The following is a 57671-nucleotide window of genomic DNA, read 5'->3' as shown; positions in this document are numbered from 1 at the left end:
CTAGGAAGTAAAAAGTACTTCAAAGATGTTTACACCACCCCTATAGACGCCTTCCACGACCGCAAGAGAAAAGAAATGCTGAAAGAAAAAGTAAAGCCTTTTATTCTGCGCCGAACAAAGCAGGATGTATTACGTGATCTTCCAGCGAAGAATGAACTGGTTCTTTACTGTGAAATGAAAAGTGCTCAACGGCGAATTTATGATCTTTATGAAAAGGAGTTCCGCGAATTTATCTCGGCCAAAGATGGAGATGAAATCAGAAAAAGCCCTATGCATGTATTGAAAGGTTTAACCAGATTGCGCCAGATATGTAACTCGAGCAAACTGCTCCAAAATGAAGAGCTGACATCCACGGAGGACTCTGCCAAAATTGAAATGCTTATGGAGCAGATTGTGCATAAAAAAGAGCAGCATAAAATGATCGTATTTTCACAATTCGTAACGATGCTCAACCTGATTAAAGAGGCTTTGGATAAACGGGGTATCCGTTCATTGATGCTCACAGGGAAATCCAAAAATCGAGGTCAGCTGGTTAGCGATTTCCAGTACAATAAGGATATACCTGTTTTTCTGGTGAGCCTGAAAGCAGGGGGCACTGGACTCAATCTTGTCGCTGCCGATGTGGTGTATCTGGTGGATCCTTGGTGGAATCCTGCAGTCGAACAACAGGCCATTGACAGGATTTATCGCATGGGGCAGCAAAAAACGGTAACTGCAGTTCGGTTAATCAGCCCGAATACCGTTGAAGATAAAATTCAGACCTTACAGCAGCATAAAAAGGAAATAAGCAAAAGTATTCTGGATGAAGGCGGCAGCTTGGATACCTTTTATCTGGATAAAAGCTATTTAATGGAGTTGCTGCGATAACTTTGGCTTTCATGTGTTATCTTAAACGCTTTTGTTAATTTATCCGCTTTCTTTATCGTATATCACACAGCAACGAACTAGCTATTAACGCGCCGTAGCCATCATTCTACGATCTGTTTTCTGTACTTCGAATCGATTATATATTTTACTCCTCTGGCATCTACAAATACAGGTTTGCCGAGGTATTGCTCGTCTGTACGTCGATCGATAGCGACGCGATACCTAGTGGTTGAGCTGGAGGAACTATAGGTGATATTTTCAACTGATTTTGCGGGGCTACTGATTACTTCCGAACCTTCATATACTTGGTCACTCACCCTACCTTTAAAACGCCTTTTGTCGGTTGCACTTATTGTTTTATCGTGATTTTCAGTATCATCCTCGTGAATTACATTAAGATTCCCCCTGTCGACTTGTGGGTTTAAAGGAAAGAATGGATCTAACCAGCGATATACTCCATGAAATTCAGGTACTGAGTTATAAAAAGCATGCATCTGTTGCGCTATTACACTATGGATTCCGCCTACTACAATCAGCACCAACAGTAAGCAACGTCTAAAGATTATTAATTCAACTCCTAACATATCTCTTTTTTCTTTCGTTGAATTACGTCCAAATAAAATGCCATCCCCCCCTTAGCGCCTCATGTTTAACACATTTTTAACTAAAGGAAATTTCACTTTCTAGTTCCCATGTAATTAAAAAGGCCTTACAGATTCTGTTGTCGGAGTTAACTGATATATATTTCAGTTATATACTTGAATACGATACGATCGGAGATTGCGTACTTATCAAAGAGAATACGGAGATCATCATATAACGTTTTATTTTTGTCTTGTTCTTTTGGGAAATAGGAGGATGAACGCACTCTTCCCAAAAAAGATCGGAGGTCTAAGATCTGTTGATTTGGCAAAGTTATCTTTTTCATTGCCCGGGTTCCAAAAAAGTGTTTAAGATCGTCATCACCAATATTTTTGTGGCTGACCGGCTGATAACTGGGGATATGACTGCGTAAAAAATGTTCATACTCTTGCTGAAAGGCATCCGTGGGATCGCGCTGGTTCCAGACGATTACCATATGTCCATTTTCAGTAAGAATACGGTCAAACTCTTTTCGACAGGCCTGCCGGTCGAACCAATGGAACGATTGTCCGGCAAAAATAAGATCAACACATCCGGACTCAATGGTCGTGTCTTCGGCGGTGGCATTCACTGCAATTAGATTCCTATAGGTTTTAAAATGATGCAACAAAGATTCACGCATTTCACGATTGGGTTCTACGGCAAAAACGTCATTTCCATTTTCGAGAAAGAGTTGGGTAGAGAGCCCGGTGCCGCTGCCAATATCGGCAACCAACCATTTCTTATGTAACCCGATCTGTTCTTTTAGCACCTGAATAATCTCCTTGGGGTAATTAGGTCTAAATTTTTCATAATCGACAACCCTGTCTGTGAATCTATCAATACTGTTTTTGTCCATACTAAGCATACTATAACTAGTCGATGATACCCTCATCTTTAAAACTGTAATATCCGTTATCGGTAAAGATTAAATGATCGGCAACTCTAATATCCATAATTTTAGAGGCTTCGACAATTTTTTGCGTCAGGATTTTGTCAGCATTGCTCGGATACAAAGTACCTGAAGGATGGTTGTGAATAAGTATAATGGCGTGTGCTTTGAGGCTGATTGCCGTTCGTAAGATTATTCGGACATCAACTGGCGTAAAATCATTACCGCCACGGCCAATGAGCTGCTTGTCCAATATTTTATATGCGGTATTCAAATACATTGTCCAAAATTCCTCATGCGGGAGGTCTTGTAATATTGGTTTCATAAGGGTATATACATAGCGACTACTGGTCACCTGTTTACGCTCTTCGGCGGGCAGTTCGTTTTTGCGACGAGCGAGCTCCAAGGCGGCAAGAATGGAAATGGCTTTTGCTTCTCCTATGCCTCTATACCTGCTCAGTTCTGCGACATCCATTGTGGAAAGTGTCTGCAGGCTGTTATTGGCATCAGCTAATATACGCCGACACAATTCTACGGCACTTTCATTTTTGGATCCAGAGCCAATCAAGATCGCTAATAATTCGGCATCTGTAAGTGCCCTACGACCTTGCTTCAAAAGTTTCTCCCTCGGGCGATCGGCCTCAGCCCAATCCCGAATGACTAGTTTGTACGAGTTTGGCATTTGCAGTTAAGTTATAAAAGGCTAGCGTACATAAATATACAAAAAAAGCTACTTAATATCCTGAGAAATAAACAATCTATCAATTAAAAAAAATTGGCAATAGGGATTTACTTCACATTTCACTCTGAAACGTTATCTTTGTACTTCATAAAAATTTTTTGAATATGAGTAAAGCGATCATTAAAACAGAAAAAGGCGACATGACTGTGGAGTTCTACACAGCTGATGCTCCAAATACAGTAGCCAATTTTATTAAACTTGCTAAATCAGGATATTATGATGGATTAGCATTTCACCGCGTGATTCCTGATTTCGTGATCCAGGGTGGTTGTCCAAATTCACGAGAAGGTGCCGCAGGCACACCGGGAACAGGTGGTCCTGGTTATAAAATTGACTGTGAACTGACTGGCGAAAACCAATATCACGATAGAGGTGTATTATCTATGGCTCACGCTGGCCGTAATACAGGAGGTTCTCAATTTTTCATCTGCCATAGCCGCAATAACACTGCTCACCTGGATCGTAACCATACCTGTTTTGGAAAGGTAACTGAGAATGTGGATATTGTTGACGATATCAGACAGGGTGACCGTATCTTATCAATTGAAGTTATCGAAGATTAATTCTTGGAGATTTAAATATAGTTAAAATGAATTTAAGAGCATTAGTATCCGTAACTGGTAAACCAGGATTGTTCAAATTGGTTGGACAAAATAAAGGAGGTTTTATTTTAGAAACCCTTGATCAGGCAAAAATTAAAACTGTAGTCAGTTTATCTTCGACAAAAATGGCTACTTTGGAAGACATCACAATTTATGGTGAAGAAGAAGAAATTCGGTTATTGAATATTTTTGAAACGATCAAAGAGAAAGGAATTGCTTTACCGGATACAAAATCAGATGGCGAAACGTTGAGAAATTTCTTCCGTGAAGTAGCTCCCGGCCATGATGAATCACGTGTCTATTCATCGGATATTAAAAAGGTGATTACTTGGTATAATATTATCAAAGAATTTCCTTTATTTGAAGAAGAAGCTCCTGCTCCTTTAATGTAGATTTTACCTAAATCAAATAAAAAAACGGAGTTGANNTCAACTCCGTTTTTTTATTTGACGTACTAATGAAACACGACATCTAGCACCCTTTGTTCGACGCTATTTTGATCACTGGGGCCATCAGCCCTGGTACGCATTTTTGTCACTTCAAATTCTTTGGGTCCAAATTGCTTTTCAACGACAGCTGTTGTTGTAAAACGCAGTAATGAATTCTCGTCATCCTTAAGATAGGCATCAATTTCGAGAATCCCTTCGTTTTCATCAAACACATAAGGATGCAGCCTATTAATTCCTTTTGGAATCCGTGGACTTTTCCAAATGACAAATTTAGGAAGTGCTTTATCCTTCGGATCAATTTTATTGTAAATGGCCTGTTGGCAGGTAATGCCGGCAATTACTTTTGTTTTCCCCGTTTTGTCGATCATATAGTCTTTGGGATTTATTCGTATCTGCACTTTGGCAAACCCATGGGAAATTCCCTCTGGAAAGTTAAGGGAAATATTAATATCCTCATTTTCTCGATTTGCTAAAAAGCCTTCTCCTGTACCTTTACTGTAATTCACATAATTTTGCAACTGATAGGTTAAACCTTCAGCAATGGATTTTGCTTGTTGTTGATCAAATCTAATTTCCATCTTGCGTAAGGGAACAAGCATAAGTTCCATGCGTTGGAGGGGATTTCCTATATCAAAGCTATCTGCCTCCTTTTTTTGGGATTCGGGCAGTGCGGATATCGTTTTCCACAGAACGGCAGGTGAGCTCTCTTTATTCAGATTCATCAACCTGAGGAGTTCAGCAAAAGGCATATTCGGAAAGGTAACTTTTTGTTCGATTACCGCAGCATTGATACGTTTTGAAGAACGGATGTCAGTTGTTGTATTGGATTCTTCGTGTAATTTAACTTCTTTGGGGGTAGAAGATTGACAATTACAAAAAAGTAGTGATAGGCCAAATAAAGGGAGAGATAGGGCGTACTTTATTAGATATTTTATCATATCTATTTTTGTTTAAATGTATTTTGTACAAATTTACCTTATTTGCTGCATATATCACAAAAAAGCTCCAGATATTATTTCTGGAGCTTTTTTTCTTCGATTTGCCACTCGGGCTCATCAGGTTATTTAATGTCCTTTTGGTTCGGCGTCGATACGTTTAATATCTGCACCTAATTTCCGTAAGCGCTCTTCGATATCTTGATAGCCGCGTTCAATTTGTTCGATGTTGTGGATCACAGACTTTCCTTTTGCCGATAAGGCTGCAATGAGTAGGGATACTCCGGCACGGATATCAGGGGAAGTCATTTCAATACCTCTCAGGTAATGTGATTTGTTCAATCCAATAACCGTGGCGCGATGTGGGTCACACAAAATAATCTGAGCCCCCATATCAATCAATTTGTCCACGAAGAACAAACGGCTCTCGAACATTTTTTGGTGGATCAATACATTTCCTTTTGCCTGCGTTGCTACCACGAGCACTATACTCAATAAATCTGGCGTAAAACCTGGCCAGGGTGCATCCGAAATCGTCAGAATAGATCCATCTATAAATGTATCAATCTCATAGGAGTCTTGTGCAGGAATAAAAATATCGTCACCACGTAATTCAAACTTGATACCCAAGCGCGAAAATACAGATGGGATAACACCAAGTTCTTCAAAACAGACGTCCTTAATTGTAATTTCCGAACCTGTCATTGCTGCCAATCCGATGAAGGAACCTATTTCAATCATATCGGGCAACATACGGTGTGAAGTACCGCCAAGACGTTCTACACCTTCTATGGTCAACAAATTAGATCCAATACCGGATATTTTTGCTCCCATGCGGTTTAGCATCTTACATAATTGCTGTAAATAAGGCTCACAAGCTGCATTGTATATCGTTGTTGTGCCTTTGGCCAATACAGCAGCCATTACAATGTTGGCAGTACCGGTCACTGAAGCCTCGTCCAATAGGATATAGCTGCCTTTTAGCGCTGTTGCATCAACATTAAAAAAATGATTGGTAGGATCGTAAATGAATTTAGCCCCCAATTTTTCAAAGCCCAAAAAATGTGTATCCAATCGTCTACGGCCAATTTTATCGCCACCCGGTTTTGGGATAGCTGCCTTGCCGAATCGAGCTAACAAAGGGCCAACAATCATGATAGAACCCCGCAACCCCCCCCCTTTTTCTTTAAATTCGGGCGATTGAAAATAGTCTATATTTATATCTTTAGCTTCAAAAACATAGGTATCCTTATCAATGCGATTGATTTTAACACCTAACGCTCCTAACAGATCAATCAACTTATTGACATCTTTAATATCTGGAATATTACTGATGGTCATGGGTTCTTCTGTCAGTAAAACTGCAGAAAGAATCTGTAAGGCCTCATTTTTTGCTCCTTGAGGAATAATCTCTCCCTTTAACGGTTTTCCACCGATTATTTCAAATGCGTTCATTTATTCTATAAGTGATATCTTCTTAATACATACTCTCCACTTGTATTTCCCTTGGGTATTTGGTTTATTGTTCCAAAACAGCGCGTTTTTTAAAAAAAGCAGGCAATTGTAAAGAAATCTATTAATCACTTCGCAATTGCCTGCTTCCTTGAACAATCTTTAAGAACTAGCCTCGTTTGTTATTATAGTTACCCTGTGGCTTTCTGTTTCTGTTATTATTATTACTTCCGTAACTATTGTTATTGTTACTTCCGTAGCTATTACTGTTGCTTCCGTAGTTGTTGCGCTTGGTATTATTGTTATTGTTGTTGTTGTTTGCCATACGAGGCTTACCACCACCTTTCGACTGATGGCCGGAATTATTGTTATTATTGTTGTTGTTGTTATTTCCGCCCGAGTTACTATTGGCCGGACCTTTAACACGATTTCCTGGAGGCGGTGTTTTAAAGTCAAGTTTCGTCAAAACAGTACCTTCTGGTAAGGTCAATTGGTAACCCGACAGCTCTTTGAGATCCTGAATGATCAATTCATCCGAAACAGAATCTTTATTCCAGGTCAGGTAAGCCATTTTCATAAAATTGGCAATACCGATAACCATCTGCTCCCTTTTGGCTTCGTCATTGGCCAACAGTGCCTTTTCAATCATTTTCTCTACGGTAAAACCGTAATGTTTGAATCGGATGGAATGCTGCGGATAGCCGAGGTGCTCCACTTCGTGTTTCACGCTTTTGGCAGTAGCAATTGGATAAGGCGAGTCGATATCCAATTTAAAATCAGAAATAATCTGTAGGTGGTCCCACAGCTTATGTTTAAAATCAGACACATCTCTCAGATGTGGGTTTAATACCCCCATCATATCGATTACAATTTGTGCGTGTTTATTTCTTTCTTCCTTTGTGGGTAAAGTACAGATGTAATCTACCATATTTTGCACATTGCGACCATATTCTGCAAGGATCAATTTTGGTCTAGTGCTGTTGTAGTCAAAGTTCATATAGCTAATATAAGTACCTAAGTAAACGATCAAGATGTCGTTTTGGTATTTTATTATTGAATTATTCTAAGTTTTGCAAATTTAAGCAACAATTGTTTCTGTCCCAACTCTTTAAAGAAAATAGTTGCTTTTATATCTCCTTTGTTTCCTTCGAGATTGACAACTTTCCCAAATCCGAAGCGTTCATGTTCAACTTCCATGCCGACTTGAAGGTTTGATGTATCTGAAGGAGCAAAACCCGCAGTAGGTTTGTGGGCTTTTGGCAGTATTGACGTCGTCTTCACCATCGGCTTAGGCTTAGGTTTAGAAAATGTGTCATCACTGTCCTTTTGTTGCCATGCAATTCGTTCGCCTTGAAAACTTCCGGCTGAGGCAGAAGTTTGTCGTGGTTTAAAATCCAATGCGAGACATGCCGGATTCAATTCATCCAAGAAGCGACTGGGTTCGCAATTATTGAGCGTTCCCCAACGATATCGCGAAGTAGCATACGAAAGTAGTAATTTTTTTTCAGCTCTCGTAACAGCGACATAAAAAAGTCTTCGTTCTTCCTCCAATTCCGACCTGGAATTCAAAGATAACTGCGACGGAAATAAGTTTTCCTCCAAACCAACAATAAAGACAATCGGAAACTCCAGCCCTTTAGAAGAGTGGATGGTCATTAAAGACACGGTATCAGCATTTGGATCTTTATCGTTATCGTCGTTGGTCAACAAAGCGATATCCTGCATATAAACGTCCAGTCCGCGCTCTTCAATATCCTCTCGCTCCGAAAATTCCTTAATACCATTGAGGAGTTCCTGGATATTTTCGTAGCGCGCCAATCCTTCTACGGACTTATCTTCATACAATTCCTTTAGAATACCACAGTGCTGAGCAATGTGCATGGCCGTATCAAAAGCGCTATTGTTCTTAGCCAAAGCCTGAAAACTCTGTATCATCTGTGCAAAACCACCAACAGAGGTTGCACTACGTCCATCAAGAAACTGAGCCGCATTGGCAACAACATCCCAGATTCGGTATTGATTCTGATCTGCTGCGATCATAATCTTCTCGATTGTCGTATCTCCGATCCCGCGACGCGGATAATTGATAACGCGCTTTAATGCTTCCTCGTCGTTTGGATTAAAGGTGAGCCTGAAATAGGCGATTAAGTCTTTGATTTCTTTCCGTTGATAGAAAGAAGTACCACCATATATTTTATAGGGTATGTTAATTTTGCGCAAAGCCTCCTCCATTGCTCTGGATTGGGCATTGGTACGGTAAAGAATAGCAAAATCTTTATAATTAAGACCCTTTATCGATTTCTCTTCAATGATCAGATCGGCTACGATTTTACCTTCCTCATTGTCAGAGAACGCACGTGAAACCTTGATTTTCTCGCCTTCTTCGTTATCAGAAAAGACATTTTTCTCCAATTGATTCTGATTGTTGGCGATCACCGAATTGGCCGCATTTACGATCATTTTAGTGGATCGATAATTCTGTTCCAGTTTAAAGATCTTTACATCTGGATAATCCTTTTGGAAATTCAGGATGTTCTGAATATTTGCGCCACGGAACGCGTAGATGGACTGCGCATCATCCCCTACGACACAGATATTTTCATTTACTGCTGCCAGACGCTTGACAATAAGGTATTGTGAAAAGTTCGTATCCTGATACTCGTCGACCATCAGATAACGAAACTGGTGCTGATATTTATGCAGTACCTCTGGATGCTTATTGAGCAAGACATTTGTCTTAAACAGCAAATCGTCAAAATCCATGGCCCCTGCACGGTAGCAGCGTTGGGCATAGGTCATATAAATTTGTCCCAATTGCCCACGACCATTTGAAATATCTTCGGCCAAGATGGCTTCATTCTTATTATATTCCTGCGGTGATATCAGGTTGTTTTTTGCCTGCGAAATACGCCCGTATACATGATTGACATTATACAGCTTATCATCGAGATTCATTTCTTTTAGGATGGCACGCAACAAGCTTTTGGTATCGTCGGTATCGTAGATTGTAAAGTTTCTGGGATACCCGATCAATTCAGCTTCTACCCGGAGTATTTTTGCAAATACGGAGTGAAATGTTCCCATCCAAATATTTTTCGCTTCGCTCCCAACGACAGAAACGATACGCGCGCGCATCTCTTTGGCTGCCTTGTTGGTAAATGTCAACACCAAGATATTGAATGGATCAACACCTTTTCGAATCAAGTGTGCTACACGATAGGTAATCACCCGTGTTTTTCCTGAACCAGCTCCTGCAACAATCATCACAGGACCTTCTGTCTGCTCTACGGCTCCTCGTTGTGAAGGGTTTAAACCCGCTAAATAATCCAAATTAACTCCTTAAATTTTAAAACCTGAGAATAGGGTATAAAAGTACAAATTTCCTGTCGATCCCTCGGGCTATCCTGCTAATATTTTTACACAAAAAAAACCGATAATAAAGATTATCGGTTTTTATATCAAATAAGCAGTATTTAGCCTCTGCTATTATAATTTGGTGCTTCCTTCGTAATGGAAATATTATGTGGGTGAGACTCTCTCAAGCCTGCTCCTGTAATACGGACAAACTGAGCTTCCTGCAACTTCTCGATTGTGGCAGCACCACAGTAACCCATGGAAGCGCGCAGTCCACCGACATATTGATAAACGACTTCAGCCAGTGTACCTTTATAAGGAACACGACCAACAATACCTTCAGGAACCAGTTTTTTAATATCATCTTCCACGTCTTGGAAATAACGGTCTTTAGACCCTTTTTCCATCGCTTCAATTGAACCCATACCACGGTAAGACTTAAACTTACGTCCTTCGTAGATAATGGTTTCACCTGGGGCTTCTTCCACTCCTGCGAATAATGAGCCGGCCATAATCGTACTTGCCCCAGCGGCAATTGCTTTTGCAATATCGCCTGTCTGTTTGATACCACCATCTGCAATCAATGGTACGCCAGTTCCTTTCAGTGCTTTCGCTACTTCATATATCGCATAAAGCTGAGGAACACCGACACCTGCAATAATACGTGTTGTACAGATCGATCCGGGTCCGATACCAACTTTTACCGCGTCTGCACCTGCTTCAGCCAAAGCGGTTGCAGCCGCACCTGTAGCAATATTTCCAACGATGACCTGAAGTTCAGGAAATTGGGCTTTTACTAATTTCAGTTTATCGATCACCCCTTTTGAATGCCCATGTGCCGTGTCAATGGTGACTACATCTACTCCCGCCTTCACCAACGCTTCAACGCGGTCCATTGTATCTGGCGTAACGCCTACTGCAGCGCCCACCAATAAACGTCCATGGCTATCTTTAGCGGCATTTGGATAATGCTTATATTTTTGAATATCTTTAAATGTGATCAAACCTTTCAAAATTCCTTCCCTATTGACTACTGGAAGTTTTTCGATCTTTTCGTTTTGAAGAATCTCCTCAGCTTTCACCAAATCTGTTCCTTCGGGTGCCACGACAAGATTTTCTTTCGTCATCAATTCATTGATTGGTCGAAGCATATCTTTTTGAAAACGAAGGTCACGATTGGTTACAATACCGACTAACTGCCCATTTTCATTCACAACGGGAATGCCACCGATCTTGTGCTCCTTCATGATATTAAAGGCGTCTCCCACTGTTGCTGTTGCCAATAAAGTAACAGGATCCTGAATCATCCCGCTCTCGGAGCGCTTAACTTTGCGTACTTCAGCAGCCTGTTCTGCAATAGTCATGTTTTTGTGCAACATACCAATACCGCCAGCTTGTGCAATCGCTATGGCTAAATCAGCACCAGTTACCGTATCCATTGCTGCAGAAACCAATGGGATATTTAATTTGATTTTTTTTGTTAGCGAAGTACTCGTATCAACGTCACGGGGTAAAATTTCAGAATAAGCTGGAATTAATAAGACGTCATCGTAAGTGAGACCTTCTGCTACGAATTTTTGTGGATCTAATTGCATGGCAAATATGTATTGGGTTTTCTATTTGCCAGGCAAATTTAAGAAAAATAAGTAATATTAAAAAATAAAATATAGAAATTACAATCAAAAGACAAATTAGAACCATTATGAATTAAACATTCCATTTCCTTTATTTCAGACGCGATTATTTTTTGGCAAGCTATTTGCTTTCGGTAACACGAAAAGTTATTTTAATTAATGAAAATATAAAGATAAGATAATTATGAAAAAGACACTACTTTCATTAGCTGCTGTCGCAGCATTAGCATTTGGCACACAAGAAGTAAAAGCTCAATCTCCTCAACGCGCTGCAATCGGTGTGGTTTTCGACGGATCGATCGGTGACCTTTGGGGGGTTCAATACAAACAGTCAATGGGTGGCGCAAACAATGGTCAAGCGCAGGTAATGTTTGATGACCATGTGGTAGCAGTTGGTGCTGATTGGCAACATGCAAGACCTTTCCGTGGCGCTCCAGGTTTAGGTTGGTACGCAGGTGTTGGTGCACAATTAACGTTTGTAGACGCTGGCGACAACATTACTTATGTGGGATTGAGACCGCAATTGGGTCTTGAATTTAAAATTCCATCGGCTCCTATCGGTCTTCACGCTGACTGGAAACCAAATTGGACTTTAAACCATGGTTCTGATTTTGACGCTTCAACATTTTCATTTGGTATCAAATATACGTTGAGATAATAGAAGCAGCTCAAATAGCTTAAAAAAAAGGTTCTTCTCATCATGAGGAGGACCTTTTTTTATGAAATAAAATGCATAAGTATTTCTTTTTTTATTCAATTCTCCTATTTTTATGCCGTTGACCTAATTGGCATAAATAAAACTTTTCATTCTACAAAAATTTTATACCTTTGCCATTCTTGGTAAAATGTGATTAAACAAGAACTAATTATCAATTACATAAACAGTATTTAACATTATAATTAATACAATTAATAACAGACGATGCAAGGTAAAGGGCTGATTAAACTTTTAGTGATAGTGGTGTCATTAGCGTGTCTATACTCCCTATCATTTACTTGGGTGACCCGCAATGTGGAGCGCGATGCTGAGAATTTTGCCAAGGGAGACTTGGCGAAAGAGAAGAGCTATCTAGACTCAATGGCAGGTGAAGTAGTGTACAATTTAGGGTTTGCAAAATACACCTATCGGGAAGCCAAAGCAAATGAACTCGCTTTGGGATTGGATTTGAAAGGTGGTATGAACGTAACCATGGAAATCTCGTTGGACGAATTGATCCGCAATTTGGCAAACAATCCAAAAGATGAGAAATTCAACAAAGCGTTGGAACAGGCCGTAGCAAAAAGCAAAACGAGTGCTAAAACAGTCGTTGCGCTCTTTATGGAAGAATACAAATCCATCGGTGCTACAACTCCACTTTCAACATTCTTTTCAACAAAAGATAATGCTGTACTAATTAAACCTGGTGATTCAGACTCAAAAGTTGAATCATTCCTTCAAAAAGAAGCGGACAACGCCATCCAAAATTCCTACAAAGTACTTCGTACACGTATTGATAAGTTTGGTGTTGCATCTCCAAACATTCAAATTCAACAAGGCACAAACCGTATTTTAATCGAGTTACCTGGTGTCAAAGACGAAAGCCGTGTGCGTAACCTGCTTCAAGGATCCGCTAAACTGGAGTTTTATGAGACCTATACCAATCAAGAAGTTTATCCATTACTGGAAAATATCGACAAAACTTTAGCATCTACGTTAAAAGCACCTGCTACAACGGCTACTGCCGCAGCAGACACAAGCAAAAAATCAGATGATTTGTTATCCAACCTAACCGGTGGTAAAAAAGATGCGATAAAAGACAGTGCTGCTGTAAATCTTGGTCAGAAAAATCCACTGTTTGAAGTGTTGCGCCCAGCAGTTTATATGGGTGAAAACCAACAGATGGCGCTTATGCCAGGTTCAATGGTGGGTATTGCTTCATTAAAAGATACAGCAAAAGTAAATGCATACTTGCAACGTCCGGAGGTAAAATCAATTCTCCCGGGAAACTTAAAACTTTTATGGGCTGTTAAACCTGAACAAAAGACACCTGAGCAACTATCTTTATACGCAATCAAAGGATCTGGACAGGACAATGGTGCTGTATTGACAGGCGATGTGATCACCGATGCTACAGCGAACTTTGATGAAAAAAATCAACCAGTGGTTGGTATGCAAATGAACAGCGAAGGTGCACGTGAATGGAAGAAAATTACCGCAAAAGCGGCTCAGAACAGAGACGCCATCGCGATCGTTCTAGATAATGTGGTGTATTCTGCTCCTTCTGTAAATGGCGAAATTCCGAATGGTAGTTCTTCAATTTCAGGTTCTTTTACGGTAGAAGACACGAAAGATTTGGCAAACGTATTGAAAGCCGGTCGTCTTCCAACAACTGCTAAAATCGTTGAAGAAGCCATCGTGGGTCCTACTTTGGGTCAGGCTGCCATTGATGCGGGTGTTAACTCTGCTGTTATCGGTATTATCGTGGTGATGATCTTTATGATTGCTTACTATAATACAGCGGGTATCGTAGCAAACATCGCGGTGTTATTAAACGTATTTATCATTATGGGGGTATTGGCATCCTTAAATGCTGTACTCACCTTGCCTGGTATCGCGGGTATCGTATTGACGATGGGTACCGCAGTGGATGCGAACGTCTTGATCTATGAACGTATCCGTGAAGAACTGGGCTTAGGTAAATCGATCCGTCAGGCGGTTGCAGATGGTTACAAACATGCTTTACCTTCCATCCTGGATTCACAGATCACAACCTTCTTAATTGGTATCATTCTATTCTTATTCGGTAGTGGTCCGATCTTAGGTTTCGCTACAACGTTAATGGTGGGTATTATTACTTCGTTGTTTACGGCAATCTTAGTGACACGCGTGATCTTTGAATGGATGTTGGCGAAAGACTTCAAAATTAAAGTCTCTTTCCCTTGGTCTGCAAAAACCTTGCAAAATGCAAACTTCAAATTTGTTCAGAAACGTAAAATCTTTTATGCGATCTCTATCGTTGCCGTGTTAATTTCTGCTGCATCCATTTTCACAAAAGGATTTAGTTTAGGAGTAGATTTCCAAGGTGGTCGTACGTATACTGTCCGTTATGATAAACCTGTGGACTTGGAAGCTGTACGTACAAACTTGGATGATATCTTCCAGAAAACAACAGAAGTAAAAGTCTTCGGTGCATCCAACCAACTGCGTATAACAACAACTTACCATATCGAAGAAACTTCGGACACTGCTGACAAAGAAGTATTGGATAAATTAAACCAAGGTCTATCAAAAGTAGACGCTTCCAATAAACATGAAATCCTTTCGTCTCAAAAAGTTGGGCCAAGTATTGCTACTGATATCAAGTCTAGAGCGACCAGTTCGGCAATTTTCTCTATCATCATTGTTGCTGCTTACATTTTGATTCGTTTCCACAAATGGGAATATTCAGTTGGAGCAGCTATTGCAACAATCCACGATGCGATTATTTTATTGGGCTTATTCTCTCTCTTGGATGGCATCGTACCATTCTCGCTTGATATTGACCAACACTTTGTGGCAGCGATATTAACGGTCATTGCTTACTCGGTGAATGATACAGTGGTTGTATTTGACCGTTTACGTGAATTCGTATCAAAACCAAATGCACATAATGAAGATCTTGGCGATGTCGTCAACCATGCGATCAACTCGACGTTAAGTAGAACGATCATTACCTCATTAACGATTGTATTTGTTCTTGCAGTCCTGTTTATTTTCGGTGGTGAAGTTATCCGTGGATTCTCATTCGCAATCTTAATCGGTGTAATCGTAGGTACATACTCATCGATTATTTTAGCGGCACCTTCGGTATATGACTTGCGTAAAGGAAAACATTTGGCTGAAGGTAATACGGCTAAAAAAGCTGAGGTCGTAAGACCATAATAAAGCTCTTTGCAGCAAAAAAACGCATTGAGTATTGGAGTGCCCCCAAAAAGTTAGCTACTTTCTGGGGGCATTTTTTATTGCATTCAAATTACTTGTCACACTAAATATTTTAAATATATTTGTTGTGCTAAATATTTGTATGCTAAACGAAAAATTCGACCGCTATTCTTTTATTCTCGACCAAACGGCCAAGAAAGTAAAGCAATTTGCCCAATCCTCTTTTGCGGAGAAAGGATTTGATATCACTGTGGATCAGTGGACCATTTTAAAGGCTTTGTATGAAACAGATCAGCTTTCGCAAAAAGAATTGGCGAAACGCTGCGGAAAAGACCAACCCACATTGACACGGATCGTTGATATCCTTCTTAAAAAAAATCTGGCTGAACGGGTCATTGACGAAACAGACCGTCGGAGCCTTTATTTGCACTTGACGGAAGAAGGAAAATTAAAAGTAGCATCGCTTTCACCAATTGTTGCGGAGATTCGTATGAAGGCCTGGAAAAATTTGACAGCGGAAGATTTTGACGCTTTTACAAGGATTTTGAACACAATATATAACAACTTAAATATAGAATAGCTATGATAAATACGGATATCTGTATCATTGGAGCAGGACCTGTTGGCCTATTCGCTGTTTTCGAAGCTGGGCTTTTAAAAATGCGCTGCCATTTGATTGATGTGTTACCTCAGGTAGGCGGACAGCTTTCGGAGATTTACCCGCACAAACCTATCTATGATATACCTGGTTATCCAAGTATAACCGCACAGGAGCTGATCGATAAGCAGCTTGAACAAATTAAACCTTTCGACCCTACTTTCACCTTAGGTGAGCGTGTAGAACAAATATCCAGACAGGATGATGGCTCTTTTATCGTGACAACTAATGAACATACAACTGTTCACACACAGGTTATTGTTATCGCCGGAGGCTTGGGCTGTTTTGAGCCGCGCAAACCGGAGATTCCGAATCTTCATCTCTTTGAAGGAAAAGGGGTAGACTATATGGTAAAAGATCCCGCCAAGTACCGGGATAAAAACATTGTTATTGCGGGTGGAGGCGACTCAGCTCTAGACTGGACCTTTCACCTCGCGGATATTGCGCAGCAGGTAACTTTAATACATCGGAGCGATTCCTTCCGAGGTGCCCCCGATTCGGCAGAGAAAGTATTCAAATTGGCCCAACAGGGGAAAATCAATTTATTGCTTTCCCACAGTCTGACCAATATTCACGGCAATGGCAGTTTATCACATGTTGAAACAGCAAGTAAAAACAAAGAAGTTATCGCTATAGAGGCAGACTATTTTATCCCTTTATTTGGCCTGACACCTAAACTTGGTCCAATTGCTGATTGGGGATTGCAAATTGATAAAAATGCCATTGAGGTCAATACTTTTGATTACTCCACCAACGTAGAGCGTGTTTACGCAATCGGAGACATCAATACGTATCCCGGCAAGCTGAAACTCATTCTTTGTGGATACCATGAGGCAGCCCTGATGTGTCAAAGCGCTTTTAAATTTGTCTATCCAGACCAGAAACTTACATTCAAATACACAACAGTAAACGGAATAAATACATTTTAGTTATGGAAGATAATTTAATTAAAATTGGTGTTGTTGACCGCGACGGGAGCGAAAATATACTGGAGATACCCACAGACATCAACCTTTCACTGATGGAAATTTTAAGAGCATCAGAATATGAAATATTGGCAACCTGCGGTGGGATGGCTTTATGTGCTACCTGCCATGTTGAGGTTATTGAAGGTCTAGAATCGCTTGATCCAGCGAGCGATCAGGAGCTCGATATGTTAGACACGCTCCCCGATGCTGATGATCAAAGTCGGCTCGCCTGTCAGCTTTATCTACAGAATTGCAACAACGGTATGAAAATCAAGATAAAAGGTGCATTGCAGTCGTGATCTCATGGTGTATTTTATACACCATGAGATCACGACCAACATCTTTTTTTTTAGACAGTAACAGGTCGACATAAAAGACTAAAAATCAAACACCTACAAAACATATGATTGAAAGATTTAGCCTTTTCACAATAAATTTCACAACATATCGGCGCAATAAATAAATATTTTTTAGTTTTTTGAAGCAAAATTTAAGATATTTGCAGCTTAATTCGATTGTACCGAATTTTTACAACAAACTATTAAAAATATGCCAAGCAATAGTTCAAATAGAAAATTCCCAAGAGTAATCATTATTGGTGCTGGATTTGGAGGAATTGAAGTTGCTAAAAAGCTTAAAAATAAGGAAGTTGAAGTTCTGTTGCTGGACAGAAATAACTTTCATACTTTTCAACCTTTGATGTATCAGGTAGCCACGGGTACTCTTTCGGCGGATTCTATTTCTTTCCCTGTCCGCAAAATGTTCAAAGGCCAAGACAACTTCCGCTTTAGACTTGCTGACGTAAAGAGTGTAGATAATGAGGCCAAAATTGTAAGAACAGACGTTGGTGATTTTGACTATGATTATTTGATTGTTGCTACAGGTGCCACAACGAACTTCTTCGGCAATCAACAAATCACGAAATATGCTTTGCCAATGAAAAACATACAAGAAGCATTAAACATTCGTAGCTATGTTTTACAGAACCTGGAAGAGGCGGTACGGATAGAAAACCCGGCTGATCGTAAAGCCAATCTGAACTTTGTTATTGTTGGAGGTGGTCCGACAGGTGTAGAACTTTCGGGTGCAATCGCAGAAATCAAAAACAACGTTCTTGAAAAAGACTATCCAGAATTAAAAAAATCTGAGATGTCGGTTTACTTAGTCGAAGGACTTCCAAAAGTATTGGCCAATCTGTCTGAAAAATCTTCCAAAGATTCGGAAAGATACCTGAAAGATCTAGGTGTAGAAGTGTTATTGAATGTTCAGGTAACAGGATATGATGGTAATTCGATTACTTTCGCCGACGGCAGAAGCATTGAAACAAAAACTGTGATCTGGGGTGCCGGCGTAGCTGGTCAGTATCCTGATGGCTTCAAGAAAGAAATTATCCAGCGTGGTAACCGTATACAGACTGACGATCAATGTCGCGTTATCGATATGCCAGGTGTTTATGCCATTGGTGATGTTTCGGCGTTTATTACAGATGATCTTCCTCGTGGCTTACCTGGTGTTGCACCGGTAGCTCAACAACAGGGGGCATATGTCGCTAAACACATCCTCCAAACGATTTCCAACCAACCAACTGAGAAATTCAATTATTTTGACAAAGGCTCAATGGCTACTATAGGCCGTAATAAAGCGGTAGTTGATATGGGAAAAATTCATTTTAATGGATTCTTTGGCTGGATGACGTGGATGTTTGTCCACTTGATGTCCATTTATGGATTCAGAAATAAACTAATCACTTTTGTAAACTGGTCAATTAAATTTTTCACAAAAAACAGTGGTGTACGTTTAATATTCCACAAGTATGATGAACCAGTTCCGGAAAAAAATCAGGCAGAAACAGTGCACTAGTCTTTTGATAGTATTTTCAACCTGAAATTAATCATTACCCCGACAGCGCCATGATAGCAAGATCATGGCGCTGTCTTTTTTATCCCCCTCTTATCTGCTTATCACTGGAGATAAGGTTGTACTCGCTGAATATCTAATCCACATCACAACATTAGCGTTCCACTGACTTGTCAACTCCAACCTCTATTTATTGGATTCTTTGTTTCGACTGTCATTGATTTCAAAAACAAATGTTTCATCCTTGTCTACAGGGTCATCCAATTTAAAATAACTTCGCCTAGCACGTAACATTTACAGATTATATTCGTTAAATTTAAAGACAGTTTTTTCCAGATAGAATTTACTTTCATAATATCTTTTTTTGATGTATAACCTCAAAAAGATTAATTTTTTTTGGTAGGTTTGCATATTATTCTAAAATAGCTTAAGGATTAGCAGATGGGCTTATTTAATTGGTTTACGCAAGAAGTTGCGATTGACTTGGGTACTGCAAATACCCTAATAATTCATAATGACAAAGTAGTAGTTGATGAACCTTCTATTGTTGCATTTGACCGCACCACAAATAAAGTGATCGCCATTGGCCGCCAAGCCATGCAAATGGAGGGTAAGACACACGACAATATAAAGACAGTACGTCCTTTACGTGATGGAGTAATTGCTGATTTTACGGCTGCTGAGCATTTGATCAGAGGAATGGTAAAATTAGTAAACAATGGCAAGAGCTGGTTTTTCCCTTCGCTTCGTATGGTTGTTTGTATTCCTTCTGGTATTACAGAGGTGGAAAAAAGAGCGGTACGCGACTCCGCTGAAATTGCTGGTGCTAAGGAAGTCTATTTGATTCACGAGCCCATGGCCGCTGCTGTAGGTATAGGGATTGATGTGGAAGAACCGATGGGTAATATGATTATTGATATCGGTGGTGGTACTACCGAAATAGCAGTCATTGCTTTGTCGGGTATCGTATGTGACCAGTCTATTCGCGTTGCGGGTGATAACTTTGACTCCGATATCGTTCAATACATCAGACGACAACACAACATCATGATTGGTGAACGTACGGCTGAAAAAATAAAAATTGAAGTGGGTGCTGCTCTTCCGGAATTGCAGGAACCACCCGCAGATTTTGCTGTTCAAGGGCGTGATTTGATGACTGGTGTTCCTAAACAAATCACTGTTTCTTATACCGAAATAGCCCATTGTCTGGATAAATCCATCTCAAAAATTGAAGAGGCGATCTTAAAAGCTTTAGAAATTACTCCCCCAGAATTATCAGCAGATATTTATCAAACAGGTATTTACCTGACTGGCGGTGGTGCGTTATTACGCGGTCTGGACCGTCGTATACAAGCTAAGACTAAACTTCCAGTGCACATTGCTGAAGACCCATTACGCGCTGTCGTAAGAGGAACTGGTATTGCACTTAAAAATATCGGACGATTTAAATTTTTGATGCAATCCTAACCGTTCGATAATTAATAACAATATTTTATTAAAGAGCGATATAATATGCAAAACTATTATATCGCTTGCTTATTAAATACCCACATTAAAAAATGAGAAACCTTTGGTTATTCCTAAGACGATATAATGCATTCTTTTGGTTTATCCTCTTTTTTGGATTCTCTTTATTTTTGGTCATCACCAATAATTCTTTCCAACGTAATTCGGTCTTAAATTCTTCGAATAGTATCATCGGAGGCCTTTATGCAAAAGTCAATTCCTGGAAAAGCTATCTTCACCTCGATGAAACTAACGATGCGCTCGCAAGAGAAAATGCGCAATTGAGAAAGGACTTACAGGCCTATCGGTCAACTGACAGCATCAACATTGGTCCTGTACCAGCTATTGATAGCAGCGAATTTGGGCGTTATGAATTTATTATTGCGAATGTCATCAACAACAGCATTCACCAAAAAGCAAATACAATTACACTTGATAAAGGGAGTAAGGATGGTATCGAGCGCGGAATGGGTGTGATCGCCCCCAATGGTGTAGTAGGTATTGTCTTAAATGTCTCACCCCATTTCTCGACGGTTCAATCATTGTTGCATCCTGACACGAGAATATCGGTTACGCTCGGTCATACTGAAGTATTTGGTTCGTTGGTGTGGGGCAATAGCATGGACTATCGCGCGGCAATGGTCAAGGAAATCCCAAATCACATTAAAGTCAACAAGGGGGACAAAGTATATACCTCAGGATATTCGGGCCATTTTCCAAAAGGGATTTTTGTTGGAACTGTCATTCAGACGGGTATCTCCTCCGGAGATGCTTTTTTAGATCTTAGAATACTGTTAAGTACCAACTTCTCCAACTTACAGCATGTGTATGTTGTAAAAGACCTGTTAAATAACGAATTAAAAACACTAGAAGAATCGACAAAGGACAATGGCTAGGATTTTAATATTTAATATTATTCGATTTATCGTGTTGATAGGCATGCAAGTTTTCCTATTTCAAAACATCGGTTACTACAATCTGGTCGCGGCATTTCCTTACATTTTGTTTGTTTTTTTGCTTCCAACGGGAACGCCTAATTTTCTGGTTTATTTGATCGCATTTCTAACTGGACTCACCGTAGATTCTTTTTATGATACTTTAGGTGTCAATACTGCGGCCTGTGTTGCATTAGCTGCTTTCCGCATTTTCTTCATGAAAATTACACTCGAAGTGGAAGAACGCGAATCTTTTTTCACCCCAATGTTGGGATTCATGAATATCCGTTGGTTCTTTTCTTATATCTTCTTCGGAACATTGATTCATCATACATTTTTGTATTTATTGGAATCTTTTTCCTTCCAACACATCCAATACACCTTATTGAGTATCGTTTTAAGTTGTATATTTACAGTAATTATCATGCTATTATTTAGCATATTATTCTACAAAAAGAAAGATCGGTTATAGTAGATCGATGGATAGAAATTCATTTCTATGAACAGTTTTTTTGCGCGCAAGTACGTCGTTTCCGGAATCTTTATCGCCATCACACTGACTCTGATGGCCCGCTTATTTTATTTGCAGATCATAGACGATTCCTACATACATTCTGCCAACAGTAATGTGATGCGCAAGGTCATTGTTTACCCTGCCAGGGGGGTTATACTGGATCGAAAAGGAAAGGTGCTGGTTCAGAACGAACCGGTATATGACCTTATGGTCACCCCACGTGAAGTAAAAGAAATTGATACGGCACTGTTTTGCAAATTGATAGATATCGATAAAGAAGGCTTTATCAAACGGATGGAAAAGGCTAGAATACACTCGCCTTATCGTGCATCTATCTTTGAAAAACAGCTTTCTGTACGGACATGGGCCCAATATCAGGAGTATCAATATCAATTTCGTGGTTTCTATGTGCAGAAGAGAACAATCAGAAGTTATCCCGATAGCATAGCGGCTCAATTTTTGGGTTATGTCAGTGAGGTAAATGACAAGGACATTGAACGCTCCAATGGATTTTATCGAAGTGGTGACTATATTGGCCGCAGCGGTGTAGAGCGTTCCTATGAAGACCTCATTCGTGGGAAACGCGGTGTTAATAACCTGATGGTCGACGCGCTGAATCGCCCCAAAGGTGTATTTATGGAGGGGAAATACGACACACTCGCCGTTGCAGGGGAAGGACTGGTTTCCTCTTTAGATAAAGACCTTCAAATCCTAGGGGAAAACCTGATGAAAAATAAATTGGGGTCCATTGTTGCTATCGAACCTTCAACGGGTGAAATCTTGGCCTATGTCAGTAGTCCGAGCTATAATCCAAACATGATGGTGGGACGACAATCTGGCAATAATTATATGAAATTATTGAAGGATGAAACGAAACCGCTGTTTAACCGTCCTATTCAAGCTTCTTACCCGCCAGGATCTGTATTTAAGGTGGTATCTGCATTGACAGCGCAACAGGCGGGTGTGATTGATCGCAACACGGTATTCTTCTGCCCGCATGGGTACAGTTATGGCGGTGGACGTGGATGGATGGGCTGTACGCACTATCATGGATCGACTACTTTACAGCGATCGGTAGCCGTATCATGCAATACTTATTATGGTTTTACGTATGCCAAAATGATTGATGGACGTGGCCTTTCGGGACCTAAAGCTTATGATTTATGGCGCAATGCAGTAACCCAGTTTGGGATTGGCCATAAACTGGGCATTGATCTACCCGGGGAGAAACCAGGTTTATTGCCGACATCAGATTTTTATACCAAACGATACGGTAACGATAAATGGCGTTCAAGTTTCAACATTTCCTTATCCATCGGGCAAGGGGAAATGGGAATAACGCCATTGCAAATGGCCAATATCATGGCTATCGTTGCTAATAAAGGGTTTTACTACAGACCGCATTTGATTAAAGGAATTGGAGAAAAGAAAATTGCCAAGAAGGAATTCACGGAAAAAATAAGTGCCGGTGTCGATGAAAAATACTATCCTGTAGTTATTCAGGGCATGAGCGATGCTGTTAATACACCTGAGGGAACAGCTTGGTCCAATCGTATTCCGGGGATCGAAATGTGTGGTAAAACAGGTACAGCTCAGAACCCGCATGGGGAAAACCATGCTGTTTTCTTTGCTTTTGCACCGCGGGAAAATCCTAAAATCGCCATTGCTGTCTTTGTTGAAAATGCAGGTTACGGTGGAACATGGGCGGGACCTATTGCAAGTATGATGGTCGAGAAATACCTCAAAGACACCATCACTGCTCCTAAGTATATCCAGGATCGCATCTATAATGCAAATTTTCTTCCTGCGCCTAAAAAAGTGGTGGATCCAAAGGCTACTAAGGATGTAAAAAAAACAGACTCAGTCAAATCCAAAACGGACACGTTAAAATCTAAACGGCAACTGGCCGCTGTGACGAAACCAAAAGAAACAATTGTTCACCATAGCGAGATAAAGAGAAGATATGAATAATCAAAAAACTAGTTTCTTTGGGAAGATAGACTGGCTGACCATAACCCTTTGGCTCGCGCTATGCTTAATTGGCTTATTCAATATCCGTGCTGCTGTGTTTAACCCCGAACTGCCCAATTTCTTTACATTGGGTACGAATTATGGAAAACAGTCTTTATATCTTGTTTCCGCTATTATCTTGGGGGTATCCATTTTGATCATAGACGCTAAATTTTTCAGCTCGGCTTCACCAATATTTTACGGTATAACTGCTGTACTGCTTGTGATCGTATTGGTCGTAGGACGAAATGTTGGTGGAAATCAGGCCTGGATCGACCTCGGTTTTTTCCGCTTACAACCTTCGGAGTTTGCGAAACTTTCGACTTGCCTGTTGCTGGCCAACTTTTTAAGTTCTCAAAGCAATAAGGCTCCAACCATGCAGACTTTGGCTATGGGGGCCGGTATTGTATTATTCCCTGTATTTCTGGTGATGTTACAACCCGATACTGGATCTGCGCTCGCATTCTTTTCGTTGATTTTTGTATTCTACCGAGAGGGCTATGTGAATAATGAGCTTCTGATATTTGGAGGTCTCTGCATTTTGCTTTTCGTCCTTGCTTTATTGGTCAATCCATGGATACTTATTTTGGTTTTGGCATTACTCATTGGCCTTGTGATGTGGAACTACCGCAAGAGAAGGAAATACATTATTAATCTCAGTATACTTTTTGCGGCGTGTGCAGTATTTATTCTCTGTGTGGACCTCGTGTATGACCATGTCTTACAATCGCATCAACGTGATCGTATTGACATCATTTTAGGCAAAATGGAAGATCCTAAGGGAAAGGGCTATAATTTGAACCAGTCTAAAATTGCAATTGGATCGGGACAGCTTTTGGGAAAAGGTTATTTACAGGGAACCCAGACAAAATATAACTTCGTACCTGAGCAAAGTACAGATTTTATTTTCTGCACGGTTGGAGAGGAATGGGGCTTTGTCGGATCGGTTACCTTATTACTGATCTATCTCACGCTACTGTTACGCATTATTCACATTGCCGAACGACAGCGTTCGGCCTTCGCCAGAATCTATGCATATGGTGTAGCCTCCATTCTATTTTTTCACTTGTTTATTAATATCGGCATGACAATAGGTATTGTACCCGTTATCGGGATACCACTACCTTTTATCAGCTACGGGGGCTCGTCTTTGTGGAGTTTTACGATTTTGCTGTTTATCATGCTTAAATTTGATTCAAATAGAAAAGGAATTGNNCAATTCCTTTTCTATTTGAATCTTGTCCACAGCATCAACTCCTTTATCGCATCCGCCGCGAAGCGGCTATTACACAAGTTGTTCTCCAAAAAAATTAAATGCGCGCTAAAACGAGCTGTATAGCCTTGTCGACAACTTGTTCGGGCGTGGAAGAAAAATGACCATCTACCCTGTTTGCCAAAATAGCATTGATGGATAAAGCTTGATGTCCAAACATTTTGGCCAATGCGTAAATACCAGCAGTTTCCATCTCCAGGTTAGTTAAGCGTAGCGCTTTATATTGAAAAGAATTTACTAAACTCACAAAATTAGGAATGCTATTATTTGCCCTCAAATGGCGCCCCTGGGGTGCATAAAAACCCGGTGCAGTTAATGTGATCCCCTTGGGTAGGTCAAAAGCGATCTGCTCCTGAAGACTCCTACTGCCTTTGGCAACGTAAGGCTGTAAGTTCAATGCTGAAAAATACTTATCTAATTCCGCCTGAAGCCCTTTCTCTTCATCGTCATAAGCAGCCTTATAATAGTTCATCAAGGCATCAAGACCTATACCGTAAGAAGAGGCCAAAATAGTTCCCATTTCAACATCTTGTTGTACAGCCCCTGAAGTTCCAATGCGTATTATATCCAGCGAGGTCAACGCGGACTTCACGGTTCTACTGGCAAAATCAATATTTGCAAGCGCATCCAGTTCATTCAATACGATGTCTATATTATCCGTACCTATACCAGTGGATATTACGGTTAGCCGTTTATTCCCCAAATACCCGGTATGTGTAATAAATTCACGCTTTCCTTTTTTGAGTTCAATGCGATCAAAGTGTGCCGAAACTTTCGCCACGCGGTCTGGATCACCTACGGTAATTACGGTATTGGCCAGGTCTTCTGGCAACAAATTCAGATGGTAAATACTGCCATCTGCGTTTAAAACTAATTCCGATTCGTTAATCATAGCGTATATAAATAAGTTAACTGACAACCCTCGATTTTAGCGAACCGATCAACAATTCGATTGACCTGCATTTTTCGGACTTCAAACTCCAGATAACACTGATTGTCAAATTCCTGCTTATCAACGTCGATCCCCTCTTCTTTAATTATCCGCATGACATCATTCATATGGAGGTAATCGAAGGTGACACCATAATGGTCATTGACTGTGCGTTCGCTAATTTCTGCTCGAATTAAAGCGTCCTGGGTGGCCGACTTGTAGGCATTAATCAAACCTGGTACCCCCAACAATGTACCGCCAAAATACCGTACAACAATCACGATAATGTTGGTGACATCCATAGACAATAGCACATTTAAAATAGGGCGTCCTGCCGTTCCCGACGGTTCGCCATCATCATTCACTCGAAAGACAGCTCGGTCTGGTGTTAAACGATAAGCCCAACAATGATGTCTCGCTTTGGGATGGATTGCTTTCACTTCCAAGAGCAACTCTTTGAGTTGATCTTCCGATTTAAAAGGAAAGGCGTAGGCAATAAACTTACTACCTTTATCCCTAAAAATCCCCTCATATTTTGCACCAATAGTCCGATAAGTATCTTCAAATAAACTCATAGATATGCTATGATTAAAACTGAAACAATAGAAAGCGCTATACCAAGATAATTTAATAGCGATAACCTTTCTTTAAAAAATAAGACGCCAATTAAAGCGCCCAAGGAAATCACGCCGATGTTCATACCGGTAAATACAACAGAAGGGTTTTCTGGCAAAGCCCGATGTGCTTTCATATAAAATAGAATATTACAAAAATTGAATACTCCCAAAACCAGTCCATATCCCACAGCTTTTTTCGAAAAACCTTGCCTTTCCACGAAAAGAAAATAGAGCAACAGTAACATTGCAATAAACATCGCCATTACAAAGATAATAAACATGGAGCTGATATAGGGTATACTGACATGTAGCGCGACTTGCTTAAAAAGAATATCAATGATACCCATACCAATGAATACCAACATGGGATAACGTGCTTTATAACGGCTATCTGTTGCCAATCTACTAGGCTTATTTCTCTGCCAACCAATCGAACATAAAATTGCCAATAAACCAGTCGCTATTCCAAGCATTTTATGGCCTTCCATTTTTTCATGAAACAAAAAAAAAGAAGCCAAAAGTGGTATAAATAACGACAAACGCTGTGCGACTTCTGTCTTGACCAAACCGCTGTACCGAATGGATAAAGCTATAAAAACAAACATTCCCGGGAGTAGTACCGCAAGGAATGTATACAAAGTAACCGGCATATCGTCCCATGCTAGCGATTTTAAGTCAGGTTTCAGCACGAAATAGGTCAGTGCAACGGCCATAGGGTAATTCCAAACAATAACTTGTTTGGTTTCGACTCCATTTTGTCTTCCCAATTTCAATAAAACCGCTACGGTCACACTACAAATAACACTTAATAAGACAAAAATCATTATTCAAAATCTATTTATTTCCAGCGTCCACGATTTCCCCCGAACGAGCTGATATTCCAATTTCAAAAATAAATATGCACACAGCATATGCTGTGTTGATGTGTAAGATATTAGATAGCCCTGTCCGACCAAATCCCGATTGATAAATTTTTCCCCAAGATACACATAAGCAATAAATCTTCCATACCGATCGTGCTTTCTTAGATTAAATATCAATTTCGCATGATATCTGCCTTTGATCGAATTGAAATATTGGCGTACCCCTACCCTTAATAACCTATTTATTCCATAAAAATGAATTCGCTTGACATACAACTCAGAAATTGATCCAAGGAAATGAGTTTCTTCTTCGCAAAAAACAAGGATAAAAAACTGTAAATATTAGCATAAAAAACACATTTTTTAAACAAAAAAACATAATAAAAAAAACATAATTTATATGAAATATTAAACGATAAAATCAATCAAAAAAAAGCTTAAAATAAATTAAAAAAACACATAAAATATTAAAAATCAATAATATAAAAAAAATTTGAATCAACAAATAATGTTATAAAAATGATTAAAAATGAGACTTTAAAAAGCTTAAAAAAAACACAATAATATAGAGGTAAAAATAGAATAAAATTTATTTTTTCTTTGATATATAAAAAACATTCGTACATTTGAAATATCAAACAATAGCAGGATGAACAAAACATATACATATTTCTATTTTAGCTTCTTTTATTTTAACCATAAGAGCCGGGATTAGATTGTGTATAAGTCATAAGAACACAAACAAAAGAGTCCCGGTTCGAATGATCGGGACTCTTTTTGTTTGGAGACAAAACAGCAAACAAAAAAACAATGAGTTTAAAAATTGCAATACAAGGCGCAAAGGCATCATTTCATGAAGAAGCTGCATTTAAATTTTTCGGAAGAGAAGTTGAAATTGTCGAATGTGATTCGTTTAAGAAAACTTGTGAATTGCTGAAGCAGAGAAAAGTCGACTATATCGTTATGGCGATCGAAAATTCAATTGCCGGAAGCCTATTACCAAACTATAATTTGCTAAGAGATTACAAGTTTCATATTACTGGCGAAGTCTACCTAAACATTCAGCAGAATCTCATGGTATTGCCTGGAGTGAAATTAAAAGATATCAAACATATCGAATCGCATCCGATTGCTATTCGCCAATGTGAAGAATTTCTTTCAGAGCTGGAAGGAGTACGTATAACGGAGGGTTCTGACACTGCGGCGACTGCAAAAATGATTGCTGAGCGCAAATTAACTGACACAGCTGCAATCGCAGGCACACTGGCCGCTGAGGTTTACGGGCTTGAAATCCTGGAGAAGAGAATCGAAACCAATAAAAAGAATGCTACCCGCTTTTTGGTATTATCGAATGAGGTAGTAGAACATAAAAATGCAAATAAAGCATCATTATCTTTCCAAACAGGCAATACGGTCGGATCTCTAGCAACCATTTTACAATGTTTTGCAGACCAAAATATCAATCTGAGCAAAATTCAGTCGATGCCCGTCATTGGGAAGCGCAATGAGTATGACTTTTTCGTCGACGTGGAATGGAAAAAGCAGACGGACTACGAAGCAGCTATCCGGAAAGTTCTCAAACATAGTATCAATTTCAATATTATGGGCGAATATGTCAAAAACGAAAAATTATAATTAACAATAGCATATATAACATAGATAATCAAACTTAACATGAAAAATACATTAGACATCACTCCTTTAAAATCTTGGTTGGACACAGGAGACAAACCTTTAATCATTGCAGGCCCTTGTAGTGCTGAAACAGAAGAGCAGTTGGTATCAACAGCACATTTGTTGGCAAATACAGGAAAAGTAAATATTTTACGTGCCGGCATCTGGAAACCACGCACTCGTCCTGGAGAATTTGAGGGTATTGGTTCAATTGGCCTAGAATGGCTAAAAAGAGCAAAAGAGGAGACTGGTCTATTAACAGCGACTGAAGTTGCTACAGCGAAACATGTGGAAGAAGCTTTAGCTGCTGGTGTGGATGTGCTATGGGTAGGTGCACGTTCAACAGCGAATCCATTTACTGTCCAAGAAATCGCTGATGCTTTACAAGGTATAGATATTCCGGTATTCGTTAAAAATCCTGTAAACCCAGATTTATCTTTATGGATCGGTGCATTGGAACGTATCAATCGTGCTGGTATTAAAAAATTGGGTGCTATCCATAGAGGCTTCTCTTCGTACGAAAAAACCGCATTTCGTAATGAACCGATGTGGGATTTAGCAATCCAATTAAAAACCGCTTGTCCTAACTTACCAATCATTAACGATCCAAGTCACATCTGTGGAAACCGCGAATTGCTACCGTATATCGCACAAAAAGCAATGGATATGGATATGCAAGGATTGATTATCGAATCGCATATCGACCCATCTGTTGCATGGACTGATGCTAAACAACAAGTTACTCCTGCTGCATTAGCCGATTTGATCGATCACTTAACTTTACGTAAGGCGGCGTCCGACAATCCTTCATTCGAAGACAAATTAGCTGAATTGCGTAGCAACATCGATAAATTAGATGACTTAATCATCCAAAAAATTGGGGAACGCATGAAAATTGCAGAGAAAATCGGAGAATACAAAAGGGATAACAATGTTACTATCTTACAAGTAAACCGTTGGGATGAGATTGTTCAAAAACGCACCAAATTAGCAGAGGCGCTTTCGTTGGGAAGTGAATTTGCGACAAAATTCCTCGAATTAATTCACAACGAATCTATTCGCAAACAAAATGTGGTCATGAACACTCAGGAACAACCAACAGCAGAAGCATAATGAATCAACAAGTCATCACGCTGACGCATCCTTCAAAAAAAATACAGGGTACGGTTCAACTCACAGGTTCAAAATCTGAGAGCAACCGTGCTCTTATTATCCAATCATTGAGCAAAGGACAAGTTGAAATAGCCAACCTTTCTGAAGCTGCAGATACGGTAACGTTAAACCATGTGCTGCAGATTGCTTCCGATCCGAAACCAGGATTCAACACGATTGACATCGGTCCCGCAGGAACGGCCATGCGATTCTTAACGGCTTACCTCAACCTTGTCAAAGGAAATTTTATCCTTACAGGTACGGAACGCATGCAACAGCGTCCTATAGGTATATTGGTTGATGCCATGAAAGAGATTGGCGCTGACATCCACTATGAAAAGAAAGTCGGATACCCTCCTTTGAAGATTGAGGGCGGGCTGTTTCAAGGAAAAGACCGTGTCAAGATTAAGGGAGATATCAGCAGCCAATATATATCAGCCCTCTTATTAATTGCACCAGCATTAAAAAAAGGGCTTACTTTAGAGATTGAGGGTGAATTAACCTCCAAACCTTACGTATCCATGACGTTGGATATGTTAAAAAGTGTAGGAATTCAACATGAGTGGACGAACAACGCGATTAAAATTGCGCCGCAGACATTTGATAAACAAACAATATATGTCGAGCCAGATTGGAGCGCTGCTTCCTATTGGTACGCTATCGTCGCACTGGCAGATGCGAATGCATCGATCGTATTGCCTGGATTAAGAAAAAATAGCTTACAGGGTGATATTGCGATTATAAGCATTATGGAGCATTTCGGTGTACAATCAAGCTTTGAATCAGACGGATTACATTTAAATAAAAAGATAATCGATTCGGACATAAGCTTATTCAACTTTAAAGAATGTCCCGATCTCGCACAAACTGTGGTTGTTGTCGCGGCTGCGTTAAAACGAGATGTATCCTTTACAGGCTTGGAAACTTTAAAAATCAAGGAGACTGATCGTATTGCGGCACTACAGAACGAAATTGCGAAATTTGGAGCCGAGCTGATTGAAGATGGCGATACCTACCACCTGAAAACAGCACGGGTATATCAGCCTGAAGAGGTCACCTTCGATACTTACGAAGATCACCGCATGGCGATGGCGTTCGCACCACTGGCATTAGTTTTTGACCAGATCAAGATCGCTGAACCTCAAGTTGTAGAAAAATCATATCCTGATTTTTGGAATCATTTACAAGCGCAAGCTTTTGTCATTGACTAGTAGATTAAAACAGGGATTAAATCAACATTAATCCCTGTTTCCACCTATTGTACCCCAACAGGCTTTTCGCCTGGGACAAAATCATGCAATACAATCCTTAAGGTTTAGGACAGGTGGCAAATCCATAAATTTGTATTCCTTCTCAAGCTTTACAATTGCATATAAAGGCAAATTTATTTAAGTTTATTGAAATTTAATTTTTATGGCAGGAAATTCATTTGGCGACTTATTCAGAATAAGCACTTTTGGCGAATCACATGGCAAAGCTATCGGTGTAATTATTGATGGTTGCCCTTCAAATATAATAATAGACGAGGATTTTATCCAATCCGAGCTCGACAAACGAAAACCAGGTCAATCCAAAATCACGACGCAAAGGAAAGAGAGTGATACAGCGCAAATATTATCCGGTGTATTCGAAGGAAAATCAACAGGTACACCTATTGCGATTGTCATTCCAAATGAAGATCAGCGTTCGAAAGATTACACACATATCAAAGATATTTTCAGACCTTCTCATGCTGATTTCACCTATCAGATGAAATATGGTATCCGTGACTATCGCGGTGGAGGACGTTCTTCTGCAAGGGAGACTGCAGCCCGTGTTGCTGCTGGCGCTGTAGCGAAGAGCTTTCTAAAACAATTTGGTATAGAAATCTTCGCCCACGTTTCTGGAGTTGGTACTATTGAAGCACCAAATGTGGATACAAAAGATCTAAAGAGCCTTCTTGATTTACGAGAATCCAACATCGCACGTTGCGCGGATCCAGCAACAGCAAATGAAATGGTTGAATTTATCGATTCTATCAGAAAAGCTGGTGATACCGTTGGTGGACGTATATCGGCTGTCATCAGACATGTCCCCGTAGGCTTAGGCGAACCCGTCTTTGATAAACTACATGCGGATCTGGCCAAGGCAATGATGAGCATCAATGCTGTACATGGTTTTGAATATGGTTCAGGTTTTGCTGGATCAGAGTTGCGAGGTTCCGAACATAATGATATATTTGTAGCAGATGACCATGATTTAACTCGAGTGCACACGCATACCAACTTCTCTGGAGGTATTCAGGGCGGGATTTCAAATGGTATGGATATTACGTTCAAAGTAGCATTTAAGCCTGTTGCCACTATCATGAGAGATCAAGAGACGGTAGATGTCCATGGCAACCCTGCTATTGCTAGTGGCAAGGGAAGACATGACCCTTGCGTTGTTTCGAGAGCAGTAATTATTGTGGAAGCCATGGCAGCACTTGTAATCGCGGATCATCTACTTAAAAATCAAAGTTACAAACATGCTGCAAGATAATTATGTCGTAGGTGTTGATATTGGAGGCACACATATTTCTGCCTGTATCATTGACACAAAACAATGGAATATATACCTAGAAAACGTGGCCAGAAACCACGTTTTTTCTCAAGGAGATGCTAAAACGATTTTACAAACCTGGGCGTCAGCTATTAGTGATATCATAGCCACCTCCCCTGCTCCTATTCAGTTCATCGGAATTGCCATGCCAGGACCATTTGACTACGAAAATGGAATATCCAAGATACAAGGACAAAGCAAATACGACCATCTTTACAACCAAGATATCAAAACTCTGTTAGCTAAGGAACTGGGACTTTCTCCTATGTCTATTCACTTTATCAATGATGCAGCGGCTTTCTTACAAGGCGAAATATTCGTACAACAACTGCAAACGAATAAGCGGATACTAGGAATTACATTGGGCACTGGGCTTGGGTCTGCGGTTTGGAATAAAGGCGAGAAGGCTTTTGATGCGGCCTTATGGAATAGCCCTTATGAAGATTGTATCTTTGAGGAGTTTCTGGTTACGCGATGGTTCGTAAAACGTTTCAAAGAAATAGCAGGTAAGGATGTGACAGGACTGAAAGAAATTTTAGATCATTATAGGGAAACTGCGGAGTTTCAAATTATCAAAGATGAATATGCTAAACATCTATTTGATTTTATGCAGTTTTTCTCGGAGAAACATTCATCTGAACTATTTATTGTAGGTGGCAATATTGCAAAAGCACTGCCTATTTTCATCGCGGATCGAAAAGAATTTGAAAGATTCCAAATTTACACGGCCATACTCGGCGAAAAAGCGGCAATGATCGGTGCTGCAAGTATATTCAGCTAAGAAATCAATCCAACGCTTAGCATATTGGCATTGGTCATTCAGAGAAATACCCATCTATTAAAACATAGATGGGTATTTTTCTGGATTAGCTTCATGCATAATCGCATAAACTGTCTCAACAACATCGTCGGAGGATGGCTTGGAGAAATAGTCTCCATCTGAACCATATGGCGGGCGATGTGCCTTTGCAGTTAGCGTTCGTGGTTGACTATCCAACAAATAGTAGCCATTTTGCTTCTCTAATATCTCTTGTAAGATAAAGGCAGAAGCGCCACCAGGGACATCCTCATCCACAATTAACAGTTTATTTGTTTTTTTCAAAGATTCCGCACAAAGTTTTCCTTTGTCAAAAGGTTGTAATGTTTGTGCATCAATTATTTCAATAAATATTCCCAAGCGTTCCAATTCAACGGCCGCTTCCTCAACGACACGTAAAGTTGAGCCATAGGATACCACAGTAATATCCTCCCCCTCTTTCACGCATTCCGCATAACCGATTGGCACTGTAAATTCACCGACGTTTTCTGGTAAGCGTTCCTTCAGACGATAACCATTCAGACATTCAATGACAATAGCTGGCTCATCTGAGCGAAACAAGGTATTATACATACCTGCTGCTTGGGTCATATTACGCGGCACGCATACATGTAAACCTCTCAGGGCACCTAAAATTACCGACATCGGCGACCCGGAGTGCCATATACCTTCTAATCGATGGCCGCGCGTACGAATAATTACGGGTGCTTTCTGTCCAGCAAAGGTACGGTAACTTAAAGTTGCCAAATCGTCACTTGCTACTGTAATGCCGTAAATTAGGTAGTCTAAATATTGGATTTCGGCTATCGGACGGAAGCCGCGGATCGCCAAACCAAGCCCTTTACCTATAATTGAATTCTCCCGAATACCGGTATCAAATACACGATGTACACCAAGTTTCTCCTGTAATCCCGCAAAACCCTGATTCACATCTCCAATTTTACCCACATCTTCTCCGAAAGCCAACAGCCTTTCGTCACGTCTAAAGTTCTCCTCAAAGCATAAATTCAGGACTTCACGGCCGTCGACAACTTTAGCCTCTTCACTGTACAAAGCAGGAACAATCTTTACATGGGCAGGAGAATCGACACCAGCTGTAAACAACTTCGAGTTATAACGTTGCTCATTAACCGCCTGCTTTTCTTTGTACCAACTTAATAATTGCTGACGTTCTTCACTATGCTGTCCTTTCAGCTCATGCAGCACCTTGCGAACCTGACCGTACACCTCTTTTAAAGAAGGTTCAACCATCGATTGCAATTTTTTGGAAGCAAAATCGGCGCGTTCGTTCGGAATACCCTGAAGTAAATCTATGGCTTCCTTTGCCTCTATGCTCAACGTTTTGATATAATCGGTCCAAGCTCGCTTTTGTTCTTGACGAACGTGATCTTTAGCCTGTTGATCCAGTTTCTCCAGCTCTTCTAAGGTAGCGATTCCCGAACTTATTATCCACTCTTTCATTTTTGCGATGCAATCGAAGTCAGTCTCCCATTGTAATCTTTCCTGAGATTTATAACGCTCATGTGAACCTGAAGAAGAATGCCCTTGGGGCTGTGTCAGTTCAGTCACGTGGATCAAACAAGGAATATGTTTCTCGCGGGCAATATGGGCAGCCTGTTCATAAGTTTCACATAACCCCGCATAATCCCATCCTCTCACTTTGAATATTTCAATCCCGTTGGTCAATTCTTCCTTCTGAAATCCTTGAAGCACTTCTGAAATATCTCCTTTCGTTGTTTGAATTTCGTTCGGTACAGATATGCCATATCCGTCATCCCAAATGGAAATCACGGTCGGAATCTGGTGAACCCCTACTGCGTTAATGACTTCAAAAAATACACCTTCAGAAGTAGCAGCATTGCCGATAGAACAAAAGGCAACTTCACTTCCTTTATTTGAAAAATAAGATAGGTAATCTAAATTTCTATTCTGCTTATACAATTTGGAAGCCAAGCCCAATCCTAGCAGCCTTGCCATCTGCCCTCCTGTTGTCGAAATATCTGAAAACGAGTTTTTTTGAGCCATTTGATTCAACCAGTTTCCCTGATCATCCACAACGCGTGTCGAAAAATGGCAATTCATTTGTCTTCCTGCAGAAGAAGGATCTGCCTCTACATCGGGATGGGCATACAATTGAGAGAAAAAATGGTAGACATTACTGATGCCTGAAGCAAATATAAATGTTTGGTCACGGTAATATCCCGATCGCCAATCTCCGTTTCTGAAAACTTTGGCCATCGCGATTTGTGCCAATTCTTTTCCATCGCCAAAAATACCAAACTTAGCCTTACCTGTAAGTACTTCTTTACGTCCCAATAAACTCACGTAACGACTTTCCAAGGCAGTTCGATAATCATTCACAATAATCTTCTTGAACTCATCAAAGCTCAAAGTGGAAATAGATTCATTGTTTTGGTCAAATGCAGTATCAAACATATTCTTTTTTGTTTCAACAAATTTAACAAAAATATTATTCTATATAATTGGTGTTTGTCAAATAAATTGACAATCGACAGTCCTCATTTGAAATAGAATATTCTAATTTATCAAATTAGTACTTTTTGATAAAAAATCCTAATTTACATAGATTTTTTAAAACCTATAACGACGTAAAACCAGCTTTGTCCTTTTTAATTTCTATTTTTGGATTTTATATTCATTATTTTGAATTTTTCAACACTAAAACTCGATAAATCCCTTAGCGCTAATCTTGAAAAACGAAAGCTTTCTTCGCTTACACCTGTTCAAGAAAGAGCTATCCCTGCCATTTTAGAGGGCAGGGATTGTTTAGCGATTGCACCGACCGGAACGGGGAAAACTGAGGCTTACGCGATCCCAATTATTCAGCGTTTACGAACTAAAGTTACCGCTGACCGTCTATCGGTACTTGTACTGCTCCCGACCCGGGAACTTTGTATTCAAACCCAACAGCGCATAACGAATCTTATCGAAGGTATGGATTTGATCATCGCTAGCTTCTATGGCGGTGGAACTTATGAAAGTCAATTGGAGGTTTATCCGAACGCGCATATGATCCTTGCCACTCCGGGTCGTTTGCTTGATTTTCTGGATCAGGGGAGTATTGATTTGAAGACGATAGATACCTTTGTGGTTGATGAATTCGATCAATTGCTTGATCTCGGCTTTGCGGCGGATATCAACAAAATCATCAATAAATTACCCGCTGAGAGACAATCTATTTTTAGTTCGGCCACAAAAACCGCCGAAATTGAAAAAATTGTTCGAAAAAAGTTAAAAAACCCTGTCGAGATCATTATTGATACAGCCTTAAAAAAGGGCCAGATAGTGGAATCTGTAATGTATGTCGACAAGAATGATAAAAAGAGCCTATTGGTCCATCTGCTTGAAAACAGGATTTCACGGCAGGCCATCGTTTTCACGCGAACGGTGCAAGGAGTCGAACGGATTGAAACAGCTTTAAACCGAAATGGTGTTTCTTGTTTGGCTTTGTATGGTGATAAGTCGCAGCAAAAACGAGAAGAGATCATTGCTCAGTTTAGACGAAAAGAAGTACGTGTTTTGATTGCAACAGACCTATTGGCACGTGGAGTAGATTTTCCGGATCTAGAGGCGATCATCAACTACGAAGTTCCAGATTCGCCAGAGCTATATACCCATCGGATCGGCCGGACTGGTCGTTCTGAGGCTGATGGAAAAGCCTTTACATTTTGCGACGCGGAAGACAACGAAAAATGGATCAAATTGCAACTCGCCTTAAAACGGCAAATTAGAATTGACGATCAGCACCCTTACTTGCTAAGCTGGGAGAAAATGCTTTCCAGTAGTCAAACCAATCCTCGGAAAGGTTCTTCAAAATCGAGAAAACGTCGTTAATTAATAAATATTCTTTTACTTTTACCTGCAAATCATAAAATCACAATTCGAGATGAATACAATACATTTATTTGATGATAGTAACAACGGCGATGATAACCGTCTAGGAGACCTGGAAAAAACAATCATCGTGAATAGTCTGATGGAGATTCCTTTTGAAGATCGGGATGAGGAATGGCGGGATGCATTTTTAACAAATATTGCTGAATGTACCTTAAAATTAGCCGAGACAGAAGTAGTTGTTGGTCCGGACGGATTTCCTTATTTCCAACTCGAAAGCGCTCCAAAAGATCAGAACTTTCAAGCGTTCGTCATCAAAAATCGACTGAAAGATTTTGTGTTACCAAGGGGTTTTGGTATTGCAATTAATACACAGCATGAAAATCCAGATTGGGTGTTCACCTATGGCGATTTGGTCAACTTCTTTCTGAACGAGGAATTTTACACGGATGAGAGCATTTTTTCGAAGAAAAATACACCGACAATTATTGGCGAAGATGAAGAAATATTAGTTGGACAGCCAGCTGAAACTATTCTTCCGCAAACAGTACGTACACAACTGCGTGAGTTTTTGGATTACTATGGGGTAAAGAATGCTAAAATTATGCTGCTGGCACGCAATTATAAAGATGAAGAAAATGTCACACAAGATTTAGCATTCAATATCGTTGCCAACCAATTCAGCACAGAAAAAGAGTTTACGAACATTATGGAAGCGATAGGCTGGTTCCTTCCTAGACATTATTCCTATATCGGATTGGACGAACTTGCTATTGACAACGGCTTTATGCCACTTTAAATAAAAAAGACTAAATATATACAAACATAATTAACTCATGTTTCCATTTAACGTAAGAGTGTACGGAATATTGATCAATGAAAAACAAGATGTGTTGATCAGTGACGAAAGGACGGAAAATGTTTCATTTACCAAATTCCCCGGCGGGGGCTTAGAATATGGAGAAGGATTATTGGACGCCTTGATCCGGGAGTATCAGGAAGAGTGTAATTTTGAAGTTGCTGTCGTTAAGCACATTTATACCACTGACTTTTATGAGAAATCAAGCTTTAATGATAGTCAGATAATATCCATTTACTATCAGGTTAAGAACACTTCACCAATTCAAATCAGAACTACGAACAGAGCTTTCGATTTTGATCCAGATCAAAAACCCGACGACAATAAACTTCAATCGTTTCGATGGGTGCCAATTGAATCGGTTCTCATTGATGATCTAACCTTCAAAACAGATCAAATCGCTTGGAAGGAATTCTTGAAAACGATTAGATAATAATAATTTTTCAATTTTCATGATTTTTATTTGTATTTAAAAAATAAAGATATATCTTTACGTAAACCAATGGAAATGCTTGTTTTTTTTAAAGTATTGACCTCAATAATTACATTTTATTATTTATTTGACATCTCACATGTGACTGGGAATAATGTTGAAAGAGCGTGGGATAAGACGGAAATTGGTTTATTGAATATGTAAATTCCTAGTCCTATAGGGTTTTTAATAGTTAGTGTGATTTTATGGCGATACTCCCCGTATCGCCTTATTTATTTAAATCCTATTTCTGCAGCCCGTTATTTAAAGGCTACATAAGAAGCGAAACATAAATTCTTGTGCAAAACATCCACATTGTTAAATCCAACATCGGTCAATAAATTGAGCTGGTAAACCAGAGATCTCGGCGTATCCTCATGTTCAATATAGTCAAAAACATGATCGCGATACTCCTCATCCTTCAATTTAGTCAAATATTCGCCATATTTCTCCTTATAAATTAGCTTTTGGAGATGAACGTTATTGTGTTCTATCAAATCAAAAATCCATACACTTCCACCTGATTTTAGCAGACGGAATAACTTTTTAAAAGTGCTTAACCAATCCTCGTCATCCCGTAAGTGATGCAAAACCGAAGTAGCAATAATGACATCGAATTTTTCCTCTTCCAAGGAAACTTCCCTAAAGTCTCCCTTTATCAACTGAATTTCTCCTTTTGTCAGAGCACTTACACGCTCTTGTGCTCTATTTAACATGGGTTGACTTAAGTCTACAAGACTAAAATTTGGATTAGATTTCAGTTTTTGCAACAACTTAACATCGTAATTTCCAGCGCCACATCCAATATCCAATATATTTTTTGCATTTGGATAAACACTTGCAATGGCATCTGTAATGAGCTCCATGTTCCAAACCGCATCAAGTGTGGTGGCCTGGCCGATTTCTAAATTTGAAAAACGTTCTACATCATTGTCAAAACGTGCTTCAATTTCTTGTAAAGTTGCTTTATTCATCTGTAAATTATTTATTTTTTTAATTCGGACGAGCCTCATACAGCACGACCATATGCAGACTGATTGTATTGTGGCCCACCCGTTATTTTTTAATAATTTAAAGGTAAGACTAACTGGAATTCATTAAAAATATTTATTTTGTCAAGAATTCATACCAAAAAAGTATCGATGGAAATACGACATCTTATTTATTTTAAAACAGTAGCCGAGGAGCTTCATTTTGGCCGAGCAGCAGAACGTCTATTTATGTCCCAGCCGCCGTTAAGTCGGCAGATTAAAGACCTTGAAGACGAGTTGGGTGTCATCCTTTTTTTCAGAACCAACAAACGCGTCGAACTAACAGAAGCGGGTAAATACTTTTTGGAGGAGGTTGTGGAAATCCTTCAGAATTTAGAACACAGCAAAACAATCACGAAGCAGATCCACAACAATATTTCTGGAGAATTCAAATTGGGTTACGTTAGTTCAACGCCGAAGAAAATGCTCGCCACAGTATTGAAACACATTCAACAGAAATTTCCATACTTAAGAGTGAGTCTTTTTGAAACGTCAACACACAAACAAAAATTGGCACTAGAAAACGGTAAACTGGATCTAGGTATAATGCGTTCTCCAATTTATTCGAGCGAATTATTGACCACTCCTCTTTTCGAAGACCCCATGGTCATTGTAGGCCCGACACATATAGCGTTTAGTGATATTAATTTCTTTAATGAAAGTTTTATTTCTTTTAATCAAAAATATGCGTCCGAATACCATCGCCATGTTATTAACACGTGTAATCGCATGGGGTTCGAACCTAAGATTGTACATCAGAGCAACTCGATGTCTTCTATTCTCGAATTGGTTTCACAAGGGCTGGGATTAGCAATAGTCCCCGCTTCCACTATCAAACAGTATCCACATTTAAAACTAAAAACCATGGAAATTGAAGACATAGATAGCAAAACAGAAATTATACTTGTCTCCAATAAAAAAAGTAAAAACAGCGCTTTAGGCGAATTTATGGATTGTATCCAAAAAGAATACCGCAAATTCAACGCCTCCTAAAGAATTGTTGGACTGATTATTTACATCAGTATCTCTGCTGAATAATCAGTTGCATCAATCGCCATGTTGTTTATCCGCTACCTATGGATAAGGTTTTCACAGCATTGAATCAATGATTATTGCAGTTAATTAGATAGGATTTCCTTACATTTATACGATTACTAAAATCTCAACAAATCAATTCATGAGAAAGCATCTTCTCTTACTCCTTTTCTTGATTACTCAATTGCTTCCAACATTTTTATCTGCACAGTCCGCATCGGTGGATCTGGATCTTACAGAAGTGATGCGTCGGTATAAAGCGATTGGCCTCAGCGTCGTCGTTGTCAAAAACAATCAGATTGAGTACCACAAAAATTATGGATACAAAAATTTGGAAACAGAAACTCCACTCTTAGAAAATGACATCTTTAGAATCGCTTCTATTTCAAAGTCTTTCACCGCAACATCCTTTATGCAATTATTGGCAGATGGTCGTTGTAGGCTAGACGACGACATTGGTGATCTCATAGGTTTCCCTGTCAGAAATCCAAACTATCCAGACAGAGCAATCACACTCCGGATGATTCTTTCCCATACCTCCAGTATCAACGATAAGAACGGTTATTTTAATCTCGATGTTATTAACCCTGTCAAGAACCCAAATTGGCAAAAATCATATAATCTGTATGCCCCTGGTTCACAGTACCAGTATTGTAATCTCAATTTTAATATGGCCGGGGCCGTTCTTGAGAAACTGACCAATAATCGTTTCGACAACTATGTTGTTCGTCATATCCTTAGACCGCTCAACCTCTATGGTGGATACTGTGTCGACTCTTTGGATAAAACAAGATTTGTCCCGTTGTATTCATATGATCAGACAGGAAAACCACATGAGGAGCTTAGCGCCTATCACCCTCGCCACGAAGAACTTATCCAGTATAAGATGGGATATAGTACGCCCATACTCTCCCCAACAGGTGGAATGAAAATATCAGCATTAGATTTAGCAAATTATATGATGATGCATATGAACTATGGGCGTAGCCAGGGAAAAACCATCATCAGAAAAAAGTATGCAAGGATTATGCAGACACCTGTAAATAAAGAATCCGGCTATGGATTGGCTATTATGAATGACACCAAAATTGTACCGGGAGTTACTTTAACCGGACATACTGGGTCGGCTTACGGGCTCTATAGTGCCATGTTCTTTCACCCAAAGCAGAAATATGGTTTTATAGTCATCACAAATGGCTGCAATATTCCCGATAGTGAAGAATTCAATCCCTTACTGAAAGATTGTATAAATGTGCTTTACAACGTCTATATAAAGGCAAAATAAACATATCAATTACAATGAGCTAATAAAAAAAGNNCTTTTTTTATTAGCTCATTGTATTACTTTTAGTTTTTAACCCAGTTTACAATTGCTGGATCGAGTGGATTGGTCGCTGAACGGAAACGGTGTACAAGCTTACCATGCTCATCGATTAGGAATTTTTCAAAATTCCACTTAATCTCTCCTTTAAAATCGGGATTTTCCTGTGCGGTTAGATACTTAAATAATGGATCAATTTGATCACCCTTCACATCTACTTTCTCTGCCATTAGAAAATCAACACCATAATTTTGTTCACAAAACTCTTGAATTTGCGCATTTGAACCTGGCTCTTGTTGTCCGAAATTATTTGCCGGAAATCCTATAATGACCAGCTTATCACCAAAAGTTTTGTGCAATTCTTGGAGGTCTTTATATTGTTTTGTAAAACCACACTTAGATGCAGTATTAACAATCAATACTTTTTTACCTTTGAAATCAGACATTTTGACTTCCTTACCGTCAAGCGATGTAAACTTAAAATCATAAAAATTGGGATTGCCAAATAACATTGACATATACACCATAATAGTAGCGATAATCATATTTAATTAGTTTAAAGACTTAGTAATGAATTACTCTCTCTTTCCAATACTGCGTCGAACAGCTCGTTAATAGGAGATTTTAAAATGGTGCCTACCTTGATCTGATGTGTATCACAGACTTCCCGTAAAATTAGATCAAAACTATATGCAATAGACCCCACAAAGTGACATTCATATTTATTATAATCCGGATAGGTCAAAATTGATGCCTGAACAAATTCCTCAAATCCGCTCTTTACCAGATCAATGATAAATGGATGGGTAATATTATCTGACATGAAGGGTGCAAAAGATGCTAGGAATGCATTTGGGCGCTCCTTTTGATACACATTTTTGATAACAATCTCTTTATTGATTCTATACTTATTCGCAAATTTTTCATTCAGATCCTTGGGCATACGTCCATACAGAAAAAGTCTGACTAAATTTTTCCCGAAGTAAGCTCCCGAACCTTCATCACCCAATACATAGCCATTTCCATTGTGTGAAGGCATCAACTCCTCTCCATCAAAGAAACTGAGATCCGACCCAGTTCCTAAGGTTGCTACATAACCTTTTTTATTACCGCATGTCGCTAACGCACTTCCAAAAAGATCATTTTCAACCGAAATATAGGCATTTTCAAATAAGGGGGTCAATGCATTCGATACCATTTCCCTACGATCAGGGGTGATACACCCCGCACCAAAGAAATACAATTCTGTAACCTCATCAGCGTATGGAATAATTTCGGGTATTTCCTTAATAACACGTGTAATTTCCTTTTCATTGACAAAAAAAGGATTAAGTCCATTTGTACTGAATGAGATAGGCGCACTATCTGGCAATTCCAACTTCCAATCCGACTTTGAAGAGCCGCTATCAACAACTAAGATCATACAAATTCTTGATTATTTTCCCCAATAAACTATTGTATCAAACTTAGCAAAAATTCTGATAAAAAAACAGATTTTTTATGTCTTTCAACAAACCTCATAAATAGGGTTTCAGTCGAAAGCAACAATAATAATTGTTCAATTTATATTATATTTCTTACTGAAAAATAGTATATTGGAGAGAACTTAAATATCTCCCTATAGCGCACTATTTTATACATATTACAGTTATTAAAGAACCAATAATATATTTTTTGTTTGATTAATCATACGATACTTTCTAGCTTTGTGAGCTCATACTAAATTTATTTTTCATGGATAGTGACCATTTAAACATACCCAAAATACATTTTGAAGTATCATTTCCCGAAGTGCAAGCTCATTACATTGAGGTGAAAATGAGCGTAACAAATCTCAACCAGCCTTATGTCGACCTAAAAATGCCGGTATGGTCTCCTGGATCCTATTTGATTCGCGAATACGCTAAAAATGTAGAACGATTCCGATCACTTGATAAAACGGGAAATACAATCACCTATCAAAAAATTTCTAAAAACACCTGGCGAATACCTACAGAATCGTTGGATCAAATTGAAGTAGTTTATGCCGTCTATGGGTTTGAAACTTCAGTACGCACTAATTTTTTTGATAGCGACCATGCTTTTATTGTACCCACAGCGACGTTCTTCTATATTGATAACCAGATCGACCATCCGACTACAGTCAGCATAGATTTAAAAGATACTTGGACGAGCATATCAACCGGGCTTGAGCAAATTGAGGAGCATAAATTTTATGCGCCAAATTTTGATATCTTGTACGATAGTCCCATCGAAGCCGGTAATCAGGATATCTGGAAATTCCAGGCTGCAGGTGTAGAACATGAGTGTGCCATGGTCGGAGGGGGAAGTTATGATAAAGCACGATTGACAAAAGATATCACCCGTATTGTTGAAGAAGAAACCCGTATTTGGGGTTCTAACCCAAATAAGCGTTATGTTATTATTACACATAATTATCAGTCTGGAGGTGGTGGGTTAGAACATCTCAATTCCACAGTTTTGGGGGCGTCAAGAAATGCCTATCTTAACGAGACCAGTTACAAAAATTACCTGAGCCTTGTGGCGCATGAGTATTTTCATCTTTGGAATGTGAAACGCTTACGTCCAAAAGCTTTAGGACCGTTTAATTACGATGCCGAAAACTATACCACGGGACTATGGATTATGGAAGGATTCACTTCGTATTATGATAACCTCATTATTAAACGATGTGGATTCTATAGCGAAAAAGAATACCTCTCTTTGTTAGCTAACGATTTTAATATTGTATTGAATCGTCCCGGGCATGCGATACAGTCTGCAGCTGCCTCAAGTTTCGATACCTGGATTAAATATTATAGACCGGATGAAAATTCAATAAATTCAGGTATATCTTACTATAATAAAGGTGCGATGCTGACGGCATTGCTGGATATTAAAATTATCGCAGCTACAGAAGGTAAACTAAAACTGGATGATGTTATTCGGGAGGCTTATGAAGAGTTTTTCCTAAAACTCGATCGCGGATTTGAAGAAAATGAATTTAAAAGTCTCGCCGAACGCATCGCTGGCACTTCGTTGGATGATATTTTCGACGCGGCGCATCAGGATGGCGAACTGGACTATAACGATTATTTCAATCTAGTTGGTTATGAAATTATTGACACAAATGTTAATAACAGCACCTTAACATTAGGGATTACCACAAATAAAGTAGACGGGTTAATTTCAGTAGCGACCGTGGAAAAAGATTCTGGTGCATACGAGGCCGGATTGAATGTCAGAGATGAACTCATTGCAATTAACAACAACAGACTCGATGTTAAAGATAAAGAAATTGATTTCATTGTTCAGCATGCCAAAGAGGGAGAACTATTAAACTTTTTGGTGGCCCGGGATGGTTTGGTGCGCGAGATACCGGTTCAAATCAGAAAAAATACTAAAAAGATTTATGAGATCCGTCCGCTCAAAGATCAAACCTTTCTACAGGAATTATTGGGTAAAATCTGGATGGCTTAAAACTGAAATATTGCTGTAAAAAAATAATAGCGGAGTTTTCCGCTATTATTTTTTTATTAAAATTTATACCTTACTGAAAAACCGACCGGGTCAAATAATTTGATACTCGATTCATTTAGAAAATCAAAGTAAGGTTTTACATCCAATGAGATCTGAAATGGTGATTGTGGAACGTTAAATTCAATTCCAACAATACCATCAATACTCAGGTTGAGCTGTGAATCAAATGACTGACGTTTACCATCGAAAATTTTATCTTTCTCTTTAAAAGAACCGACGCTACCGCCAAAACCATAATACCAATTGAATCCGGCAGCCAGCGGTTTATATATTTCATATAAGCCTACGACACGGAAACGGCGGAAGTCAGAATTGCTCTGAATACTCATGATACCTTCCAATGCATGATCCGAATTAAGCGTATGACGATAAGTAATTCCCTGAGCGGACCCAAATCGTCCACCAATAGCGCCTCTATTGTCCAATTGAGCTAACGCTCTATTGGATAATGCACCAAACATCAGCATTCCACTAACGGCTAAAAATATTTTCTTCATAAAAATCGTACGCTTTTTTGCTTTACCTTTTTTCCAAACATAGATAAAATGCTTTTTATATGCAATACAATTGCATATCCTGAAGACTATTTATCAAACCTTCTATTAGAAAGACATTTTAAGTAAAATAAATATTACATCACAGCTATAACGACATAATGTTTGAATTGTTATGACATTAATCCCAAATTCTCCAACTTTATTTCTGATATTTTTTTTATATTTAAGACAATACAGCATGTAGTAATAACCAATAAACTCAAGTGATATGGGCAGAATTTTTGACTTTATAACCTTATATAAAGAAAATTACGCAAAGGACATTATGGTAGCGGGTCGCGATGGAAATGGCCAATGGAAAACGTATTCTACCAAAGAATACACAGATGCTATTGACTCCTTAAGCAGGGCGCTACTGAAGCTCGGGCTCAAGAAAGGTGACCGGGTAGGAATTATGTCCGGCAACAGACCTGAATGGAATTTAGTTGATTTTGCCTGCAACCAAATAGGCCTTGCAACCGTGCCCCTGTATCCTACCCTATCTGCGCAGGACCTTTCATTCATTGTAAATGATTCAGATGTAAACATCCTATTTGTTAGCAACAGGGAGTTAACAGACCGTATTGAACAAGCGATCAACGAGCATGGAATTCGCCCACAATTGTATACATTTGATGCTATCGAAAATTATACGCACCTAAGAGCATTCATCGAAACTACCAAAGATGACATCACCGATTTAACTCCATTTCGCGATGCTGTAACGGAAGATGATCTGTTAACTTTGATCTATACTTCAGGAACCACTGGGCGTCCCAAGGGAGTCTATCTCTCACACAAAAATGTGTACAGTAATGTCTTGGCTTGCAACCACCTGATCCGGGCCGACTTCAAAACGGCATTAAGCTTCCTGCCTTTATGCCATATTTTTGAACGGATGGTAGTCTACATGTACTATTCCAAAGGGATTCAGATTTATTTTTCGGAAAACCTAGACAATGTTGTTGCGGACATCAACGATGTTAAACCAGATTTATTCACCACCGTACCTCGAGTACTGGAAAAAGTATATGACAAGATCATCGAAAAGGGGAAAGCGCTAACAGGTGTAAAAAAGAAAATCTTCTTCTGGGCTGTTAATTTAGGTTTGAAATTCCAAGAACCTGAACATAATGGAGTGCTTTATAATCTTAAACTTGCGATTGCAAGAAAATTGATATTCTCAAAATGGCAAGAAGCGCTTGGAGGAAATATTAAAATTATCGTGTCCGGCGGCGCTGCCCTTCAAGAACGGTTAGCGCGTGTATTTTGGGCGGCTGGACTTAAAGTACTTGAAGGATATGGGCTGACTGAAACATCTCCCGTAATCGCTGTCAATTCTTACTTACCAAATGGATTAAAATTTGGAACTGTAGGTAAACCTCTTAAAAATTTAGAGGTAAAGATCGCTGAAGACGGAGAAATTCTAGTGAAAGGCCCGAGTATTACCATAGGCTATTACAAAAATGAAGATGCTACCAAAGAAACTTTTGACGATCAAGGATTTTTCAAAACAGGTGATATTGGAGAAATCACAGCAGATGGTTTTCTTAAAATCACCGATCGCAAGAAGGAAATGTTCAAAACTGCCGGCGGCAAATATATCGCTCCACAATCCATTGAAAATAAGCTCATGGAATCCACTTTAATAGGACAAGTGATGGTTTTTGGCGAAAACAGAAAATTTCCCGGAGCTTTAATCGTTCCGGCATTTGATGTGCTGTCCAAATGGGCAAGCCAAAAAGGGATTAACCTATCATCAAATGAAGAACTCATTAAAAACTCAGAAGTAATCCAAAAATATCAGGATGAAATTAACCGGCTATCCACTAATTTTGGACATTGGGAAATTGTTAAGAAATTCATTATACTTCCAAAGGAATGGACAATTAATGACGGTCAATTAACCCCAAAATTGAGTTTAAAACGAAAGATTATTTTAAAAGAGAACGAAACTGCAATCGACAAATTGTATCAGGAACAGAACCAAGAATAACAATTTGCACGATTATTGGGATTGATCATCGTATTATGAAGCACGTTACACTGAGAGATTTATTTACACTCGTTTATTGGAAAGACATTTGGCATGTTTTAGTGGATGCATTTAATGGATTTAATGATGACAAATGCATGAAAAAGAGTGCTTCACTTGCTTATTATACGGTTTTCTCCATTGGACCACTTCTTATGATCGTGATCTGGTGTATAGGGTTCTTTTACGGTGAACATCTTCAAAGCGGATCTTCGGCTCAAGATCAGGTGTTGGAAGAGGTCATGGTACTTTTTGGCCAGGATGTTACCAGCCAGATCCAGTCTTATCTCCAGAAGATCACATTCGAAAATAAATCCAATATGGGAATCACGATAGGTATAGTTACATTGATCCTATCTTCCACGACCTTATTCGTTGATATACAGGATTCGATCAATAATATCTGGAAAGTAAAACCCAAGCCGAAAAAGGGATGGCTGAAACTGATCATCAACAGATTGATATCTTTTTCTATTGTTATTGCCTTGGGATTTTTACTCATTGCCTCACTGATGATCAATGGGCTTATTGTCGCAGTGACCAATTTAGTGATGACGTATTTCCCCTTCATTCCAATTTCCCTTATTTCTTGGGTAAATACAGGCATCACCTTTTCAGTCATTGTCATCTTATTTGGATATATCTTTTCCTTCCTTCCCGATGCTAAAGTAAAATTCAGAGATATGCTCGGCGGCGCCATCTTTACAGGATTACTTTTTATGTTGGGTAGATATGGTATTTCAATCTATCTCAACGTTTCATCCACGGCTAGTTTTTATGGAGCTGCAGGATCCATTATAGTCATGCTATTATGGATCTACTATTCCGCTGCTATATTGTACTTTGGCGCAGAATTCACTAAATTTTATGCCATTAAATTTGGCTCAGGAATTGTACCTTCCGCATTTGCAGTAGCGGTCGAACAAACAGAAAAAGTTAAAAAAATAGGAAGCGATGCTGAAGCACACGTCGGAGATACCATTCAGATCTTAAAACAATAATTTACTTTTTGTCTTTTTTTCCGCTGATGGAACCATCTATACCGATGACATCAATGACTTTGTCTCCAATCTGTGTAATATCGGATTTTAATCCTACCATGACGGTGAAGATATTGACAGGTATATTCTGTATTTTTCTAAAATTATGAAGATAGCCGAGCTCCAAACCTAAAAAGAATCCATTAAACTTGTAGTCTGCGCCAGCGCCTATTTTACTGGAGAAATTCAGGTGATTTTTACTCTCCATCTTAACAAGCTTCTGATCCGCAAGCACACGTGCTCTCGGCTCACTTGTCAGACCAATACCAGGCCCAGCAAAACCATACATGTTTAGTCGGCGCATCTGTTTCCTAATACCTCCAGAAAATGATAAAGTATAGAAATTAGTATTGGCATCTTCTATGCGATATTCGAAATCGGGATCAATCAAGGGTTGTTTGTACTTAAATGAAAGGGTATAAAGTGTGGGAGACACAAAAAACTTTGGATCTTTCAGGGAAATATCCAAGCCAATACTTCCAGAAAATTTTGGCGAAAGTATCTCTTTGGTTTTTCCGATCGGAAACCCCATGCCAGTCGTTCCCCAATAGTATACTTTTCTATAATGTATCGTGTCAACGCCCCCTTGAGCGAAAACACTGGCACAAATAGCACTTAGCAAAATAAAACTTAATAGGATTCGTTTCATTCAAATACGTTTTATACTGAATAACAACAATATAAAACGTATTTTGTTCAAAAAATATGGCTGATTATAGATAACTTTTTGATTGCGGCCCTTGATTGAAGAGCAAATCGATTATACTCAAATCCGGGTAAAATCCATTCTTATCTGAAAAAACTTGATAATACTCTTTTGGATTAGCCAATATACTTTCCTTTTTGGGATGTATAGCATTACGATAATCGATCGTATCCGCTGGAGCTGCCACGTACTCTTGGGTAAAATTCACAGCGTGCTTAAGCTTGATAGATTTAAGAAGAAGTTCCAACTGCGCCACATTAAAATCCACGAGGTAGTCGAATTTTGCTTCGTAAAACTGTATAAAATCATCTTCATAGTACTCAAAATAAGCAGAACTACGATAAGCAGTCTGAATACTTAGCCAATGTAGACGCTGCCAGTCAAACTCATAACTTATACGAATATCTTTCATCGGAACACGATCTTTATTGCCATGTTGAATCGGTACAATCAAATCCTGCACACCATTCGCAGAAGCAATACGTGCCCTTGTACGATAACTTTGCTTTTGAAAATGCTCATATTTCTCGATGATTAAAGGAAGATTATGCTCTTGTATCGTATGAAAGTAAGATATCGGTGGAAGATAACATGCCGGAAGTAATAACTGCGATTCCATAAAAACTGATGATTTTTGTTATAAGTGACGCAAAAATAACTTAAATTAAGGATATTTGTAAAGAACAACTGGGAATTTTAGCTATAGCATGAAACAAAGAGCGTTAAACGCATTAATCTATATTATATCTCTTCTCCCCTATTGGTTTCTATATTTGATCTCCGATGGGCTTTATTACATACTTTATTATATCATAGAATATAGAAAGAATATTGTATTTCAGAATTTAAAAAATGCTTTTCCTGAAAAAACGGATAAAGAGCGACTTGTTATTGCTAAAAAGTTTTACCGTTTTTTTCCGGACCTCATTGTCGAGTCGATCAAATTGAAAACAATTACCGCTGAGGAAGTGAAGAAAAGAATGATGTTGGAAAATGAGGAGGAATTGACAAGACACCTTGAGGCCGGCAAGAATGTCATAGGGGTAACATCGCATTATGCCAACTGGGAGCTCGGTATACATCGTTTGAGTTTAATCACAAACTTTCCAACGTTGATTGTATACAAACCACTCAATAACAAAGATATTGACACGGTTTACAATGGCATGCGGGGCCGGTTTGGTGCCGAAATGGTACCTATGAAACAGATACTCCGTCATATCGTAAAATTAAAGGGCCAACCCAATGTTAGCATACTGGTCGCCGATCAAACCCCTTTATATTCGGATTCCGATTACTTTATTAATTGGCTAAATCAAGAGACATTGGTCTATACCGGAGCCGAAAGGCTTTCTCGAATTAGTAAAGCGCCGGTCGTTTATTGTTCAATCAACAGAAAACCTAAAAGAGGTCATTATTCCTGTAAATTTTTCACTTTACTCGAAGAGCCAAGCGGCTTTGGAGAACATGAGATAACCAATTTACATAATCAGCTCGCTGAGCAGCTTATCCGTGAAACCCCAGAATATTGGTTATGGTCACATAACCGCTGGAAAAGAAAACGTAGAAAATGAGTAAATTACCAAAAGTAGCTGTTGTTATCCTCAATTGGAATGGTCGATTTTTTTTAGAAAAATTTTTACCATCTGTTTATAATAGCTCATACCCAAATGTCGAATTTGTAATTGGTGACAATGCCTCCGATGATGATTCAATTTCATTTGTGAGACAGTATTATCCTACCATTACAATTCTCGAAAATGATCAAAACTATGGCTTTGCAGGCGGCTATAACAAGATATTGCAGCGTGTAAAAGCAGATTATTATGTGTTGCTCAATTCGGATGTTGAAGTGAGTCAAAATTGGATCGAACCTGTCATAGAATACTTGGAAAGGAACCCTTCTTTGGCAGCTGCACAGCCTAAAATACGTTCATTCCATGATAAGCAGAAGTTTGAACATGCTGGAGCAGCTGGGGGATATTTGGATTACTTTGGATTTCCTTTCTGCAGAGGAAGGATTCTACATGAAGTAGAAGACGACGAAGGACAGTACGAGGAGGAATCAGAGATCTTTTGGGCCTCTGGAGCTGCACTTTTTATCCGTTCGGAAGCCTGGAAGGAGGCGGAGGGTCTTGATGAAGATTTCTTTGCGCATATGGAAGAAATTGACTTGTGCTGGCGATTGAAAAAGATGGGCTATGGAATTGGCTATTGCCCCAAATCTATCGTTTACCACGTTGGAGGCGGAACGCTCAACGCTAGCAATCCCAAAAAAACCTATCTTAATTTTAGGAATAATATGGTTATGCTGCAAAAGAACCTGCCCATAGGCAAAGCGATATTTATTATTTTCATTCGACTATGGTTTGATTTTGCTGCGCTTGCCAAATTCCTTATCGATCGAAAACCCAAAGATGCCTGGGCAATCAGCCGTGCGCATCAGTATTTCTTCTTAAACATTTTTAAAAATGCTAAAAAACGTAAAAAATACAACCACAGGGGAAATACAAAAGGACAGTACAAGAAGTCAATCATTGTGGATTTCTACACGAATAGCAAACATAAATTTTCTCAGCTAAATCCAAGTGATTTCAAATAGCATCTTATTTTCCCAAAATACAAAATGCAGAAAAACGCATTTTAAAAATAAAGCAGTCATTACAACAAGATTCTTTATTTATTTTATTTAAACGTACTTTTTATTTGTAATTTTGCAAAATGTTGGCGATGGATATTGAAAAAAAGATAAAAGACTTAACCGCAGAACTTAATCAGTATAACTACCAATACTATGTATTGGCGAACAGTGTTATTTCTGACTACGACTTCGACCTTAAACTAAAGGAGCTCGAAGCCCTGGAAGCTCAATATCCAGCGTTTGCCGATCCCAATTCTCCTACACAGCGTGTTGGCGGGGATATAACTGCCCGATTTCAAACGGAACGACATCGCTGGCCCATGCTCTCTTTAGGTAATACATACAGTCAGGAGGAATTGCTTGATTTCGACCAGCGTATCCGCAAAATCATCGGCGATCAGTTTGAGTACGTCTGTGAATTAAAATTCGATGGTTTATCCATCAGCTTGACGTATGAAAATGGCAAGCTAAGTAAGGCTGTTACACGTGGCGATGGCACGCAGGGCGATGTGGTTACCAACAATGTTAAGACAATCCGATCAATTCCGATCAAACTCAAAGAAGGAGCTTATCCAGCGCAATTCGAAATACGCGGCGAAATATTTATGCATAAATCAGCTTTTCTGCGTTTGAACAAAGAGCGCGAAGATAATGCGGAGCCAACGTATGCCAATCCGAGAAATTTCGCTTCCGGAACGATTAAACTGCAAGACTCTGCTGAGGTTGCAAAGCGACCGTTAGACTGTTTCCTTTACTTTTTGTACTGCGACAACAGAACAAATCTTTTTCACGACCATTGGAATAGCTTGAACCATGTAAAAGAATGGGGATTCCATGTCAGCGAACATAGTAGAAAATGTAGCAATATAAGCGATGTATTTGCATTTATCTATTATTGGGAGGTCGAACGCCATAATCTTGGCTATGAAATCGATGGAATTGTTATTAAAGTAAATGATTATGCACAACAGGAAGAACTTGGCTTTACGGCCAAAAATCCAAGGTGGGCAATATCCTATAAATTCAAAGCTGAACGTGTAGAAACCGGATTGAACTCCATCAGTTATCAAGTTGGCCGTACAGGTGCTGTTACTCCAGTTGCCAATCTCCAACCTGTACTATTGGCAGGGACTACCGTCAAACGTGCATCCCTGCACAATGCAAATGAAATTGCTCGCCTGGATCTGCATGAACATGATACAGTATTCGTGGAAAAGGGGGGCGAAATCATACCCAAAGTTATTGGCGTTAATTACACCAAGAGATTGCCTGGATCAACAAGCTTTGTCTACCCAACATCATGTCCCGAATGTGGCTCCGAACTCATACGCCAAGCTGGCGAAGCGGTACACTACTGCCCTAATGAAACAGGGTGTCCCCCCCAAATTATTGGTAAAATGCAGCATTTTATCGGACGCAAAATGATGGACATCGAAGGTATGGGCGACGAAACGGTTGACAACTTCTTCAAAAAAGGTTTATTACATAATATCGTTGATATTTATGGACTAAAAGACCATCAGGAAGGCTTACAGCAGCTGGAACGTTTCGGTCAGAAATCCATAGAAAATATGCTGAAAGGCATTGAGAAGTCTAAAGAAAAACCGTTTGAAAAAGTACTATTCTCTTTGGGCATACGTCACGTTGGTGAAACGATCGCAAAGAAATTAGCGCTGCACTTTAAAAATATTGATGCCTTGGCACAAGCATCAGCAGAAGAAATCGAAAGCGTACAGGATATTGGACGTCGCATTGCCGAAAGCGTTAGAGAATACTTGGACAATCCGATTCATCAAGAACAGATTAAGGCTTTAAGAAATTACGGCTTAAATTTTGAAATTAAGGAAAAAGAAATCGTTTTGACCAGCAACTCACTGGAAGGGAAGACTTTTTTAATATCCGGTGTCTTCGTAAACCATTCGCGGGAAGAATTAGCGGCAATGATTGAGAGTCATGGCGGAAAGATGGTTTCAGCGATTTCTGCTAAATTAAGTTATCTCGTGGCAGGAGATAAAATGGGACCTTCTAAACTTGCGAAAGCAGAAAAATTAGGTATCCCGATGATTAATGACACAGAACTATTCCAACTCATTAATCCCAAATAAGTTTTTTAATTAAATTAATATAAACACAAAGACAAGATGAACGAGCTTCACGGCGCAGGAGTAGCATTAGTCACTCCTTTTAACTCAGATGAATCTGTTGATTTCGAAGCATTGGGTCAGCTTATTGACTTGCAGATCAACGAAGGTATGGACTATTTGGTTTCTTTAGGTACAACTGGAGAAGTTGCCACATTGACCAATGATGAACGAAAGCGCATCTGGGATTTTACTGTCAAGCGCGTGAACGGTAGATTACCTTTGGTTGCTGGTATCGGTGGAAACAATACTGCTGAGATTGTGGAGCAAATTAAAAATTTTGATTCAACTGGATTTTGTGCAATCCTATCCGTTTCTCCATATTACAACAAACCGACTCAAGAGGGAATTTATCAACATTATAAAGCTGTTGCAGCGGCATCTCCCCTGCCTATTATTTTATACAATGTACCTGGACGTACGGGGAGCAATATCTCTGCACAGACAACATTACGATTAGCGAATGATTTTTCAAATATCGTTGCTATCAAAGAAGCTTCGGGTAACTTTGCTCAGTTCAGTGAAATCTTACGGGATAAACCAAAAGATTTTCTACTGATTTCTGGTGATGATCCTGTTACGTTGCCGATGATGGCTCTTGGTGCTGCCGGCATCATTTCAGTAATCGGAAATGCTTTACCGAAAAAAGTAGCAACCTTAACAAAACTGTGTGCCGAGGGGAATTATATCGACGCTAGATCGATACATCAAGAACTATTGGAGATTACCGAACTATGTTTTATTGAAGGAAATCCCGCTGGCGTAAAATATATACTTCAGGAATTGGGTATTGGAAAAGATATATTACGGCTTCCCTTAGTGAGTATAAGCACAAATACACGGGCTGCGATAAAAGAAGAATTAAAAAAAATAAAGTAAATACCGTAGCATACACTTAAGAAAAGTTTAGATCCTCAAAAGATCTAAACTTTTTTGTTTTAATGCTTTGCAACATAACAATATAATACCTACATTTGCACTTCCACAAAAGTGGGTTTTTAAACAACAAAATTAATTAACACAATGCAACAGTACGAATCTGTAATCGTTCTTACCCCGTTGCTTTCTGATGATGCTGCGAAAGAAGTAATCGCAAAATTCAAAAACATCTTAACAGAAGGCGGAGCCGAGATTGTCGCTGAAGACAATTGGGGTTTGAAAAAATTAGCGTATCCAATCCAGAAAAAAACTACTGGATTTTATCACTTAACTGAATTCAAGGCTCCAGGTGAATTAATCAATAAATTAGAGGTTGAATACAAACGTGATGAGCGCATTATGCGTTTCTTGACTGTAAGTTTAGACAAACATGCTAAAGCTTACAACGAGAAAAAACGTAGCGGTGCATTCAACAAAAAAGCTGAAACTAAAACTGAGGAGGGCGCAAACTAATGGCTAACGAAAATATCCAATACGTAACTGCTCCTAAAGTAGAGGACAACCGTAAAAAATACTGTCGTTTCAAAAAGAATGGTATCAAATATATCGATTATAAAGATGCTAACTTCTTGATGAAATTTGTAAATGATCAAGGTAAAATCTTACCTCGTCGTTTAACTGGTACATCTTTGAAATTTCAACGTAAAGTAGCTCAAGCTGTTAAACGTGCTCGTCACATCGGCTTGTTACCTTACTTAGCTGATGCAATTAAATAAGGAGGACGATAGAAAATGGAAGTAATTTTAAAACAAGATATCAAAGGCTTAGGTGAGCAAAATGATATCGTTAACGTAAAACCAGGTTTCGGTCGTAACTACTTAATCCCTCAAGGATTTGCAATCCAAGCGACTGAATCTGCAAAAAAAGTTTTAGCTGAGAACATTAAACAAGCTCAGTTCAAACAAGACAAAATCAAAAAAGACGCAACTGAATTAGCTGGTAAATTAGAAGCTATCAAACTTTCAATTGGTGCGAAAGCAGGTGAATCTGGTAAAATCTTTGGTAAAGTAAATAGTATTCAGATTGCTGATGCATTGAAAGCAAAAGGTTTTGACGTTGATCGTCGTCGTATCACTTTCGAAGTAGAACCTAAAGAAGTAGGTGAATACATCGCTAACTTAAACTTACACAAGGAAGTAAAAGTTCAAGTTCCTTTCGAAGTTATTGCTGAGTAATCCTATTTATTTAGTAAACAATATAAAAACGGCTATCCCAGGGGATAGCCGTTTTTTTGTTTCTAACCTTATGCATACCTCAAAAAAAAAAAAAACTCGCGTTACGGAGAGCAACGCGAGGCATAATCTAGGGTATTTGAAAGGGAAAATCTTTATCTAATTCATTTTTATCTAAAAAACCACCCAAAAAGGAGTAAAAAATCTAAAAAAGAAAGTAATAACTAAAAAATCAATATTTACTCATTTTTCATATTCAAAGAAAGTGAAAAATATCCATTTTTACAAATAAAATTGATTTTTTTGATAAAAAAACAAAAAAAATCAAACAAAAAGATCAAAAACATAGCTATAATAACAAAAAATAGATATAAATCAACATAAAAAGAATGATTAAATCAATAAAACAAAAAAAAACATATAAAACTACTGCTTATCAAAAGCAAAAAGGATTAATTTAAAAAAAAATAATATAAAAAGCATACATTTTCACAAAAAGAACTAAAAAAAATACAAGACCCCCGGTAGTGTAAACTGAACTGTG

At 39.1% G+C, this 57671-nt stretch carries 53 protein-coding genes (1 of these 53 running past the window's edge); 34 read left to right on the top strand and 19 right to left on the bottom strand.

Translation table 11 applies throughout. The features are described from left to right. Window positions 1-867, top strand: the 3' portion of a protein-coding gene (locus B2W36_RS06405) for a DEAD/DEAH box helicase (RefSeq protein ID WP_209578777.1). Its footprint begins 2448 nt before the window's first position; only the last 867 of its 3315 coding nucleotides appear in the window; its start codon lies off the left edge, out of view; the stop codon is at window positions 865-867. Between the two features lie 101 nt (window positions 868-968). Here the strand turns inward: B2W36_RS06405 and B2W36_RS06400 are convergent, their stop codons facing one another. The 3 genes from B2W36_RS06400 to radC all read right to left on the bottom strand — a co-directional run bounded on the left by B2W36_RS06400 (window position 969) and on the right by radC (window position 3062). Further along, window positions 969-1451 (bottom strand): hypothetical protein, encoded by a 483-nt coding sequence (locus B2W36_RS06400; RefSeq protein WP_293886921.1) that lies wholly within the window; start codon window positions 1449-1451, stop codon window positions 969-971. Window positions 1452-1597: 146 nt separating this feature from the next. Beyond that, a complete protein-coding gene (locus B2W36_RS06395; RefSeq protein WP_209578779.1) occupies window positions 1598-2347 on the bottom strand; it encodes a class I SAM-dependent methyltransferase in 750 nt (249 codons plus the stop codon). Window positions 2348-2363: 16 nt separating this feature from the next. Then, entirely contained in the window at window positions 2364-3062 is a 699-nt protein-coding gene (gene radC, locus B2W36_RS06390) for a RadC family protein (protein ID WP_209578780.1), read from the bottom strand. A gap of 164 nt (window positions 3063-3226) precedes the next feature. Here radC and B2W36_RS06385 point away from each other — a divergent pair, with 164 nt between their 5' ends. Next, window positions 3227-3685 carry a peptidylprolyl isomerase gene (locus B2W36_RS06385; RefSeq protein ID WP_209578781.1) on the top strand — a complete coding sequence of 153 codons (459 nt, stop codon included), beginning with the start codon at window positions 3227-3229 and terminating at the stop codon, window positions 3683-3685. Between the two features lie 26 nt (window positions 3686-3711). After that, window positions 3712-4116, top strand: coding sequence for a DUF5606 domain-containing protein (locus B2W36_RS06380; protein ID WP_209578782.1), 405 nt, complete (start codon window positions 3712-3714; stop codon window positions 4114-4116). Between the two features lie 62 nt (window positions 4117-4178). Here the strand turns inward: B2W36_RS06380 and B2W36_RS06375 are convergent, their stop codons facing one another. From B2W36_RS06375 to guaB, 5 genes are all read right to left on the bottom strand, one after another. Continuing rightward, window positions 4179-5111 (bottom strand): hypothetical protein, encoded by a 933-nt coding sequence (locus tag B2W36_RS06375; RefSeq protein WP_209578783.1) that lies wholly within the window; start codon window positions 5109-5111, stop codon window positions 4179-4181. Between the two features lie 126 nt (window positions 5112-5237). Then, window positions 5238-6563: a UDP-N-acetylglucosamine 1-carboxyvinyltransferase gene (murA, locus tag B2W36_RS06370; protein ID WP_209578784.1), complete on the bottom strand. Its 1326-nt coding sequence runs from the start codon at window positions 6561-6563 to the stop codon at window positions 5238-5240. A gap of 166 nt (window positions 6564-6729) precedes the next feature. Next, the gene (locus B2W36_RS06365) at window positions 6730-7557 is read right to left on the bottom strand and encodes a DUF4290 domain-containing protein (RefSeq protein WP_293885671.1); all 828 of its coding nucleotides are present in this window, start codon (window positions 7555-7557) and stop codon (window positions 6730-6732) included. A gap of 53 nt (window positions 7558-7610) precedes the next feature. Continuing rightward, window positions 7611-9890, bottom strand: a complete 2280-nt coding sequence (locus B2W36_RS06360; protein WP_209578786.1) for an ATP-dependent helicase — start codon at window positions 9888-9890, stop codon at window positions 7611-7613. 143 nt (window positions 9891-10033) lie between these two features. Beyond that, window positions 10034-11509 (bottom strand): IMP dehydrogenase, encoded by a 1476-nt coding sequence (guaB, locus tag B2W36_RS06355; protein ID WP_209578787.1) that lies wholly within the window; start codon window positions 11507-11509, stop codon window positions 10034-10036. 223 nt (window positions 11510-11732) lie between these two features. Here guaB and B2W36_RS06350 point away from each other — a divergent pair, with 223 nt between their 5' ends. From B2W36_RS06350 to rodA, 11 genes are all read left to right on the top strand, one after another. Next, entirely contained in the window at window positions 11733-12206 is a 474-nt protein-coding gene (locus B2W36_RS06350; protein WP_293886918.1) for a hypothetical protein, read from the top strand. A 264-nt stretch (window positions 12207-12470) separates the two neighbouring features. Next, window positions 12471-15449, top strand: a complete 2979-nt coding sequence (secDF, locus tag B2W36_RS06345) for a protein translocase subunit SecDF (protein ID WP_293886916.1) — start codon at window positions 12471-12473, stop codon at window positions 15447-15449. Window positions 15450-15591: 142 nt separating this feature from the next. Beyond that, complete coding sequence (locus B2W36_RS06340) at window positions 15592-16029, top strand: MarR family winged helix-turn-helix transcriptional regulator (RefSeq protein ID WP_209578790.1); 438 nt, start codon at window positions 15592-15594, stop codon at window positions 16027-16029. A gap of 2 nt (window positions 16030-16031) precedes the next feature. Further along, on the top strand, window positions 16032-17036 hold the full coding sequence (locus B2W36_RS06335) for an NAD(P)/FAD-dependent oxidoreductase (RefSeq protein WP_209578791.1): 1005 nt from the start codon (window positions 16032-16034) through the stop codon (window positions 17034-17036). A 2-nt stretch (window positions 17037-17038) separates the two neighbouring features. Then, window positions 17039-17374 (top strand): 2Fe-2S iron-sulfur cluster-binding protein, encoded by a 336-nt coding sequence (locus tag B2W36_RS06330; RefSeq protein WP_293886913.1) that lies wholly within the window; start codon window positions 17039-17041, stop codon window positions 17372-17374. A gap of 250 nt (window positions 17375-17624) precedes the next feature. Continuing rightward, window positions 17625-18935 (top strand): NAD(P)/FAD-dependent oxidoreductase, encoded by a 1311-nt coding sequence (locus tag B2W36_RS06325; RefSeq protein WP_209578793.1) that lies wholly within the window; start codon window positions 17625-17627, stop codon window positions 18933-18935. 438 nt (window positions 18936-19373) lie between these two features. Next, window positions 19374-20399 (top strand): rod shape-determining protein, encoded by a 1026-nt coding sequence (locus B2W36_RS06320; protein WP_046671815.1) that lies wholly within the window; start codon window positions 19374-19376, stop codon window positions 20397-20399. A 92-nt stretch (window positions 20400-20491) separates the two neighbouring features. Continuing rightward, window positions 20492-21334, top strand: coding sequence for a rod shape-determining protein MreC (mreC, locus tag B2W36_RS06315; protein WP_209578794.1), 843 nt, complete (start codon window positions 20492-20494; stop codon window positions 21332-21334). Further along, a complete protein-coding gene (locus B2W36_RS06310; RefSeq protein ID WP_209578795.1) occupies window positions 21327-21845 on the top strand; it encodes a rod shape-determining protein MreD in 519 nt (172 codons plus the stop codon). Before mreC ends, B2W36_RS06310 begins: the two co-directional genes overlap by 8 nt. A 27-nt stretch (window positions 21846-21872) precedes the next feature. Beyond that, window positions 21873-23858: a penicillin-binding protein 2 gene (gene mrdA / locus B2W36_RS06305; protein ID WP_209578796.1), complete on the top strand. Its 1986-nt coding sequence runs from the start codon at window positions 21873-21875 to the stop codon at window positions 23856-23858. After that, the gene (rodA, locus tag B2W36_RS06300; RefSeq protein ID WP_293886912.1) at window positions 23851-25236 is read left to right on the top strand and encodes a rod shape-determining protein RodA; all 1386 of its coding nucleotides are present in this window, start codon (window positions 23851-23853) and stop codon (window positions 25234-25236) included. Before mrdA ends, rodA begins: the two co-directional genes overlap by 8 nt. Here the strand turns inward: rodA and B2W36_RS06295 are convergent. The 4 genes from B2W36_RS06295 to B2W36_RS22620 are packed head-to-tail and all read right to left on the bottom strand — an operon-like array spanning window position 25208 to window position 27758. Further along, entirely contained in the window at window positions 25208-26062 is an 855-nt protein-coding gene (locus B2W36_RS06295; protein ID WP_209578798.1) for a nucleoside phosphorylase, read from the bottom strand. The two genes, rodA and B2W36_RS06295, sit on opposite strands and share 29 nt — an antisense overlap. After that, the gene (locus tag B2W36_RS06290) at window positions 26059-26676 is read right to left on the bottom strand and encodes an IMPACT family protein (RefSeq protein WP_209578799.1); all 618 of its coding nucleotides are present in this window, start codon (window positions 26674-26676) and stop codon (window positions 26059-26061) included. The genes B2W36_RS06295 and B2W36_RS06290 overlap by 4 nt, the downstream gene beginning before the upstream one ends. Next, window positions 26673-27542: an EamA family transporter gene (locus tag B2W36_RS06285; RefSeq protein ID WP_293885661.1), complete on the bottom strand. Its 870-nt coding sequence runs from the start codon at window positions 27540-27542 to the stop codon at window positions 26673-26675. Before B2W36_RS06285 ends, B2W36_RS06290 begins: the two co-directional genes overlap by 4 nt. Window positions 27543-27545: 3 nt before the next feature. Further along, window positions 27546-27758, bottom strand: a complete 213-nt coding sequence (locus B2W36_RS22620; protein ID WP_409530114.1) for a thermonuclease family protein — start codon at window positions 27756-27758, stop codon at window positions 27546-27548. Between the two features lie 633 nt (window positions 27759-28391). On the opposite strand from B2W36_RS22620, the gene B2W36_RS06280 reads away from it, so the two are divergent. The 5 genes from B2W36_RS06280 (at window position 28392) to B2W36_RS06260 (ending at window position 33768) form a co-directional block, all read left to right on the top strand. Then, window positions 28392-29216: a prephenate dehydratase gene (locus B2W36_RS06280; RefSeq protein WP_209578802.1), complete on the top strand. Its 825-nt coding sequence runs from the start codon at window positions 28392-28394 to the stop codon at window positions 29214-29216. A gap of 39 nt (window positions 29217-29255) precedes the next feature. Beyond that, a complete protein-coding gene (locus B2W36_RS06275) occupies window positions 29256-30368 on the top strand; it encodes a chorismate mutase (RefSeq protein WP_209578803.1) in 1113 nt (370 codons plus the stop codon). Continuing rightward, window positions 30368-31618, top strand: coding sequence for a 3-phosphoshikimate 1-carboxyvinyltransferase (gene aroA / locus B2W36_RS06270; RefSeq protein ID WP_293886910.1), 1251 nt, complete (start codon window positions 30368-30370; stop codon window positions 31616-31618). The genes B2W36_RS06275 and aroA overlap by 1 nt, the downstream gene beginning before the upstream one ends. A gap of 202 nt (window positions 31619-31820) precedes the next feature. Continuing rightward, entirely contained in the window at window positions 31821-32927 is a 1107-nt protein-coding gene (gene aroC, locus B2W36_RS06265) for a chorismate synthase (protein WP_293886908.1), read from the top strand. Further along, window positions 32914-33768 carry an ROK family protein gene (locus tag B2W36_RS06260; protein WP_293886906.1) on the top strand — a complete coding sequence of 285 codons (855 nt, stop codon included), beginning with the start codon at window positions 32914-32916 and terminating at the stop codon, window positions 33766-33768. The genes aroC and B2W36_RS06260 overlap by 14 nt, the downstream gene beginning before the upstream one ends. Window positions 33769-33825: 57 nt before the next feature. On the opposite strand, the gene B2W36_RS06255 is transcribed toward B2W36_RS06260, so the two are convergent. After that, on the bottom strand, window positions 33826-36240 hold the full coding sequence (locus tag B2W36_RS06255; protein ID WP_293886904.1) for an alpha-ketoacid dehydrogenase subunit alpha/beta: 2415 nt from the start codon (window positions 36238-36240) through the stop codon (window positions 33826-33828). 228 nt (window positions 36241-36468) lie between these two features. Between B2W36_RS06255 and B2W36_RS06250 the strand changes: the two genes are divergently transcribed. Genes B2W36_RS06250 through B2W36_RS06240 form a run of 3 tightly spaced genes read left to right on the top strand, consistent with a single transcriptional unit; the run spans window position 36469 to window position 38951 of the window. Next, window positions 36469-37659 carry a DEAD/DEAH box helicase gene (locus tag B2W36_RS06250; protein WP_293886902.1) on the top strand — a complete coding sequence of 397 codons (1191 nt, stop codon included), beginning with the start codon at window positions 36469-36471 and terminating at the stop codon, window positions 37657-37659. A gap of 52 nt (window positions 37660-37711) precedes the next feature. After that, the gene (locus tag B2W36_RS06245; protein WP_293886900.1) at window positions 37712-38458 is read left to right on the top strand and encodes a hypothetical protein; all 747 of its coding nucleotides are present in this window, start codon (window positions 37712-37714) and stop codon (window positions 38456-38458) included. A 37-nt stretch (window positions 38459-38495) separates the two neighbouring features. Next, window positions 38496-38951, top strand: a complete 456-nt coding sequence (locus B2W36_RS06240; RefSeq protein ID WP_293886898.1) for an NUDIX domain-containing protein — start codon at window positions 38496-38498, stop codon at window positions 38949-38951. Window positions 38952-39250: 299 nt separating this feature from the next. On the opposite strand, the gene B2W36_RS06235 is transcribed toward B2W36_RS06240, so the two are convergent. After that, entirely contained in the window at window positions 39251-39964 is a 714-nt protein-coding gene (locus tag B2W36_RS06235; RefSeq protein ID WP_293886896.1) for a class I SAM-dependent methyltransferase, read from the bottom strand. Window positions 39965-40132: 168 nt separating this feature from the next. Here B2W36_RS06235 and B2W36_RS06230 point away from each other — a divergent pair, with 168 nt between their 5' ends. Beyond that, entirely contained in the window at window positions 40133-41014 is an 882-nt protein-coding gene (locus B2W36_RS06230; protein ID WP_293886894.1) for a LysR family transcriptional regulator, read from the top strand. 184 nt (window positions 41015-41198) lie between these two features. Continuing rightward, window positions 41199-42341, top strand: a complete 1143-nt coding sequence (locus B2W36_RS06225; protein WP_293885653.1) for a serine hydrolase domain-containing protein — start codon at window positions 41199-41201, stop codon at window positions 42339-42341. Between the two features lie 62 nt (window positions 42342-42403). Here the strand turns inward: B2W36_RS06225 and B2W36_RS06220 are convergent, their stop codons facing one another. Together B2W36_RS06220 and B2W36_RS06215 are read right to left on the bottom strand one after the other, a co-directional pair. Continuing rightward, the gene (locus B2W36_RS06220; RefSeq protein ID WP_209578813.1) at window positions 42404-42922 is read right to left on the bottom strand and encodes a glutathione peroxidase; all 519 of its coding nucleotides are present in this window, start codon (window positions 42920-42922) and stop codon (window positions 42404-42406) included. An 11-nt stretch (window positions 42923-42933) separates the two neighbouring features. Continuing rightward, window positions 42934-43800: an N-acetylglucosamine kinase gene (locus B2W36_RS06215; RefSeq protein WP_209578814.1), complete on the bottom strand. Its 867-nt coding sequence runs from the start codon at window positions 43798-43800 to the stop codon at window positions 42934-42936. A 311-nt stretch (window positions 43801-44111) separates the two neighbouring features. On the opposite strand from B2W36_RS06215, the gene B2W36_RS06210 reads away from it, so the two are divergent. Then, a complete protein-coding gene (locus B2W36_RS06210) occupies window positions 44112-45857 on the top strand; it encodes a M61 family metallopeptidase (RefSeq protein WP_293885650.1) in 1746 nt (581 codons plus the stop codon). 56 nt (window positions 45858-45913) lie between these two features. Here B2W36_RS06210 and B2W36_RS06205 read toward each other — a convergent pair whose 3' ends face one another. Continuing rightward, a complete protein-coding gene (locus B2W36_RS06205) occupies window positions 45914-46414 on the bottom strand; it encodes a hypothetical protein (protein WP_293885648.1) in 501 nt (166 codons plus the stop codon). 268 nt (window positions 46415-46682) lie between these two features. Here B2W36_RS06205 and B2W36_RS06200 point away from each other — a divergent pair, with 268 nt between their 5' ends. Both B2W36_RS06200 and B2W36_RS06195 read left to right on the top strand, forming a co-directional pair. Continuing rightward, window positions 46683-48449 carry an AMP-dependent synthetase/ligase gene (locus B2W36_RS06200; protein WP_293885646.1) on the top strand — a complete coding sequence of 589 codons (1767 nt, stop codon included), beginning with the start codon at window positions 46683-46685 and terminating at the stop codon, window positions 48447-48449. 35 nt (window positions 48450-48484) lie between these two features. Continuing rightward, window positions 48485-49489 carry a YihY/virulence factor BrkB family protein gene (locus B2W36_RS06195; RefSeq protein WP_293885644.1) on the top strand — a complete coding sequence of 335 codons (1005 nt, stop codon included), beginning with the start codon at window positions 48485-48487 and terminating at the stop codon, window positions 49487-49489. A 1-nt stretch (window position 49490) separates the two neighbouring features. Here B2W36_RS06195 and B2W36_RS06190 read toward each other — a convergent pair whose 3' ends face one another. Both B2W36_RS06190 and B2W36_RS06185 read right to left on the bottom strand, forming a co-directional pair. Next, complete coding sequence (locus tag B2W36_RS06190; RefSeq protein ID WP_293886892.1) at window positions 49491-50177, bottom strand: outer membrane beta-barrel protein; 687 nt, start codon at window positions 50175-50177, stop codon at window positions 49491-49493. Window positions 50178-50241: 64 nt separating this feature from the next. After that, a complete protein-coding gene (locus tag B2W36_RS06185; protein ID WP_293885640.1) occupies window positions 50242-50853 on the bottom strand; it encodes a WbqC family protein in 612 nt (203 codons plus the stop codon). Window positions 50854-50941: 88 nt separating this feature from the next. Here B2W36_RS06185 and B2W36_RS06180 point away from each other — a divergent pair, with 88 nt between their 5' ends. From B2W36_RS06180 to rplI, 7 genes are all read left to right on the top strand, one after another. Next, window positions 50942-51808, top strand: a complete 867-nt coding sequence (locus tag B2W36_RS06180) for a lysophospholipid acyltransferase family protein (protein WP_209578821.1) — start codon at window positions 50942-50944, stop codon at window positions 51806-51808. Next, the gene (locus B2W36_RS06175; protein WP_293885638.1) at window positions 51805-52836 is read left to right on the top strand and encodes a glycosyltransferase family 2 protein; all 1032 of its coding nucleotides are present in this window, start codon (window positions 51805-51807) and stop codon (window positions 52834-52836) included. The genes B2W36_RS06180 and B2W36_RS06175 overlap by 4 nt, the downstream gene beginning before the upstream one ends. Window positions 52837-52955: 119 nt before the next feature. After that, window positions 52956-54980 (top strand): NAD-dependent DNA ligase LigA, encoded by a 2025-nt coding sequence (gene ligA / locus B2W36_RS06170; RefSeq protein ID WP_293885636.1) that lies wholly within the window; start codon window positions 52956-52958, stop codon window positions 54978-54980. Between the two features lie 36 nt (window positions 54981-55016). Beyond that, a complete protein-coding gene (gene dapA / locus B2W36_RS06165; RefSeq protein ID WP_293885634.1) occupies window positions 55017-55895 on the top strand; it encodes a 4-hydroxy-tetrahydrodipicolinate synthase in 879 nt (292 codons plus the stop codon). A 144-nt stretch (window positions 55896-56039) separates the two neighbouring features. Further along, the gene (rpsF, locus tag B2W36_RS06160) at window positions 56040-56408 is read left to right on the top strand and encodes a 30S ribosomal protein S6 (RefSeq protein ID WP_046671750.1); all 369 of its coding nucleotides are present in this window, start codon (window positions 56040-56042) and stop codon (window positions 56406-56408) included. Then, entirely contained in the window at window positions 56408-56671 is a 264-nt protein-coding gene (gene rpsR, locus B2W36_RS06155; RefSeq protein ID WP_028071347.1) for a 30S ribosomal protein S18, read from the top strand. The genes rpsF and rpsR overlap by 1 nt, the downstream gene beginning before the upstream one ends. A 15-nt stretch (window positions 56672-56686) precedes the next feature. Continuing rightward, the gene (gene rplI, locus B2W36_RS06150) at window positions 56687-57130 is read left to right on the top strand and encodes a 50S ribosomal protein L9 (RefSeq protein WP_209578825.1); all 444 of its coding nucleotides are present in this window, start codon (window positions 56687-56689) and stop codon (window positions 57128-57130) included. The last annotated feature ends 541 nt before the right edge of the window (window positions 57131-57671 follow it).

The organism is Sphingobacterium sp. UBA3549 (assembly GCF_002376635.1).
In the GTDB taxonomy this organism is placed as follows: domain Bacteria; phylum Bacteroidota; class Bacteroidia; order Sphingobacteriales; family Sphingobacteriaceae; genus Sphingobacterium.
This window is presented reverse-complemented; position numbering and strand designations above follow the sequence as displayed.

Coding starts and splice junctions, on each gene's coding strand:
- B2W36_RS06400 (WP_293886921.1), bottom strand. CDS start 1,451: ATGTTAGGAGTTGAATTAATAATCTTTAGACGTTGCTTACTGTTGGTG.
- B2W36_RS06395 (WP_209578779.1), bottom strand. CDS start 2,347: ATGGACAAAAACAGTATTGATAGATTCACAGACAGGGTTGTCGATTAT.
- radC (WP_209578780.1), bottom strand. CDS start 3,062: ATGCCAAACTCGTACAAACTAGTCATTCGGGATTGGGCTGAGGCCGAT.
- B2W36_RS06385 (WP_209578781.1), top strand. CDS start 3,227: ATGAGTAAAGCGATCATTAAAACAGAAAAAGGCGACATGACTGTGGAG.
- B2W36_RS06380 (WP_209578782.1), top strand. CDS start 3,712: ATGAATTTAAGAGCATTAGTATCCGTAACTGGTAAACCAGGATTGTTC.
- B2W36_RS06375 (WP_209578783.1), bottom strand. CDS start 5,111: ATGATAAAATATCTAATAAAGTACGCCCTATCTCTCCCTTTATTTGGC.
- murA (WP_209578784.1), bottom strand. CDS start 6,563: ATGAACGCATTTGAAATAATCGGTGGAAAACCGTTAAAGGGAGAGATT.
- B2W36_RS06365 (WP_293885671.1), bottom strand. CDS start 7,557: ATGAACTTTGACTACAACAGCACTAGACCAAAATTGATCCTTGCAGAA.
- guaB (WP_209578787.1), bottom strand. CDS start 11,509: ATGCAATTAGATCCACAAAAATTCGTAGCAGAAGGTCTCACTTACGAT.
- B2W36_RS06350 (WP_293886918.1), top strand. CDS start 11,733: ATGAAAAAGACACTACTTTCATTAGCTGCTGTCGCAGCATTAGCATTT.
- secDF (WP_293886916.1), top strand. CDS start 12,471: ATGCAAGGTAAAGGGCTGATTAAACTTTTAGTGATAGTGGTGTCATTA.
- B2W36_RS06340 (WP_209578790.1), top strand. CDS start 15,592: ATGCTAAACGAAAAATTCGACCGCTATTCTTTTATTCTCGACCAAACG.
- B2W36_RS06335 (WP_209578791.1), top strand. CDS start 16,032: ATGATAAATACGGATATCTGTATCATTGGAGCAGGACCTGTTGGCCTA.
- B2W36_RS06330 (WP_293886913.1), top strand. CDS start 17,039: ATGGAAGATAATTTAATTAAAATTGGTGTTGTTGACCGCGACGGGAGC.
- B2W36_RS06325 (WP_209578793.1), top strand. CDS start 17,625: ATGCCAAGCAATAGTTCAAATAGAAAATTCCCAAGAGTAATCATTATT.
- B2W36_RS06320 (WP_046671815.1), top strand. CDS start 19,374: ATGGGCTTATTTAATTGGTTTACGCAAGAAGTTGCGATTGACTTGGGT.
- mreC (WP_209578794.1), top strand. CDS start 20,492: ATGAGAAACCTTTGGTTATTCCTAAGACGATATAATGCATTCTTTTGG.
- B2W36_RS06310 (WP_209578795.1), top strand. CDS start 21,327: ATGGCTAGGATTTTAATATTTAATATTATTCGATTTATCGTGTTGATA.
- mrdA (WP_209578796.1), top strand. CDS start 21,873: ATGAACAGTTTTTTTGCGCGCAAGTACGTCGTTTCCGGAATCTTTATC.
- B2W36_RS06295 (WP_209578798.1), bottom strand. CDS start 26,062: ATGATTAACGAATCGGAATTAGTTTTAAACGCAGATGGCAGTATTTAC.
- B2W36_RS06290 (WP_209578799.1), bottom strand. CDS start 26,676: ATGAGTTTATTTGAAGATACTTATCGGACTATTGGTGCAAAATATGAG.
- B2W36_RS06285 (WP_293885661.1), bottom strand. CDS start 27,542: ATGATTTTTGTCTTATTAAGTGTTATTTGTAGTGTGACCGTAGCGGTT.
- B2W36_RS06280 (WP_209578802.1), top strand. CDS start 28,392: ATGAGTTTAAAAATTGCAATACAAGGCGCAAAGGCATCATTTCATGAA.
- B2W36_RS06275 (WP_209578803.1), top strand. CDS start 29,256: ATGAAAAATACATTAGACATCACTCCTTTAAAATCTTGGTTGGACACA.
- aroA (WP_293886910.1), top strand. CDS start 30,368: ATGAATCAACAAGTCATCACGCTGACGCATCCTTCAAAAAAAATACAG.
- aroC (WP_293886908.1), top strand. CDS start 31,821: ATGGCAGGAAATTCATTTGGCGACTTATTCAGAATAAGCACTTTTGGC.
- B2W36_RS06260 (WP_293886906.1), top strand. CDS start 32,914: ATGCTGCAAGATAATTATGTCGTAGGTGTTGATATTGGAGGCACACAT.
- B2W36_RS06255 (WP_293886904.1), bottom strand. CDS start 36,240: ATGTTTGATACTGCATTTGACCAAAACAATGAATCTATTTCCACTTTG.
- B2W36_RS06245 (WP_293886900.1), top strand. CDS start 37,712: ATGAATACAATACATTTATTTGATGATAGTAACAACGGCGATGATAAC.
- B2W36_RS06240 (WP_293886898.1), top strand. CDS start 38,496: ATGTTTCCATTTAACGTAAGAGTGTACGGAATATTGATCAATGAAAAA.
- B2W36_RS06235 (WP_293886896.1), bottom strand. CDS start 39,964: ATGAATAAAGCAACTTTACAAGAAATTGAAGCACGTTTTGACAATGAT.
- B2W36_RS06230 (WP_293886894.1), top strand. CDS start 40,133: ATGGAAATACGACATCTTATTTATTTTAAAACAGTAGCCGAGGAGCTT.
- B2W36_RS06225 (WP_293885653.1), top strand. CDS start 41,199: ATGAGAAAGCATCTTCTCTTACTCCTTTTCTTGATTACTCAATTGCTT.
- B2W36_RS06220 (WP_209578813.1), bottom strand. CDS start 42,922: ATGATTATCGCTACTATTATGGTGTATATGTCAATGTTATTTGGCAAT.
- B2W36_RS06215 (WP_209578814.1), bottom strand. CDS start 43,800: ATGATCTTAGTTGTTGATAGCGGCTCTTCAAAGTCGGATTGGAAGTTG.
- B2W36_RS06210 (WP_293885650.1), top strand. CDS start 44,112: ATGGATAGTGACCATTTAAACATACCCAAAATACATTTTGAAGTATCA.
- B2W36_RS06205 (WP_293885648.1), bottom strand. CDS start 46,414: ATGAAGAAAATATTTTTAGCCGTTAGTGGAATGCTGATGTTTGGTGCA.
- B2W36_RS06200 (WP_293885646.1), top strand. CDS start 46,683: ATGGGCAGAATTTTTGACTTTATAACCTTATATAAAGAAAATTACGCA.
- B2W36_RS06195 (WP_293885644.1), top strand. CDS start 48,485: ATGAAGCACGTTACACTGAGAGATTTATTTACACTCGTTTATTGGAAA.
- B2W36_RS06190 (WP_293886892.1), bottom strand. CDS start 50,177: ATGAAACGAATCCTATTAAGTTTTATTTTGCTAAGTGCTATTTGTGCC.
- B2W36_RS06185 (WP_293885640.1), bottom strand. CDS start 50,853: ATGGAATCGCAGTTATTACTTCCGGCATGTTATCTTCCACCGATATCT.
- B2W36_RS06180 (WP_209578821.1), top strand. CDS start 50,942: ATGAAACAAAGAGCGTTAAACGCATTAATCTATATTATATCTCTTCTC.
- B2W36_RS06175 (WP_293885638.1), top strand. CDS start 51,805: ATGAGTAAATTACCAAAAGTAGCTGTTGTTATCCTCAATTGGAATGGT.
- ligA (WP_293885636.1), top strand. CDS start 52,956: ATGTTGGCGATGGATATTGAAAAAAAGATAAAAGACTTAACCGCAGAA.
- dapA (WP_293885634.1), top strand. CDS start 55,017: ATGAACGAGCTTCACGGCGCAGGAGTAGCATTAGTCACTCCTTTTAAC.
- rpsF (WP_046671750.1), top strand. CDS start 56,040: ATGCAACAGTACGAATCTGTAATCGTTCTTACCCCGTTGCTTTCTGAT.
- rpsR (WP_028071347.1), top strand. CDS start 56,408: ATGGCTAACGAAAATATCCAATACGTAACTGCTCCTAAAGTAGAGGAC.
- rplI (WP_209578825.1), top strand. CDS start 56,687: ATGGAAGTAATTTTAAAACAAGATATCAAAGGCTTAGGTGAGCAAAAT.